Source organism: Kitasatospora sp. NPDC042419 (assembly GCF_056437345.1).
On the sequence record NZ_JBWKAW010000001.1, the window covers coordinates 339843 to 395999 of the forward strand.

At 73.9% G+C, this 56157-nt stretch carries 51 protein-coding genes and 3 riboswitches (2 of these 54 running past the window's edge); of the genes, 21 read left to right on the forward strand and 30 right to left on the reverse strand.

Annotated features, from left to right (window positions below; genetic code table 11):
• A protein-coding gene (locus AC067J_RS01535; RefSeq protein ID WP_478295924.1) for an SAV_6107 family HEPN domain-containing protein crosses the window boundary here: on the reverse strand, nt 1-317 show its 5' portion. Its footprint begins 250 nt before the window's first position; only the first 317 of its 567 coding nucleotides appear in the window; it begins with the start codon at nt 315-317; its stop codon lies off the left edge, out of view.
• A gap of 535 nt (nt 318-852) precedes the next feature.
• On the opposite strand from AC067J_RS01535, the gene AC067J_RS01540 reads away from it, so the two are divergent.
• The 3 genes from AC067J_RS01540 (at nt 853) to AC067J_RS01550 (ending at nt 6470) form a co-directional block, all read left to right on the forward strand.
• A complete protein-coding gene (locus AC067J_RS01540) occupies nt 853-1485 on the forward strand; it encodes a DUF4126 domain-containing protein (protein ID WP_478295925.1) in 633 nt (210 codons plus the stop codon).
• A 10-nt stretch (nt 1486-1495) separates the two neighbouring features.
• Nucleotides 1496-3001, forward strand: a complete 1506-nt coding sequence (locus AC067J_RS01545; protein ID WP_478295926.1) for a phytoene desaturase family protein — start codon at nt 1496-1498, stop codon at nt 2999-3001.
• 148 nt (nt 3002-3149) lie between these two features.
• Entirely contained in the window at nt 3150-6470 is a 3321-nt protein-coding gene (locus tag AC067J_RS01550) for a hypothetical protein (RefSeq protein WP_478295927.1), read from the forward strand.
• A gap of 71 nt (nt 6471-6541) precedes the next feature.
• Here AC067J_RS01550 and AC067J_RS01555 read toward each other — a convergent pair whose 3' ends face one another.
• Complete coding sequence (locus tag AC067J_RS01555) at nt 6542-7492, reverse strand: hypothetical protein (RefSeq protein ID WP_478295928.1); 951 nt, start codon at nt 7490-7492, stop codon at nt 6542-6544.
• A gap of 163 nt (nt 7493-7655) precedes the next feature.
• Nucleotides 7656-8570, reverse strand: a complete 915-nt coding sequence (gene metF, locus AC067J_RS01560; RefSeq protein WP_478295929.1) for a methylenetetrahydrofolate reductase [NAD(P)H] — start codon at nt 8568-8570, stop codon at nt 7656-7658.
• A 184-nt stretch (nt 8571-8754) separates the two neighbouring features.
• Between metF and AC067J_RS01565 the strand changes: the two genes are divergently transcribed.
• Complete coding sequence (locus tag AC067J_RS01565; RefSeq protein WP_478295930.1) at nt 8755-9861, forward strand: polyprenyl synthetase family protein; 1107 nt, start codon at nt 8755-8757, stop codon at nt 9859-9861.
• 30 nt (nt 9862-9891) lie between these two features.
• Here AC067J_RS01565 and thiE read toward each other — a convergent pair whose 3' ends face one another.
• From thiE to AC067J_RS01580, 3 genes are read right to left on the reverse strand one after another with little or no spacing between them, the layout of a single operon-like run.
• A complete protein-coding gene (gene thiE, locus AC067J_RS01570) occupies nt 9892-10575 on the reverse strand; it encodes a thiamine phosphate synthase (protein WP_478295931.1) in 684 nt (227 codons plus the stop codon).
• Nucleotides 10575-10940 carry an Rv2175c family DNA-binding protein gene (locus AC067J_RS01575; RefSeq protein ID WP_478295932.1) on the reverse strand — a complete coding sequence of 122 codons (366 nt, stop codon included), beginning with the start codon at nt 10938-10940 and terminating at the stop codon, nt 10575-10577. Before AC067J_RS01575 ends, thiE begins: the two co-directional genes overlap by 1 nt.
• Before the next feature lie 52 nt (nt 10941-10992).
• Nucleotides 10993-12192 (reverse strand): NAD(P)/FAD-dependent oxidoreductase, encoded by a 1200-nt coding sequence (locus tag AC067J_RS01580; protein WP_478296352.1) that lies wholly within the window; start codon nt 12190-12192, stop codon nt 10993-10995.
• Nucleotides 12193-12310: 118 nt separating this feature from the next.
• Nucleotides 12311-12423: riboswitch (TPP riboswitch) on the forward strand.
• A 3-nt stretch (nt 12424-12426) separates the two neighbouring features.
• Between AC067J_RS01580 and thiO the strand changes: the two genes are divergently transcribed.
• The 4 genes from thiO to pknB all read left to right on the forward strand — a co-directional run bounded on the left by thiO (nt 12427) and on the right by pknB (nt 16459).
• Entirely contained in the window at nt 12427-13581 is a 1155-nt protein-coding gene (gene thiO, locus AC067J_RS01585) for a glycine oxidase ThiO (RefSeq protein WP_478295933.1), read from the forward strand.
• On the forward strand, nt 13578-13787 hold the full coding sequence (gene thiS / locus AC067J_RS01590) for a sulfur carrier protein ThiS (RefSeq protein WP_478295934.1): 210 nt from the start codon (nt 13578-13580) through the stop codon (nt 13785-13787). Before thiO ends, thiS begins: the two co-directional genes overlap by 4 nt.
• Nucleotide 13788: 1 nt before the next feature.
• Entirely contained in the window at nt 13789-14586 is a 798-nt protein-coding gene (locus AC067J_RS01595) for a thiazole synthase (protein WP_478295935.1), read from the forward strand.
• Between the two features lie 118 nt (nt 14587-14704).
• Complete coding sequence (gene pknB, locus AC067J_RS01600; protein ID WP_478296353.1) at nt 14705-16459, forward strand: Stk1 family PASTA domain-containing Ser/Thr kinase; 1755 nt, start codon at nt 14705-14707, stop codon at nt 16457-16459.
• A 34-nt stretch (nt 16460-16493) separates the two neighbouring features.
• On the opposite strand, the gene AC067J_RS01605 is transcribed toward pknB, so the two are convergent.
• On the reverse strand, nt 16494-17123 hold the full coding sequence (locus AC067J_RS01605; protein ID WP_478295936.1) for a molybdopterin-dependent oxidoreductase: 630 nt from the start codon (nt 17121-17123) through the stop codon (nt 16494-16496).
• A gap of 221 nt (nt 17124-17344) precedes the next feature.
• Here AC067J_RS01605 and bfr point away from each other — a divergent pair, with 221 nt between their 5' ends.
• Entirely contained in the window at nt 17345-17824 is a 480-nt protein-coding gene (gene bfr, locus AC067J_RS01610; RefSeq protein WP_376138674.1) for a bacterioferritin, read from the forward strand.
• 8 nt (nt 17825-17832) lie between these two features.
• Here the strand turns inward: bfr and AC067J_RS01615 are convergent, their stop codons facing one another.
• A complete protein-coding gene (locus AC067J_RS01615) occupies nt 17833-18108 on the reverse strand; it encodes a (2Fe-2S)-binding protein (protein WP_478295937.1) in 276 nt (91 codons plus the stop codon).
• 191 nt (nt 18109-18299) lie between these two features.
• Nucleotides 18300-19652: a class II 3-deoxy-7-phosphoheptulonate synthase gene (locus AC067J_RS01620; protein ID WP_478295938.1), complete on the reverse strand. Its 1353-nt coding sequence runs from the start codon at nt 19650-19652 to the stop codon at nt 18300-18302.
• Nucleotides 19653-19954: 302 nt separating this feature from the next.
• Here AC067J_RS01620 and AC067J_RS01625 point away from each other — a divergent pair, with 302 nt between their 5' ends.
• A complete protein-coding gene (locus AC067J_RS01625) occupies nt 19955-21913 on the forward strand; it encodes an anthranilate synthase family protein (RefSeq protein ID WP_478295939.1) in 1959 nt (652 codons plus the stop codon).
• Between the two features lie 78 nt (nt 21914-21991).
• Here the strand turns inward: AC067J_RS01625 and AC067J_RS01630 are convergent, their stop codons facing one another.
• The 3 genes from AC067J_RS01630 to AC067J_RS01640 form a co-directional block, all read right to left on the reverse strand.
• Nucleotides 21992-22633, reverse strand: coding sequence for a response regulator (locus tag AC067J_RS01630; protein ID WP_478296354.1), 642 nt, complete (start codon nt 22631-22633; stop codon nt 21992-21994).
• A gap of 64 nt (nt 22634-22697) precedes the next feature.
• Nucleotides 22698-23915 carry a MacS family sensor histidine kinase gene (gene macS / locus AC067J_RS01635; RefSeq protein ID WP_478295940.1) on the reverse strand — a complete coding sequence of 406 codons (1218 nt, stop codon included), beginning with the start codon at nt 23913-23915 and terminating at the stop codon, nt 22698-22700.
• Between the two features lie 37 nt (nt 23916-23952).
• The gene (locus tag AC067J_RS01640; RefSeq protein WP_478296355.1) at nt 23953-24801 is read right to left on the reverse strand and encodes a lysophospholipid acyltransferase family protein; all 849 of its coding nucleotides are present in this window, start codon (nt 24799-24801) and stop codon (nt 23953-23955) included.
• A 234-nt stretch (nt 24802-25035) separates the two neighbouring features.
• Between AC067J_RS01640 and AC067J_RS01645 the strand changes: the two genes are divergently transcribed.
• Together AC067J_RS01645 and AC067J_RS01650 are read left to right on the forward strand one after the other, a co-directional pair.
• A complete protein-coding gene (locus AC067J_RS01645; protein ID WP_478295941.1) occupies nt 25036-25830 on the forward strand; it encodes an alpha/beta hydrolase in 795 nt (264 codons plus the stop codon).
• 10 nt (nt 25831-25840) lie between these two features.
• Complete coding sequence (locus AC067J_RS01650) at nt 25841-26671, forward strand: hypothetical protein (RefSeq protein WP_478295942.1); 831 nt, start codon at nt 25841-25843, stop codon at nt 26669-26671.
• Between the two features lie 57 nt (nt 26672-26728).
• On the opposite strand, the gene AC067J_RS01655 is transcribed toward AC067J_RS01650, so the two are convergent.
• The 5 genes from AC067J_RS01655 to AC067J_RS01675 all read right to left on the reverse strand — a co-directional run bounded on the left by AC067J_RS01655 (nt 26729) and on the right by AC067J_RS01675 (nt 31002).
• Entirely contained in the window at nt 26729-27472 is a 744-nt protein-coding gene (locus AC067J_RS01655; protein ID WP_478295943.1) for an endonuclease/exonuclease/phosphatase family protein, read from the reverse strand.
• Nucleotides 27473-27586: 114 nt separating this feature from the next.
• A complete protein-coding gene (locus AC067J_RS01660) occupies nt 27587-28531 on the reverse strand; it encodes an ROK family glucokinase (RefSeq protein WP_478295944.1) in 945 nt (314 codons plus the stop codon).
• 255 nt (nt 28532-28786) lie between these two features.
• Nucleotides 28787-29254 (reverse strand): DUF5304 family protein, encoded by a 468-nt coding sequence (locus AC067J_RS01665; protein WP_478295945.1) that lies wholly within the window; start codon nt 29252-29254, stop codon nt 28787-28789.
• An 84-nt stretch (nt 29255-29338) separates the two neighbouring features.
• Nucleotides 29339-30514, reverse strand: a complete 1176-nt coding sequence (locus tag AC067J_RS01670) for an ArsA family ATPase (RefSeq protein WP_478295946.1) — start codon at nt 30512-30514, stop codon at nt 29339-29341.
• Nucleotides 30515-30540: 26 nt separating this feature from the next.
• Nucleotides 30541-31002 (reverse strand): SRPBCC family protein, encoded by a 462-nt coding sequence (locus AC067J_RS01675; protein WP_478295947.1) that lies wholly within the window; start codon nt 31000-31002, stop codon nt 30541-30543.
• A 330-nt stretch (nt 31003-31332) separates the two neighbouring features.
• Between AC067J_RS01675 and AC067J_RS01680 the strand changes: the two genes are divergently transcribed.
• Nucleotides 31333-33126 (forward strand): AMP-dependent synthetase/ligase, encoded by a 1794-nt coding sequence (locus AC067J_RS01680; protein ID WP_478295948.1) that lies wholly within the window; start codon nt 31333-31335, stop codon nt 33124-33126.
• A 71-nt stretch (nt 33127-33197) separates the two neighbouring features.
• On the opposite strand, the gene AC067J_RS01685 is transcribed toward AC067J_RS01680, so the two are convergent.
• Nucleotides 33198-34334, reverse strand: coding sequence for a glycosyltransferase family 4 protein (locus AC067J_RS01685; protein WP_478295949.1), 1137 nt, complete (start codon nt 34332-34334; stop codon nt 33198-33200).
• Nucleotides 34335-34577: 243 nt separating this feature from the next.
• Between AC067J_RS01685 and AC067J_RS01690 the strand changes: the two genes are divergently transcribed.
• A complete protein-coding gene (locus tag AC067J_RS01690; protein ID WP_478295950.1) occupies nt 34578-35996 on the forward strand; it encodes a glycosyltransferase 87 family protein in 1419 nt (472 codons plus the stop codon).
• Nucleotides 35997-36000: 4 nt separating this feature from the next.
• Here AC067J_RS01690 and AC067J_RS01695 read toward each other — a convergent pair whose 3' ends face one another.
• From AC067J_RS01695 to AC067J_RS01720, 6 genes are all read right to left on the reverse strand, one after another.
• Nucleotides 36001-36948 carry a serine/threonine-protein kinase gene (locus tag AC067J_RS01695; protein ID WP_478295951.1) on the reverse strand — a complete coding sequence of 316 codons (948 nt, stop codon included), beginning with the start codon at nt 36946-36948 and terminating at the stop codon, nt 36001-36003.
• Between the two features lie 248 nt (nt 36949-37196).
• The gene (locus AC067J_RS01700; protein WP_478295952.1) at nt 37197-38261 is read right to left on the reverse strand and encodes a C40 family peptidase; all 1065 of its coding nucleotides are present in this window, start codon (nt 38259-38261) and stop codon (nt 37197-37199) included.
• A gap of 226 nt (nt 38262-38487) precedes the next feature.
• On the reverse strand, nt 38488-39672 hold the full coding sequence (locus AC067J_RS01705) for a C40 family peptidase (protein WP_478295953.1): 1185 nt from the start codon (nt 39670-39672) through the stop codon (nt 38488-38490).
• Between the two features lie 10 nt (nt 39673-39682).
• Nucleotides 39683-39835: riboswitch (cyclic di-AMP (ydaO/yuaA leader) on the reverse strand.
• Nucleotides 39836-40200: 365 nt separating this feature from the next.
• Entirely contained in the window at nt 40201-41247 is a 1047-nt protein-coding gene (locus AC067J_RS01710) for a C40 family peptidase (RefSeq protein WP_478295954.1), read from the reverse strand.
• A 212-nt stretch (nt 41248-41459) separates the two neighbouring features.
• The gene (locus AC067J_RS01715) at nt 41460-42854 is read right to left on the reverse strand and encodes an NYN domain-containing protein (RefSeq protein ID WP_478296356.1); all 1395 of its coding nucleotides are present in this window, start codon (nt 42852-42854) and stop codon (nt 41460-41462) included.
• A 335-nt stretch (nt 42855-43189) separates the two neighbouring features.
• A complete protein-coding gene (locus tag AC067J_RS01720; protein WP_478295955.1) occupies nt 43190-43459 on the reverse strand; it encodes a hypothetical protein in 270 nt (89 codons plus the stop codon).
• Between the two features lie 202 nt (nt 43460-43661).
• Here AC067J_RS01720 and AC067J_RS01725 point away from each other — a divergent pair, with 202 nt between their 5' ends.
• A complete protein-coding gene (locus tag AC067J_RS01725) occupies nt 43662-44492 on the forward strand; it encodes a rhomboid family intramembrane serine protease (protein WP_478295956.1) in 831 nt (276 codons plus the stop codon).
• Nucleotides 44493-44533: 41 nt separating this feature from the next.
• Nucleotides 44534-44815, forward strand: coding sequence for an Lrp/AsnC ligand binding domain-containing protein (locus AC067J_RS01730; RefSeq protein ID WP_327676407.1), 282 nt, complete (start codon nt 44534-44536; stop codon nt 44813-44815).
• A gap of 39 nt (nt 44816-44854) precedes the next feature.
• Here AC067J_RS01730 and AC067J_RS01735 read toward each other — a convergent pair whose 3' ends face one another.
• The 3 genes from AC067J_RS01735 to AC067J_RS01745 all read right to left on the reverse strand — a co-directional run bounded on the left by AC067J_RS01735 (nt 44855) and on the right by AC067J_RS01745 (nt 48290).
• A complete protein-coding gene (locus AC067J_RS01735) occupies nt 44855-46255 on the reverse strand; it encodes an aminotransferase class V-fold PLP-dependent enzyme (protein ID WP_478295957.1) in 1401 nt (466 codons plus the stop codon).
• A 52-nt stretch (nt 46256-46307) separates the two neighbouring features.
• Nucleotides 46308-46425: riboswitch (SAM riboswitch) on the reverse strand.
• Between the two features lie 169 nt (nt 46426-46594).
• Nucleotides 46595-47671 (reverse strand): anthranilate phosphoribosyltransferase, encoded by a 1077-nt coding sequence (gene trpD / locus AC067J_RS01740; protein ID WP_478295958.1) that lies wholly within the window; start codon nt 47669-47671, stop codon nt 46595-46597.
• A gap of 193 nt (nt 47672-47864) precedes the next feature.
• A complete protein-coding gene (locus AC067J_RS01745; protein ID WP_478295959.1) occupies nt 47865-48290 on the reverse strand; it encodes a hypothetical protein in 426 nt (141 codons plus the stop codon).
• A gap of 394 nt (nt 48291-48684) precedes the next feature.
• Between AC067J_RS01745 and ctaE the strand changes: the two genes are divergently transcribed.
• The 5 genes from ctaE (at nt 48685) to AC067J_RS01770 (ending at nt 53543) form a co-directional block, all read left to right on the forward strand.
• Nucleotides 48685-49305 (forward strand): aa3-type cytochrome oxidase subunit III, encoded by a 621-nt coding sequence (ctaE, locus tag AC067J_RS01750; RefSeq protein ID WP_327676411.1) that lies wholly within the window; start codon nt 48685-48687, stop codon nt 49303-49305.
• Between the two features lie 186 nt (nt 49306-49491).
• Entirely contained in the window at nt 49492-50301 is an 810-nt protein-coding gene (qcrC, locus tag AC067J_RS01755; RefSeq protein WP_478295960.1) for a cytochrome bc1 complex diheme cytochrome c subunit, read from the forward strand.
• On the forward strand, nt 50298-51368 hold the full coding sequence (gene qcrA / locus AC067J_RS01760; RefSeq protein ID WP_478295961.1) for a cytochrome bc1 complex Rieske iron-sulfur subunit: 1071 nt from the start codon (nt 50298-50300) through the stop codon (nt 51366-51368). Before qcrC ends, qcrA begins: the two co-directional genes overlap by 4 nt.
• A complete protein-coding gene (gene qcrB, locus AC067J_RS01765; protein WP_478295962.1) occupies nt 51365-53023 on the forward strand; it encodes a cytochrome bc1 complex cytochrome b subunit in 1659 nt (552 codons plus the stop codon). Before qcrA ends, qcrB begins: the two co-directional genes overlap by 4 nt.
• 136 nt (nt 53024-53159) lie before the next feature.
• Complete coding sequence (locus AC067J_RS01770; protein WP_478295963.1) at nt 53160-53543, forward strand: GntR family transcriptional regulator; 384 nt, start codon at nt 53160-53162, stop codon at nt 53541-53543.
• A gap of 60 nt (nt 53544-53603) precedes the next feature.
• Here AC067J_RS01770 and AC067J_RS01775 read toward each other — a convergent pair whose 3' ends face one another.
• The 3 genes from AC067J_RS01775 to ctaD all read right to left on the reverse strand — a co-directional run.
• Complete coding sequence (locus tag AC067J_RS01775) at nt 53604-54866, reverse strand: L,D-transpeptidase (protein WP_478295964.1); 1263 nt, start codon at nt 54864-54866, stop codon at nt 53604-53606.
• A 167-nt stretch (nt 54867-55033) separates the two neighbouring features.
• The gene (locus AC067J_RS01780; protein ID WP_478295965.1) at nt 55034-55450 is read right to left on the reverse strand and encodes a cytochrome c oxidase subunit 4; all 417 of its coding nucleotides are present in this window, start codon (nt 55448-55450) and stop codon (nt 55034-55036) included.
• Nucleotides 55450-56157 carry the 3' end of an aa3-type cytochrome oxidase subunit I gene (gene ctaD, locus AC067J_RS01785; RefSeq protein ID WP_478295966.1) on the reverse strand. The gene runs 1068 nt beyond the window's last position, so 708 of the gene's 1776 nt are visible here — the last part of the coding sequence; the start codon falls outside the window, past its right edge — the gene reads right to left on this strand; it ends in the stop codon at nt 55450-55452. Before ctaD ends, AC067J_RS01780 begins: the two co-directional genes overlap by 1 nt.

Genomic DNA, 56157 nt, shown 5'->3' on the forward strand with positions numbered 1-56157 from the left:
GCGCTGCGGATCGCCCGGCGGCGCCGGGGGCTCTTCTCGGGCCGGCCCCGCACCGCGAGGACCGCCGCGACGGTGCGCAGCGCCGCGAGGTGCGCGGCGGCGTACCGCTCCAGCGGGTCCTCCAGGGAGCGGGACCGCGCCAGGGTCCGGTGGGCGTCGGCGAGCAGGTCGAGGGCGGCGGGCGGGGCGGCGACCCGGCGCAGCACCGGGTGCACGTCGGCGCCGGCGGCCGGCCCGTGGGCGGGCCGGGGGGCGCCCGGTCGGTAGGCGGCGGAGTGGAGGCGGGCGGTGACGGGCTCAGGACGGCTGACGGTCATGGTCTCCCCCGTTCCGAGGCAGCGCGCGGACCGGGTGATCCGTGCTCCTCCATCGTGACCGGCACCACTGACAATCCGTCCGGAGCTCCGGCCGGCCCCCGGGTACCCGAAGCGCCGTCCCCCACGGACGGCGCTTCGGACGCCCCGGTTTCCCCCGTTCCCCCCGGTTCCCCCGTTCCCCCTCCGGTGCGCCGGTCCCCCCTGGCCCGCTCCGCCGCCCCGTGCCGGCGGTGCGCGGCCTCAGACCGGCTCCGGTGCGGACGTCGGCGGCGTCAGCCGGTCCCCCGTGACCGGCGGACGACGCCCGTCCGCAGCTCCGGGGCGGGGCGCCCGACGCGCCGCCGTCCCGGTGCCACCACTCTCCCGTCTCCGCAGGTCGCAGGCCATCCGCGCAGCTACTCAACCCGGTACCTGAGTATCCGTACTCAGACGGTCAGGGCGGGAACCGCCGGTGGGAACCGTGCGCCCCGCGGGCGGCGTCCCGGTACGGTACGGCGAGCCGGGCCGATCCCGGCGGGCATGCGAGGAGGAACGGATGACGATCATCCCGCTGATCTTCACCAGCGGGCTGGCGAGCGGGATCAACGCGTACGCGGTGGTGCTGCTGCTCGGCCTGCTCGGCCGGTTCGCCGGAGCCGACTCGGTACCGCCCGCGCTGGAGCGCACCGACGTGCTGGTCGCGGCGGGCGTGCTGTTCCTGCTGGAGGCCGTCGCCGACAAGATCCCGTACGTGGACAGCCTCTGGGACGTCGCCCACACCGCGATCCGGCCGGTCGCGGGCGCCACCGTCGGCGCGCTGATCGCCTCCACCGACCCGGGCTCGCTGAGCGAGGTCGCGGCGGGCGCGATGGGCGGCACCACGGCGCTGGTCAGCCACCTGGTGAAGGCCTCGCTGCGGATGGCGGTGAACACCTCGCCCGAGCCGGCCAGCAACATCGCGGTCTCGCTGGCCGAGGACGTGTCGGTGGCCGGGCTGGTCACGCTGGCGATCTTCCACCCGTGGCTGGCCGCCTCGATCGCCGCCGTCCTGCTGCTGGTCGGCCTGCTGCTGGTCTGGTTCGCGGTCAACCGGATCCGGGCCTTCCGGGCCCGGCGGCGGGAACGGAAGGCCGCCCGCGCCGCCGCTCCCGGAAGCCCGGTGGAAAGCGAGCCGGTCCGGCGCGCCTAGGATTCGGACCATGGCACGGATCGTCATCATCGGCGCAGGTATGAGCGGGCTCGCGGCGGCTTCCCGGCTGGCGACCCTCGGGCACCGGGTGACGGTCTGCGAGGCGCGCGACACGTACGGCGGGATGGTCGGCCGGTACGAGCGCGACGGCTTCGCCTTCGACACCGGTCCCGGTCTGCTCACCCTCCCCGCCGTCTACCGCGACCTCGCGCTGAAGACCGGGCGGGAGCCGCTGGAGGAACTGGTCGAGCTGGCCCCGGTCGACCCGGAGAGCCGCCACCTGTTCGCCGACGGCACCGCCCTGTCGCTGCCCAACGCCTCCCGAGGCGGCGTGGTCCAGGCCCTCGACGAGGCCTTCGGCCCGGGCGCCGGCGAACGCTGGGCGGCGGTGCTCAACCACGGCCGCACGGTCTGGGAGGCCACCCGCCGCCCACTGCTGGAGGAGCCGCTCCCCGCCGACGCCCGGCCGCTGCACACCGACCCGTACCCGGTGCCGGGGGCCGAGCGGCGCGGGCTGTTCGGCCGGCGGCGCGGCCCCCGGCAGTGGACGCTCACGGACGTCGCCGCCGAGCAGCTCGGCGGGCACCCGGCACTGACCGCCCTGCTGCACGAGCACGCGCTGCGCTTCGGCCTCGACCCGCGCACCGCTCCCGCCGGGGCCACCGTGCTGCCGTACATGGAGCAGTCCTTCGGCGTCTGGTACGTCCGGGGCGGCCTGCGCGCGCTGGCCGACGCGTTCCACCGGCGGTGCGAGCAGCGCAAGGTGGAGTTCCGCTTCGGGACGCCGGTCGCCAAGGTGGAGACCCGGGACGGCCGGGTCTGCGGCGTGCAGACCAAGGGCGACCGGATCGACGCCGACCTGGTGGTCTCCTCGATCGACACCCGGGTGCTGCACACCCAGTGGATGGGCCCGGCCGAGTCCTCGGACGACTGGCCCGCCTCGGCGGGGCGGCTGCACGGCGTGCCCGGGCGGGTCAGTGTGCTGCTCGCCCTGCGCGGTGCGCGTCCGGCCGGCACCGTGCACCGCACGGTGGTGCACGCCGGCGACCCGGCCGCCGAGCTGGCCGGCGTCTTCGACCCGGCGGCGCCGCTGTCCGAGCGCCCGACCGTCCAGGTGCTGCGGCCGGACGACCCGTCCCTGCACCCGGAGGGCCACGAGAGCGTCGTGCTCACCGCGACCACCCCCTCGCTGGACTTCGACTGGTGGTCGCCCGGCATCGCCGACGCCTTCGCCGACCGGATGCTGGACCAGGCCGACGCGGCCGGGCTCGGCCTGCGCGAGCGGCTGCTCTGGCGGGTGGTGCGCACCCCCGAGCACACCGAGCGCGACGCCGGTTCCTTCTTCGGCTCCGTCCCGCCGCCCGCCCTGGCCGGCGTGGGCGGGGACCTGCTCCAGGCCCCGAACGAGGACTTCCCCGGCCTCTACCTCACCGGCGGCGCCGCCCACCCCGGCGGCGGTCTGGCCCGCGTCGGCATGTCCGCCTGCATCGTGGCCAACCTCATCGGCCCCGCCTGACGGTCCCGCCCGGCCCGGGACCCGCCGTGGGCGCCGGACCCACCGCCTGCGCGGGACCACCGGACCCGCATGATCCACCGGGTCCACCGGGTCCGCGGGGTCCGCGGGGTCCCTGCGGAGTGTCACACCCCGGCCCTAGGCTCTCACCATGGGTGACAACGACAGTGGGCAGCGTCCGCCGATCCTCCCGGACGTGGCCGGGCGGCTCCCCGAGGACGCCCGGAACACCGCGCCGCAGACCCGCGCCCGGTTCGAGTACCAGGACGAGTGCATCGCCCTGATGGTCCTCGACCACCTGGGCGACGGCCTGGCCGGCGTACTGATCGAGCACTCGACGGACGTGATCCTGCTACCGGTCGAGGGCCTGCCCGAGCTGGTCTCGATCAAGCACCGGGAGCCGCACCACTCCGCCGACGCCGGGTGGACGTGGAGCGCCCTCAAGGCGGACCGGGTGCTGAGCGACCTGTACGCCGTCTGGACGGAGTCGGGCCGCGCCTGCACCACGGCGTTCCTGAGCAACGCCGGCATGAGCGGCCCGGCGCAGCAGCTGTGGAAGGCCTGCCACGGCGGGGACGCGGAGGCCACGCGGAGCGCCGTCGACCGGCTGTCCCGCGACCTCGGCGTCGACCGCGGGGCCGCCCAGGAGTTCCTCTCCCACTTCTCGCTCCCGCGCCACCCGCTGCCCCGCCGGAACGAGATCTCCGACGTCGGCGTGCGGCGGACGGCCGGGTACCTGGAGGCCAACGGCCGCGACCCGCGCCACGCCGCCGAGTGCTACGAGGCGCTGGTCCACCGGATCCGGGAGGCGGGCACGGAGGTGCCCGAGTCCCGGTCGGCGCGGCGGCGCCGGATCGCGGCCACGGTCCGGGAGCGGTCCGCCGCCGAGGCCGCGCGGTCCAGGGCGGACCGCCACCTCGGTGCGGACGAGCTGCGCGCGGTGCTGCTGCAGCGGGCCGATGCCCTCGGCTGCCCGGCGACTCCCGGCCACGACCCCTCGCGCTGGGTGCCGGACCCGCTGTTCACCGGCCGTGAGCGGGAGCTGCGCGAACTGTCGGCCCTCCTCCGGCCGGGCTCGGTCGACCCGGTGGCGCCGGTCGTCGTCCACGGCATCTCCGGCTCGGGGAAGACCAGCCTCGCGGTGCAGTTCGCGGCGCTCCCGTCCGGGAGGCGGCTGACGCCCTTCGTCATCGACGGCAGTACCCGCGCCAGCGTCATGGCCGGCCTGGAGCACCTCGCCCGCGACACGGACGCCGGGCCCCGCCCGCCCGGGATCGAAACCCTCCGCGGCCCGGTGGCGGCGCGGCTGCCCGGCACGTCGGCCACCCTCCTGATCATCGACGGCGTCACCGACCCGGACGCCGTCCGGGGCATCGTCCCCCGTCTCGACGCCTGCCGCGTGATCATCACCAGCACCGTCAACCGCCTCGACGAGGGCTACCGGCACCTCCCCCTGGGCGTGTGGAGCCGCGCCGAGTCGAGGGAGTTCCTCGACCGGAGCCTCGACGCCCTCGCGGAGGCCGAGGCCGAGGCGCTGGCCGAGGCCCTCGGGGACCACCCGCTGGCCCTGGCGCAGGCCGTCAACTACTGCCACACGGTCGGCATCGGCGTGCCCGACTACCTCGCCCGCCTCGACCGCGACGCGGTCGGGGTCCTGGAGATGGGGCAGGTGAGCGGCCACCCCGTCCCGGTGGCCCGGACCGTGCGGCTCGCCTGCGACGCCGTCCGCGACATCGACCCACTGGCCGTGCGGCTGCTCGACCTGATGGCCTACCTGGGGAGCGAGGCGCTCCGCGCGGACCTCCTGGACTCCTCCCCGGTCCGCCCGTTCGTCACCGCGACCAGGGCCACCGAGACCGAGTACCGCACCCGCTTCCTCCGCCGCCGCAGGACGGACACGACGCTCGAATGGGGCGGCGTGGTCGACGACGAGACCGGCTCCCTGGCCAGGGTCGAGCTGTCCGACCCGCTGCGGCGGGACGCCGCCGTCGCCACCCTGGCGTCCTACGGGCTCATGACCGTCGAGCAGGGGCACATCAGCGTGCACTCGCTCGTCCAGCGCGTCGTCCGGGCCGGGCACGAGGACGGTCTGACGTGGGTGGAGACGGCCGTCGGCCTGTGCGTCGGCATCGTCCACGACGACGCGAAGCACCACCACCGGGGCTTCCACTCCGTCGTCGGCCACGCCCAGAGCGCGCTCCGCCACGCCGTCGAGGCGGGCTTCGACGGCCCGGCGGTCGTGGCGCTGGCGGCCCGGCTCGCCCAGCAGCTCACCGGTCTCGGGGACGAGCACGAGGCCCTCGCGCTCGCCCGGACGGTGTACGAGCTGACCGACGACGCCTACCGGCAGGGGATGACCGGGCCGAGGCCGCTCTTCGACGCACTGGTCGGCTGCGCCCGCGCGCTGGCGCTCACCGGCGACATGGACGGTGCCGTGTCCGAGATCGAGGCTGCCATCGCGCTGGTCACGCCGTCGGGCCAGGTGTCGGCGATCAGCCACGCCTACGCCCACCTCGGCCTGATCGCGCACGACTTCGCCCGCACCGACCTCGCGGAGACCGCCCTCGCCCACCTCCCCGACCCGCGGCGGCCCGATCCGGCCTACCTGGGTGCGCCGCGAGAGGCCCTGTTCTTCGCCACGCACGTCCGGACCAGGCTGCTGCACCAGTTCGGGCGGATCGACGAGGCCCGGGAGCTGAACGCCTGGGCGATCCGGCAGGCCGACGCGCTCGGTTCGGCGGACGGGTCCACCTGGGACATGGCCTTCCGCACGGACGCGTCCCTGATGGCCAGGGCGACGAACGACCCCGACACCCGGGCGGAACACTCGCACCACGTGCTCCGGGTCCTGGCCGACGAGCACCCGGACCGGCGCGACCGCCTGTACGTCGAGTCCCTGCTCGGCACCGCCGACGCGGAGCTCGACCGGGAGTGCCCCGAGAACGCGGCACCGCTGCTGGGCGCCGCCGAGGAGATCGTCCTGGACCGGTTCGGCGAGCAGAGCGATCTGCACACGTCCCTGCTGGCCCTTCGCGGGCGCTGCCGGATGCTGGCCGCCGGTCCCCTGGACGACGACGCCGCGCTGGAGGAGGCGCGGGACGACCTGGTGGCGGCCGTCGCACGGCTTCGGCAGGCGACCTCACCGGTGCGCACGGAGCTGCCCGCCGCGCTGGTCAACCTCTCCCGGGTCCACACCTGGCTCGGCGACGAGGCGGCCGCCCTCGCCGCCGCCGGCGAGGCGCTCCGTCTGGACGAGGAGTGGTACGGGCCCGACCACCCGGAGACGGAGACCGACCGGCAGGTCCTCGCGCTGATCCCGGTGGAGGCCCGGCTCCACCGGCTGATGAGGGCCCAGGGGGGAGAGCCGCTCGTCATGGTCCCGGAGTTCCTCCGGCCGTTCGTGGAGCAGGCGGCGGAGCGGGCCGCGGCGGAGCACCGGGACGCCCGGAGCGCGCCGCCGAGCGGGAGCTGATCCCGGGCCGCCGCACCGGCCGCCGCTGGACCGGCCGCCGCTGCCCACCGCCCCGGCCTACGCCCGGGGGGTCAGCCCTGCTGCTGCCAGGTGGGCTGCTGCTGGTAGCCGTACTGGTCGTACTGCGGCTGCTGCGGGATGCCCTGGCCGAGGTTCTGGTCGGGGTGGGGCTGCTGCTGGTGGTGGTCCAGGTGCTGCTGCTCGGGCTGGGGCTGCCACTGCTGCTGGTCGTAGCCGTACTGGGCGGGCTGGGGCTGCTGCTGCTGGTAGCCCGCGTACGGGTCCGGCTGCTGGAGGCCCTGCTGCTGGTAGCCGCCGTACGGGTCCGGCTGCGGCACGGCCTGCTGCTGGTAGCCGCCGTACCCCTGGTCGTACGAGAAGGCGGGCTGCTGCTGGGTCTGCCACTGCTGCTGGGCGTTCTGGTCCCAGGCCGCCTGCTGCTGCCCGGGGTCGTACCCGGCCTGGTAGGCCTCGGCGTACGGGTCCGGCTGGGGAACGGCCTGGAGCATCTCGGTCTGCTGCTGCTCGTAGTAGGCGGAGGCGTAGACGCCGTCCCCGGCCAGCTCCTGCATCTCGAAGGCGGCGGTCTGCTCGACGGCCGGCACGTCCTCGGCCACCGGGGCGGGCTCCGGGGCCTCCTCCACGACACCGACCTCGCCGACCCGCTCCGCCGCGACCACGGCGGCCACGGCCACCGCGCCGCCGCCGGTCAGCGCACCGAGCAGCGGCACCTTGGCGAGCGGGCCGGGCAGGCCGCCGTCGGCCGTGCGGAGCGACCAGCCGCCCGCGTACCCGCGCTTGACCGAGAGGGTGACGAAGGTCTGGCCGACCGCGAACATCGCCGCGCCCGCGCCGATCACCGGGACGGACCCGACGACCATCCCGCAGGCGACCCCGAGGAAGCCGGCGAGCGCCAGGCCGCGCCAGTGCAGCGGGGCCCGGTTCTGCAGCAGCAGCTCGGCGACCAGCCAGAGCGCCACCACCGCCAACGCGGCGTACAGCAGCAGGTATCCGATCCCCATCCCGCCCGCTACCTCCAGTCGCGTGCCGCGCGCGCCGCGCGTGTGCGGCGACTGTACCGGTTCAACGGCCCGGGTACCGCATCGCGTTCCCGTTCCGCGGGCACGGCTCCCGACCACCTCCGGCCGGGCCGCGAACGGGCCGCGGGCAGGATTGCGGCGCAGCTCAGCGCCGGTGCAGGCCGAGGTTCTGGTAGATCTCCAGGGTCGCCGGCGAGTGGTTCAGCGTGATGAAGTGCAGCCCGGGGGCGCCCTCCGCCAGCAGCCGCTCGGACATCGCGGTGGCGTGCTCCATGCCGACCTCGCGAAGCGCCGCCGGGTCGTCGATCACCGCGCGCAGCCGGGCCTCCAGGTCGGCCGGGAAGGCCGAACCGCTCAGCTGGGGGAACCGCTCCAGCTGCTTGGCGTTGGTGACCGGCATGATCTCCGGGATGATCGGCGCGTCGCAGCCGGCGGCCGCCACCCGGTCGCGCAGCCGCAGGTAGTCGTCGACCTCGAAGAACATCTGGGTGATCGCGTAGTCCGCCCCGGAGCGGATCTTCGCCACGAAGTGCCGGATGTCCTCGTCCCAGTCGGTCGACCGCGGGTGCATGTTCGGCGAGGCCGCCACGCCGACGCAGAAGTCGCCGATGCCCTTGATCAGCTCGACCAGCTCGTACGCGTAGGTGACGCCCTGCGGGTGGCTGACCCACTCGCCCATCGGGTCGCCGGGCGGGTCGCCGCGCACCGCGAGGACGTTCCGCACGCCCTGGTCGGCGTACTGGCCGATGATGTTGCGCAGCTCGGCGACCGAGTGGTCGACGGCGGTCAGGTGGGCGACCGGGGTCAGCGTGGTCTCGGTGGCGATCCGGCCGACCATGTTGACGGTGCGCTCGCGGGAGGAGCCGCCCGCGCCGTACGTCATGCAGACGAAGTTGGGGTCGAGCGGTTCGAGCCGTCGGATGGCGTCCCAGAGCTTCTGCTCGCCGACCTCGGTGCGCGGTGGCATGAACTCGAAGGAGAAGGACCGCTTGCCGGCTGCCAGGAGCTCGCGGACCGTCAGCGCGCGGTCCGGTCTGGTGGAAGCGATACCTAGTGCCATGTTGGCAGGTTATCCGCCGGATGAAGGGCTCGGACAACTCGGTTCCAGATTTTGAGACAACGGATGGACGGCATTCCGCTTCCGAACGAACCCCGTTCACCCGGGCGGCCGAGGCTCGTCCGTACAGCTGTTCCCGCCCGCCCGGATACCCTGGCTGCACCCCAGCGACCTCCGGAGCCCCATCGTGACCTCGTCCAGCCCGCGGCCGGCCAACCCCATTGACGTGGAGGACGTGCGCGAGCGTGTCAACGCCGCCCTCGCCGGCTTCATGGACGGCCAGTCGGCCCTGCTCGGCAAGATCTCGCCGCAGCTGGGGCCGGTCGCCGACGCCCTCCGCGACTTCCTGCTCGACGGCGGCAAGCGGCTGCGCCCGGCCTTCTGCTACTGGGGCTGGCGCGGCGCCGGCGGCCCGGCGGCGAGCACCGGGATCGACCGGGCGGCGGCCGCCCTGGAGCTGCTCCAGGCCAGCGCGCTGGTCCACGACGACCTGATGGACCGCAGCGACACCCGGCGCGGCCTGCCCTCGGTGCACCGCCGCTTCGAGGCGCTGCACCGCGAGCACGGCTGGCGCGGCGACCGCGAGCAGTACGGCGCCTCGGCGGCGGTGCTGCTCGGCGACCTGCTGCTGATCTGGTGCGACGAGCTGTTCCTGCACTCGGGCCTGGAGCCGGCCGCGGTGCTGGCCGCCAAGCCGATGTTCGACCTGATGCGCACCGAGGTGATGGTCGGCCAGTACCTGGACGTCCTGGAGCCGGTCGCCGGGGACTCCACCGACGAGGGCGCGCTGGACCGGGCGCAGACCGTGCTGCACTACAAGTCGGCCAAGTACACGATCGAGCGGCCGCTGCAGGTCGGCGCGCTGCTGGCGGGCGCCCCGCCGGAGCTGGTCGAGGCGTACGGGGCGTTCGGCCTGCCGCTGGGCGAGGCCTTCCAGCTGCGGGACGACCTGCTCGGCGTCTTCGGCGACCCGGCGGTCACCGGAAAGCCGGCCGGGGACGACCTGCGCGAGGGCAAGCGGACGCTGCTGGTCGCGCACGCCATGCGGGGGCTGCCGGCGGCGGACGCCCGGCACCTGGACGAGCGGCTGGGCGCGCCGGACCTCGTCCCGGCGGAGGTCGCCGAGCTGCGCGCCCTGGTGGCCCGCTCCGGCGCGCCGGAGGCGGTGGAGGCCCGGATCGAGGAGCTGATGCGGCAGTCGCTGGCCGCGCTGGCGGCGGCGCCGCTGGCGGACGAGCGGGCCCGTACGACGCTGCTGGCGCTGGCGGAGGCCGCCACCGTCCGCAAGTACTGACCGCGGACGGCGGCGGGCCGGACGGCCGGTCTAGGACACGCCCCGGCCGGCCGGACCGGCCGGTTCGACCTCACGCAGCCGGCGGGCGAACTCGGCGGCCGCGGCCTGCGGGTCGTCCGCCCCGGTGATGGCACGGACCACCACGACCCGGCGCGCACCGGCGGCCAGCACCTCGTCCAGGTTGCCCAGGTCGATGCCGCCGATGGCGAACCAGGGCCGGTCGGTGGGCTGCTTGGCCGCGTACGAGACCAGGCCGAGGCCCGGCGCGTGCCGACCCGGCTTGGTCGGGGTCGGCCAGACCGGACCGGTGCAGAAGTAGTCCACGCCGGGCTCGGCGATCGCCGCGTCCACCTCGGACTCCGCGTGGCAGGACCGACCGATCAGCACGTCCCCGCCGAGGATCGCGCGGGCCGCCGGCACCGGCAGGTCGTCCTGCCCGAGGTGCAGCACGTCCGGGCCGGCCGCGTGGGCGACGTCGGCGCGGTCGTTGACGGCGAGCAGCCTGCCGTGCCGCCGGCAGGCGTCCGCGAAGACCTCCAGCGCCGCCAGCTCCTGCTTCGCCTCCAGGCCCTTGTCCCGCAGCTGGACGATGTCCACCCCGCCGGCCAGCGCCGCGTCGAGGAACTGCGCGAGGTCGCCCTGCTCGCGGCGGGCGTCGGTGCACAGGTAGAGCCGGGCGTCGGCGAGCCGCCGGCGCGGGGTGTCGGCCGCCATCAGATCAGCATCGCCTGGGCGCGGCGCTTGACCTCGGTGCCGCGGTTCTCCCGCAGCGCCTGGATCGGGCTGCCGGGCAGCGACGGGTCCTCGGTGAAGAGCCACTCCAGGATCTCCACGTCGTTGTACCCGCAGTCGCGCAGCACGGTCAGCGTGCCGGACAGGTGCTTGACCAGCCCGGCGCCGTCGATGAACGCGGCCGGCACCTGCAGCGACTTGTTCGGGCCGCGCCGGACGGCGATCAGGCCGCCGCTCTTGACCAGGTCGCGCACCTCGGTGACCCGGACCCCCCACTGCTCCGAGATGTCGGGCAGGTACATCCACTCGGTGACCAGGGCTTCAATCTTGCTTTCGATCTCACTCACGTCACCAGACTGCCACCTCCGCAGCCCGCCGCGCACCAATCGGCCCCGCGGGCTACCCCGCGACGGCCGACTTCAGCGGTACCGCCGGGTCGGCGGCGAGGGCCCGGTCCAGCACCGCGCCGCGCTCGACCAGCCGCCGGCCCTGGGCCAGGTCGCGCGGGCGGTCGACGGCGAGCAGCGCGCGCAGGGCGCCGTCACGCAGCCAGAGCACCGACCAGTCCGGCCCGTCCGGGGAGCCGCGCCACAGCAGTTCGTCGCCCTCGCCGTGCCGTCCGGCGTACTGCGCCATCCTGCCGAACTGCTCGGACCAGAAGTACTGCACCGGATCGTACGGCGGAGCGTCCGTGCCGAGCACCGAGGCGGCGGCGGCCGCGGCGGACTGCAGCGCGTGGTCCCAGTGCTGGACGGCCAGCCGGACGCCGGAGCGCGCCGAGGGGTAGCTGACGCAGTCGCCCGCCGCGAAGACCCCGGGCAGGGCGGTGCGCAGCCGCTCGTCCACCAGGACGGCGCCGGCCGCGTCCAGCTCCACGCCGGTACCGGCCAGCCAGCCGGTCGCCGGGCGGGCCCCGACGCCGACCACCACCTCGTCGGCCTGCAGGTGCGTGCCGTCCGCCAGCAGTACGGCGCCCGGTTCGACGGCGGCGACGCCCACACCGCAGCGCAGCTCGACCCCGGCTTCGGCGTACCAGCCGGCCATCACCCGGCCGATCTCGGTGGGCAGCGCTCCGGGGACGGGGGCGGGGCCCGCCTCGACGACGGTCACCTCGCAGCCGGCGGCACGGGCGGCGGTGGCGACCTCGGCCCCGATCCAGCCCGCGCCGACCAGCACCAGCCGCAGGCCCGGGCGGAGCAGGGCGCGCAGGGCGAGCGCGTCGTCGAGGGTGTGCAGCAGGTGGGCCCGCTCGGCGCCGGGAAGGGCGCGCGGTTCGGCGCCGGTCGCGATCACCAGCGAGCCGTAGGGCAGGTCACCGGCGTCGGTGTGCAGCACGCCGGGGGTGAGGCCGGTGGCCCGGCGGCCGGTGAGCAGTTCGACGTCCAGCTGCCCGAAGTCGAGGTCGAGGGTGGTGGCGTCGGCCTTGCCGAGGAGCACGTCCTTGGAGAGCGGCGGCCGGTCGTACGGCGCGTGCGGCTCGGCGCCGACCAGCACGATCCGCCCCTGCCAGCCGTCGCGCCGCAGTACCAGGGCGCACTGCGCCCCCGCCAGCCCCGCGCCGACCACGACCACCTGGTCCGTCCGGTCCGCCCCGCTCATGTCCGCCACGCCGTCACTGTACCCAGCCCGCTCCGGGGGCCTCCGACGGCCCGGGCCCGGGCGCCCGTCCGCCCCTCGTACGCGCCTTCAGCGGCCGCACCCACCGGAGTTAAGGTGGGGGCACCATCACGGGAGCCCGGCGTACCGGGCTGAGAGGCGGGCTGGAACGGCCTGCGACCGTCCGAACCTGATCCGGGTCATACCGGCGAAGGGAGAGCAGCGACTTTGACACGCTTGGCGAAAGGCGCCCATGCCGACGTGCTGGTGATCGGCGGCGGCGTCATCGGTCTGGTGGTCGCCTGGCGGGCGGCCCAGCGCGGGCTGCGGGTCGTCGTGGCCGACCCGGCGCCCGGGGGCGGCGCCGTACAGGTCGCGGCGGGGATGCTCGCCCCGGTCACCGAACTCCAGTACGGCGAGGAGCCGCTGCTGCGGCTCGGCATGGCGTCCAACGAGCGCTACGCGGCCTTCACCGCCGAACTCACCGAGGCCAGCGGCGGCCACGACACCGGCTACCGGCGGTGCGGCACGATCGCCGTCGCCCTGGACTCCGACGACCGCGCGGAACTGCGCGAGCTGCACGCCTTCCACCAGCGGCTCGGCCTGGACTCGCAGTGGCTCACCGGCCGCGAGGCCCGGCGGCTGGAGCCGATGCTCGCCCCCGGCGTCCGCGGCGGCCTGCACGTCACCGACGACCACCAGGTGGACGGCCGCCGGCTCTCCGGAGCCCTGGTCCTCGCCTGCGAACGCGCCGGCGTCCTCCTGCACCGTGCCGCGGCCGCCGGGCTGCTGGTCGAGCACGACCGCGCCGTCGGCGCCCGGCTGTCCACCGGCGAGACCGTCACCGCCGACCAGGTCGTCCTCGCCGCCGGCTCCCGCAGCCACCTGCTGCCCGGGCTGCCGGCGGGCGTGCTGCCGGCGATCCGCCCGGTCAAGGGCCAGGTCCTGCGGCTGCTGGTCCCCGAGGCGTACCGGCCGTTCCTCTCCCGCAACGTCCGCGCGGTGGTCCGCGGGCAGCACGTCTACCTGGTGCCCCGGGAGAACGGCGAGCTGGTGATCGGCGCCACCAGCGAGGAGCAGGGGTACGACACCACCGTCACCGCCGGCGGCGTGTACGAGCTGCTCCGCGACGCCCACGAGCTGGTCCCGGGGCTCACCGAGCTGCCGCTGACCGAGACCGCCGCGGGCCTGCGCCCGGGCTCGCCCGACAACGCGCCGCTGCTCGGCCCGACCGCGCTGCCCGGCCTGGTCGCCGCCACCGGCCACTACCGCAACGGGGTGCTGCTCACCCCGGTCACCGGCGACCTGCTCGCCGAGTACCTGGCCACCGGCGTGACGCCGGACCTCGCCGAGCCGTTCTCCCCCACCCGCTTCACGAAGGTCCCCGCATGAGCGACATCACCCTGCACGTCAACGGCGAGCCCCGGACGGTCCCCGCCGCGACCACCCTCGCCGAGGTGGTGGCCACCCTCAGCCAGGCCCACTCCGGCGTCGCCGCCGCGCTGAACGAGACCGTGGTGCCGCGCACCGACTGGCCGCGCACGGGGCTCTCCACCGGCGACCGGATCGAGATCCTCACCGCAGTCCAGGGAGGCTGACATGGCCGACGACACCTTCTCCATCGCCGGCACCGCCTTCGGCTCGCGCCTGATCATGGGCACCGGCGGCGCCCCCAGCCTGGAGGTCCTGGAGCAGGCGCTGCGGGTCTCCGGGACGGAGCTGACCACGGTGGCGATGCGCCGGGTCAACGCCGCCACCCAGGGCTCGGTCCTCGACGTGCTCACCCGCAACGGCATCCGCGTACTGCCCAACACGGCGGGCTGCTTCACCGCCGGGGAGGCCGTGCTGACGGCCCGGCTGGCGCGCGAGGCGCTCGGCACCGACTGGGTGAAGCTGGAGGTGATCGCCGACGAGCGGACCCTCCTGCCGGACCCGATCGAGCTGCTGGACGCCGCCGAGACCCTCGTCGACGACGGCTTCACCGTCCTGCCGTACACCAACGACGACCCGGTGCTGGCGCGGAAGCTGGAGGACGTCGGCTGCGCGGCGATCATGCCGCTCGGCTCGCCGATCGGCTCCGGCCTGGGCATCCGCAACCCGCACAACTTCCAGCTGATCGTGGAGAGCGCGAGCGTCCCGGTGATCCTGGACGCCGGCGCCGGCACCGCCTCGGACGTGGCGCTGGCGATGGAGCTGGGCTGCGCCGCCGTGATGCTCGCCTCCGCCGTCACCCGCGCGCAGGACCCGGTACTGATGGCCGACGCGATGCGGCACGCCGCCGAGGCGGGCCGGCTGGCCTACCGGGCCGGCCGGATCCCGCGCCGCTTCCACGCCGAGGCCTCCTCGGCGATGGCCGGCCGGGCCGAGCTGGACACCCGCGAGCACCCGGCTTTCTGACCCGGCGTCCGGTGCCCGACTGCCGCCGGGCGGTGTCACGAACCGGGCACAGACCGGCCCCCGGAACGGTGTCCCCGGGGGCCGGTCGTCGGGCCGGGACTAGACTCGCCGGGTGGACATGGCACTGCGCGACCCCCTGATCGGTACCCTGCTCGACGGCCGGTACCGGGTCGAGCGGCGCATCGCGGCCGGCGGGATGTCCACCGTCTACCAGGGCACCGACACCCGGCTCGACCGGGTCGTGGCGCTCAAGGTGATGCACCCCACGCTCGCCGGGGACACCGCCTTCACCACCCGGTTCATCCGCGAGGCCAAGGCCGTCGCCCGGCTCGCCCACCCGAACGTGGTCAACGTCTTCGACCAGGGCGCGGACGGCGGAAACGTTTTCCTCGCCATGGAGTACGTCCCCGGCGGCACCCTGCGCGACCTGCTGCGCGACCGCGGCGCGCTCTCCATCCGGGCCGCGCTGGACATCCTGGAGCCGGTCCTCGCCGCGCTCGGCGCCGCCCACCGGGCGGGCCTGGTCCACCGCGACGTCAAGCCCGAGAACGTGCTGATCACCGACGGGGGCCTGGTCAAGGTCGCCGACTTCGGCCTGGTCCGGGTGCTGAACGCCGCCGACGGCGCGTCCACCGCCGCGACCGCCGGCACCGTGCTCGGCACCGTCTCCTACCTGGCGCCGGAGCAGATCCGCCCGGGCGCCGAGACCGACCAGCGGGTGGACGTCTACGCGGCGGGCATCCTGCTGTACGAGATGCTCACCGGCCACCGCCCGCACACCGGCGAGAACCCCGTCCAGGTCATGTACCGCCATCTGCACGAGGACGTTCCGGCGCCCTCCGCCAGCGTGCCCGGCGTCGTCCCCGAGCTGGACGCGATAGTGGCCGGCGCCTGCGCCCGCGACCGCGCGGCCCGCCCGTACGACGCGGTCGAGCTGCTCGCCGCCCTCCAGCGGGTCCGCCGCGGGCTCACTCCCGCGCAGCTGGACGCCGAGCCGCCCGCCTCCACCCGGCCCAGCCCGCAGTTCCCGACCGGCGAGCCCACCTCGGTGATCGCCCCCGCCCTCCCGGTCGAGCGGACCAGCGTGCTGGACGTGCCGCCGGAGGTGATGGAGCAGCTGCTCGCCGAGCCGCGCCCGTACGACGAGCCGCCGCCGGTCCGCACCCGCCGGGGGTCCGGTCGGCTGCGCCGCCTCCCCCGGAGGCCGCTGGTCTGGACGGCCGTCCTGGCCGCCCTGGTGCTGCTGGTCGGCGGCACCACGTACGCGCTCTCCGGCGCGCTCTACGGCACGGTGCCGGGCGTGCTCGGCAAGGACCGGGCCGAGGCGCAGCGGCTCCTGGACGGCGCCGGGATGCACGGCCGGTTCACCGAGGTGTACAGCGAGGCCGTCCCGGCCGGTCGGGTGATCTCCACCGATCCGGGGGCCGGCGCGCGGGTCCGCAAGAGCGACACCCTGACGGTGACGGTCTCGCGGGGGCCGAAGCGGATCGCGGTGCCGGAGCTGGTGGGCCGGACGTCCGCACAGGCCGCTTCGGCGCTGGCCGGGGCGCAGCTGGCCGCGGGCACGGTGACCGAGACGCACAGCGACACCGTCCCGGAGGGTTCGGTGATCAGCAGTTCACCGGCTGCCGGGCAGCAGGTGGCGGAGAACACCCCGGTCGCGCTGGTGGTCAGCAAGGGCATGGTGGCCGTCCCGGACGTGACCGGGATGTCGAAGGAGGCCGCCGAGAAGGCGCTCCAGGCCGCCGGGTTCACCATGCAGAGCAGCGGGGTCAACCTGTTCGGCTCCGGCAAGGCCTCCGGTCAGTCGCCGGCCGCCGGGGAGCGCCGCCCCCAGCGCAGCGTGGTGACGGTCAACTTCCCGTTCCTGTAGCCGCGGCCGGACGGCCGCCGGCCGGCGCAGCGGGTCAGCGCAGCGGCCCGTCGCCCGGTTCCTCCTGGTGGGAGTAGCGCTGCTCCCGCCAGGGGTCGGCCAGGTTGTGGTAGCCGCGCTCCTCCCAGAAGCCGCGCCGGTCGGCCCGCATGTACTCGACGGCGCGGACCCATTTGGGCCCCTTCCAGGCGTACCGGCCGGGGACGACCAGCCGGACGGGGAACCCGTGTTCGGCGGTGAGCGCCTCGCCGTTGCGGTGGGTGGCGAGGATCGTCGCCGGGTCGGCGAAGTCGGCGAGCCGCAGGTTGGCGCTGTAGCCGTACTCGGCCCAGACCATGACGTGGCTGACGCCCTCGGCCGGCGGTGCCAGCTCCAGCAGGACGGAGGCCGACACGCCCGTCCAGTCGCTGTCGAGCACGGAGAACTTGGTGACGCAGTGCAGGTCGGCGCGGACGGTGGTGCGGGGCAGCGCGTTGAACCCGTCGAAGTCCCAGCTGTGCTTCTCCGCCGAGGCGGTCGCGCCGAACACCTGGAGCTCCCAGGTCAGCGGCTTGAAGCGGGGTACCGGCCCGTAGTGCAGGGCGGGCCAGCCGCTGCGGGCGCGCTGGCCCGGTGGGAGCCTCGGGTCAGACGGCGGCGGCGGTTCTTGTTCGGACTGACCCATGGATCCATGGTGACAGACGGCGGACGGCGGACGGCGCGCGCCCCTTTCCGTGCTCGTGCGCCCCGCTCGTACGGGCCAGTGGGCAACCAAATCGGATATTCCGACACATGTCCTAGTGAGTGTGAACTTACTGGAATTTCTTCCCATCGCGGTGCCAGGATGCGTGCAGCCGGAGGGTACGGCCGAGGATTCCGGACGCACAGCAGCAGGAAGGCAGCGCCATGAAGGGCGACGCAGAAGTCATCGAGTTCCTCAACGAGCAGCTCACCGCCGAGCTGACCGCAATCAACCAGTACTTTCTGCACGCCAAGATGCAGGAGAACTTCGGCTGGACGAAGCTCGCGAAGTACACCCGTCACGAGTCCTTCGACGAGATGAAGCACGCCGAGGTGCTCACCGACCGGATCCTCTTCCTGGACGGCCTGCCCAACTACCAGCGGCTCTTCCACGTCCGGATCGGCCAGACGGTCAAGGAGATGTTCGAGGCCGACCGCCAGGTCGAGGTCGAGGCGATCGACCGGCTGAAGCGCGGGATCGTGGTGATGCGGGCCAAGAACGACGTCACCTCGGCCAACATCTTCGAGTCCATCCTGGAGGACGAGGAGCACCACATCGACTACCTCGACACCCAGCTCGAACTGCTGGAGAAGCTCGGGGAGGCGCTCTACCTCGCCCAGCTGATCGAGCAGCCGGAGTCCTGAGCCCCGGCTCAGGCCGCGCGCAGCGGCGCCACCGGGCCCACCGGGGCGGCCTCGGACGCGTCGGGGGCCTCCGGATCGGCCAGCCCCAGCTTGGCGGCGAGCCGGGCGGTCGGGCAGGGGCGCGCCCCGTGCTCGCCCAGCAGGGCCTGGATCCGTCGGACGCAGGAGCCGCAGTCGGTGCCCGCCTTGCAGCCCTTGGCGATCTGGCGGGGCGTGCTGGCGCCCCCGTCGATCTCCTTCTTCACCTGGGCCTCGGTGACCGCATGGCACATGCACACGTACATCGCGGTCTCTCCCGGTGGGTGAAGCGGAATGGATCTTGACTAAGGCATGCCTTAGCTCACTAAGCCTCACCTTACCCGGCGATCCGGGTGCGAAAAAGCCCCTCCGGGTTCGGGAATCCCGAATCCGGAGGGGCCTTCGTCACATCACCCGCCCGCTCGCCGTGCGACGGCCCGGGCGGACCGGCGGACGGTCAGTTGCCGCCGCGGTACATCTCGGCCACCAGGAACGCCAGGTCCAGCGACTGGCTGCGGTTGAGCCGCGGGTCGCAGGCCGTCTCGTAGCGCTGGTGCAGGTCGTCGACCAGCACCTCGTCGCCGCCGCCGACGCACTCGGTGACGTCGTCGCCGGTCAGCTCCACGTGGATGCCGCCCGGGTGGGTGCCGAGCGCGCGGTGCACCTCGAAGAAGCCCTTGACCTCGTCGAGCACGTCGTCGAAGCGGCGGGTCTTGTGACCGCTGGACGCCTCGAAGGTGTTGCCGTGCATCGGGTCGCAGATCCAGACCGGCTGGGCGCCGGAGGCCGTGACCTTCTCCACCAGGGCGGGCAGGTGGTCGCGGACCTTGCCCGCACCCATCCGGGTGATGAAGGTGAGCCGGCCGGGCTCGCGCTCCGGGTCGAGCCGCTCGATCAGGGTGAGCGCCTCGTCGACCGTGGTGGTCGGGCCGAGCTTCACGCCGATCGGGTTGCGGACCTTCGAGGCGAACTCGATGTGCGCGTGGTCCAGCTGGCGGGTCCGCTCGCCGATCCAGACCATGTGGCCGGACACGTCGTACAGATCACCGGTGCGGGAGTCCACCCGGGTCATCGCGGTCTCGTAGTCGAGGACCAGCGCCTCGTGCGAGGAGTAGAACTCGACGGTCTTGAACTCCTCCGGCGCCACGCCGCAGGCGTTCATGAAGGCCAGCGCGTTGTCGATCTCGCGGGCCAGCTGCTCGTAGCGCTGGCCGGCCGGCGAGTTGCGCACGAAGTCCTGGTTCCAGGCGTGCACCTGGCGCAGGTCGGCGTAGCCACCGGTGGTGAAGGCGCGCACCAGGTTGAGCGTCGCCGCGGAGGCGTTGTACATCCGCTTCAGGCGCTCCGGGTCCGGGATCCGGGACTCCGGCGTGAACTCGAAGCCGTTCACCGAGTCGCCGCGGTAGACCGGCAGGGTCACGCCGTCGCGGGTCTCGGTCGACTTGGAGCGCGGCTTGGAGTACTGGCCGGCGATCCGGCCGACCTTCACCACCGGGACGGAGGCCGCGTACGTCAGCACGGCCGCCATCTGGAGCAGCGTCTTGAGCTTGTTGCGGATGTGCTCGGCCGAGACGCCGTCGAAGGCCTCGGCACAGTCGCCGCCCTGCAGCAGGAACGCCTCGCCGCGGGCCACGGCACCGAGCCGGGCGCGCAGCTGGTCGCACTCGCCGGCGAAGACGAGCGGCGGATACGAGGCGAGCTCGGCAAGGGTCTTGCGCAGAGCCTCTTGGTCCGGCCATTCAGGCTGCTGCGCCGCGGGCAGGGACTGCCAGGAGTGGCCAATCCGGGATGTCTCAGTCGTCACGGTCACACGGCAAGGCTACGTGGTACGGCGACCGTTTTGTGACCACCGCCCGATGGGTGAGACGTCCGGCGGACAAATTCCCGGTGTTCCTCCCCACCCGGCCGCCCGCCCCATCCGCTACGCTCGACCCCGTGAACGCACCGCGCACCTCCTCCTGGTGGTGGGCCGACCCAACGGGTGGCCCACGCATCGCGCGTTCCTAGACGAACACGACGGCCGCCCCCCGGGGCGGCCGTCGGCGTCACAGCAGACGGCCCTCCCGGGAGCGGATTCCAGCACCGCAACCGACCCGGAAGGAACGCCGCACCGTGACCAGCGCCGCCGACCTGCTCGCCCGCCTCACCGGCCCCGACGCACCGGCCTTCGCCCTGCTGCACCGCCGCACCCCCCGCACCGCACCGGACACCGTCGAGGTCCTGCTCGGCACCGTCGGCCGGTACGACCGGCTGGCCGACCTGCCGGTCCGCCACGGCGTCCCCGCCGACGGCCCCGTCCACGACCTGCTCGCGCTCGTCCCCTACCGGCAGATCCGTGAACGCGGCTTCGAGGCGCACGACGACGACACCCCGCTCCAGGCTCTCTCGGTCACCGAGCAGCACGCCGTGCCGCTGGCCGAGCTCGCCGCCGCCCTCCCCCGGACGCCCTTCGCCCTCACCGGCGGCGCCTTCGACATCGCCGACGACGAGTACGCCGAGATCGTCCGCCGGGTGATCGAGGACGAGATCGGGCGCGGCGAGGGCGCCAACTTCGTCATCCGGCGCGACTTCACCGCCACCCTGGAGACCCCCGGCGGAGCCGCCGGCCCCGGCTGCTCCCCCGCCCTCGCGCTCACCCTCTTCCGCCGCCTGCTGGAACAGGAGCGCGGCGCCTACTGGACCTTCCTGGTGCACACCGGCGACCGCGTGCTGGTCGGCGCCTCGCCCGAGGTGCACGTCCGGCAGAGCGGCGGGACGGTCGTGATGAACCCGATCTCCGGCACCTACCGCTACCCGGCCGCCGGCGCCGACCTCGACTCGCTGCTCACCTTCCTCCACGACGCCAAGGAGCTGGAGGAGCTGACCATGGTGGTCGACGAGGAACTCAAGATGATGTGCACCGTCGGCGACCTCGGCGGCCAGGTGCTCGGCCCGCGGCTCAAGGAGATGTCCCACCTCGCGCACACCGAGTACGAGCTGCGCGGCCGCACCTCGCTCGACGTCCGCGAGGTGCTCAAGGAGACCATGTTCGCCGCCACCGTCACCGGCAGCCCGGTCCAGAACGCCACCCGGGTGATCCGCCGGTACGAGCGCGGCGGGCGCGGCTACTACTCCGGCGCGCTCGCCCTGATCGGCCGCTCCGCCAGCGGCGGGCAGCTGCTCGACTCGCCGATCTGCATCCGCGCCGCCGACATCGACCCGGCCACCGGACGGCTCGCCGTCCGGGTGGGCGCCACCCTCGTCCGGCACTCCGACCCGGACTCCGAGGTCGCCGAGACGCACGCCAAGGCCGCCGGGGTGCTCACCGCGATCGGCGCCCGGCCGGCCCCCGCCCGGCGCCCGGGCCCGACCGGCCCGCGGCTCGGCGACGACCACCGCGTCCAGGCCGCGCTGGACGCCCGGCGCGCCGGCCTGGCGCCGTTCTGGCTGCGGATGCAGCAGCCGGCCCGGATCACGGAGGAGCTGGAGACCCTGGTGGTCGACGGCGAGGACACCTTCACGTCGATGCTGGCCCACCTGCTGACCTCGCTCGGCCACCGGGTCGGCGTGGTCCGGTACGACGAGCCGGGCCTGCGCGCCCGGGTCGCCGCCCACCCCGGCCCGCTGGTGCTCGGCCCCGGCCCGGGCGACCCGGCGGCGACCGACGACCCCAAGATGGCCTTGCTGCGCCCGATCGTCACCGACGCGCTGGACGCCGTCCGGGCCGGGCGGCGGACCGCCCCGCTGCTCGCCGTCTGCCTCAGCCACCAGCTGCTGTCGGCCGCGCTCGGCCTGCCGTTGGCCCGCAAGGCCGTCCCCTACCAGGGGGCGCAGGAGACCGTCGACCTCTTCGGGACCAGGCGGACGGTCGGCTTCTACAACACCTTCACCGCCCGCTGCACGGCCGAGGACGCGGCCCGGCTGGCCGCCGAGGGCGTGGAGGTCTCCCGCGACCCGCTGACCGGGGACGTCCACGCGCTGCGCGGCCCGGGCTTCGCCGGGCTCCAGTTCCACCCGGAGTCGGTGCTCACCCGGGAGGGCGTGGAGATCGTCGCCGGACTGCTGCGCGAGGCCGCGGCCGTCCGCCGCTGAGGGCGCCCGGGGCGGGGTCCGGGCCGGGGCGCGTCCCCGACCCGGGCCCCGCGCCGGCCGGACCCGCCCGGGTCCCGCTCAGATCCCGTCGTCCAGCCCCTTCTCGATCGCGTACCGGACCAGCTCGACCCGGTTGTGCAGCTGGAGCTTGCCGAGGGTGTTCTGGACGTGGTTCTGCACCGTGCGGTGGGAGAGCACCAGCCGGTCGGCGATCTGCCGGTAGGACAGGCCCTTGGCGACCAGCCGGAGCACCTCGGTCTCCCGGGCGGTCAGCTGCGGGACGGCGGGCGCGGTCGGGGCGGCCGGCTCGGCGGCCAGCCGGCGGAACTCCCCGAGCACCAGCCCGGCCAGACCCGGGGTGAAGACCGCGTCGCCGACGGCGGTGCGGCGCACCGCGTCCAGAAGTTCCTCCCGCCCGGCCGACTTGACCAGGTAGCCGGTCGCGCCGGACTTCACGGCCTCCAGCACGTCCGCGTGCTCGCCGCTCGCGGAGAGCACCAGGACGCGCACCGACGGGTCCTGCGCGACCACCTGGCGGCAGACCTCGGCACCGGAGAGCCCGGGCAGGTTGAGGTCGAGCACCACCACCTGCGGGGAGCAGGCGCGGGCCCGGCGGACGGCCTCCTCGCCGTCACCGGCGGTGGCCACCACGTCCAGCCCGGCCTCGCCGAGGTCGCGGGAGACGGCGTCGCGCCACATCGGGTGGTCGTCCACCACCATGACCCGCACCGGGCGGTCGGCCGGCTGCTGGTCGGTCGGCTGATCGGTCAAGGTCGGCACCCTTTCACGGGACGTTGTGCGAGGCGTCGTGCGGAGCGTCGTGCGGGACCTTCCGCGGGACGCGGAGTTCGACCTCGACGCCCTCCCCGGGCGACGAGTACAGCTCGGCCGTGCCGCCGAGGTCCAGCAGCCGGCCGCGGATCGACTGGGAGACGCCGAGCCGGCCCGCCCGCTCCGCCTCGCCGAGCCGGCCGGGGGCGAAGCCCGGACCGTCGTCACGGATCGACACGGTGACGGCCTCCGGCTCGTCCTCGACCAGGATCCAGGCGCGGGCCTCCGGTCCGGCGTGCCGGCGGACGTTGTCCACGGCGGCCCCGACGGCGGCGGCGAGCTCGCCGGCGGCCGGGGCGGGCAGCAGCACCGGCGTGCCGGGCGCGGAGAGCGTCACCCGCTCGTCCGCGTACGGGCCGAGCAGGGCGCGGAGGTCCTGCGGCTCCCGCGGCTCGCGCTGGGCCGGCAGCGGTCCGCCGCTCATCAGCGCGCGCAGGGCGCGCTCCTGCTCGCCGGCCAGCCGGCCCAGCTCGGCGAAGTCGCCGCCCCCGCCCGGCCGTTCGGCGCCCCGCCGCTGGACCAGGGCGAGCACCTGGAGCACGCCGTCGTGGATGTCCCGGGAGAGCCGCTCGCGCTCCCGGGTGGCCGCCTCGACCTGGAGCGCCCGGGTGAGGGTCGCCTCGCTGGCCCGGGCCAGCTCTATGACGTAGCCGATCGCGCAGCCGGCCACCATGAGCAGCACGATGTTGTGGATGTTGTCGCCGGTCGGGCCGCCGTGGCCGAGGATGTTGGCCACCCCGATCACCGAGCCGGCCGCCGCGGCCCACCGCCAGCCGCCCCGTCCCGCGAAGCCGAGCACCGTGCCGGCCGCCCAGATGGTCGGCAGGGTGGGCGCACCGTGGCTGATCCGGGAGGGCGCGTCGGTCAGCCCGCTCATCACGATGCCGGTGACGGCGAGCGTCAGGTCGGTGCCGAGCACGTACCAGGTGCAGCGCAGCGGACCGGAGAAGGCGCGGGTGGAGGCCAGCGTCCAGAGGGTCAGTGCGCCGAGGTAGATCCAGCCGGCGACGGGGTGCAGGAACTCCAGGTAGGAGTTGAAGTACCGGAGCAGCGCGTAGCCGAGCGCCAGCACCCGGAAGAAGGAGATGGCCCGCCACAGCGGCAGTTCGACGGACATGCCGCCTGCCGCGACCGCTCCGCCGACCGCCCCGGTTCTGCCGCCGTCCGTCATCCCCGCTGTCCTCCCCCGACGCCCGGCCGGTGCCCGGTCAGGCCGGCCCGGTCTCCTTCTGCTGCTTGTCCTGCTCGGCGGCCCTGCCGGCCTCGGCCTTCTCGGCCTCCGCCCTCTCCGCCTTCTCGGCCTTCTCCGCCTCGGCCTTCTCCGCCTTGGCGGCGGCCTGCTCGGCCTTCTGGACCGCCTTGCGCTCGGCGTCGGCGCGCTTCTTGTCGTCGGCGATCTGCCGCTTGGCGGCGGTGGCGTAGATGTCCACGTACTCCTGGCCGGAGAGCCGCATGATCTCGTACATCACCTCGTCCGTCACCGAACGGAGGATGAACCGGTCGTTCTCCATCCCGTGGTAGCGGGAGAAGTCGAGCGGGCGGCCGATCCTGATGCCCGGGCGGATGCCGAAGTTCGGGACCACCTGGCCGGGCGGCTGCACCTTCTCGGTGTCGATCATCGCGACCGGGATGACCGGCGCACCGGTGGCCAGCGCGACGCGGGCCAGACCGCCGACCTTGCCGCGGTACAGCTTGCCGTCGGGCGAGCGCGTGCCCTCCGGGTAGACGCCGAACAGCTCGCCGCGGTCCAGCACCGCGATCGCGGAGCGGATCGCCGCCTCGCCGGCGCCGCGCACGCCCGAGCGGTCCACCGGGAGCTGGCCGACGCCCTTGAAGAACGCCGCGGTCAGCCGGCCCTTGAGGCCCGGGGTGGTGAAGTACTCGGCCTTCGCGATGAAGGTCACCCGGCGCTTGATCAGCGCGGGGAAGAAGAAGGAGTCCGAGAAGGAGAGGTGGTTGCTCGCGATGATCGCGGCACCCTCGGTGGGGATGTTCTCCTCACCCTCGATCCACGGCCGGAAGAAGATCCGCAGCAGCGGCGCGACGATCATCTTCATCAGTCGGTAGAACAACCCGGGCCTCCTGTATTGCGGACCGGTCGATCCTAATGCCCTTCGGTGCCCGCCCGTGCCCCGCCCCGCCCCGGCGGGGTGTCCGGCGGGGGTGTACGGCGCGGGCGGGCCCGTGGGACGATGCGGTTTCCGCAGCCTCCCGTACCGGTGCACGTCCAGCCCGCACCGGCGCGGGCCGGTGCCGACCCTCCAGCGTCCCCGCCCGCGAAGGAGCCCGCCATGCCGCTGCTGCCCGGCGCCGAACCGTACCGCCACCCGGGTGGGCCGGTGGGCGTCCTGCTCTGCCACGGGTTCACCGGCTCGCCGCAGTCGCTCCGCCCCTGGGCCGAGGAGCTGGCCGCCGCCGGGCACACGGTCGCGCTCCCGCTGCTGCCCGGGCACGGCAGCAGCTGGCAGGACATGCAGCAGACCCGCTGGGAGGACTGGTACGCCGAGGTCGAGCGGGAGCTGCTGGCGCTGGCCGCGGAGTGCGAGCAGGTCTTCGTGTGCGGTCTCTCGATGGGCGGCGGGCTGGCGCTGCGGCTGGCCGCGGTGCACGGGTCGCTGATCTCCGGGGTGGTCGTGGTCAACCCGTCGGTGCGCTCGGACAACCCCGCGAGTGTGCTTCTCCCGGTGCTGCGGCACCTGCTCCCGAGCGTGCCCGGGGTGGCCGACGACATCGCCCGGCCCGGCGCGGTCGAGCTGGCCTACGACCGGACGCCGCTGCACGCCGCCTGGTCGCTGAGCCTGCTCTGGAAGGACGTCCAGCGGCGGCTGCCCGAGGTGACCCAGCCGGTACTGCTGTTCCGCAGTCCGCAGGACCACGTGGTCTCGCCGGCCAACTCCGAACTGGTGCTGGCCCGGATATCCTCGACCGACGTGACGGAGCGGCTGTGCCAGCGCAGCTACCACGTCGCGACGCTGGACCACGACGCGGCGGAAATATTCGCGGCCAGCCTGGACTTCATCCGACGGCTGGCTCCCGCGCAAGCGGCGGGCGTCACCCGGGTGGAATCCGACGATCACCAAGGCTGAAGGGCCGGAAGTGCACGAGAGCAGCACGGCGGGCGGCGAGGACGAGGCACCCCGCGAGGACGGCGCGACCACCGGCGGCACGCGGCCGGGCGGTGAGCAGGCCGGCGGCGGGAAGGCGGGCGGCCGACAGGGGGGCACCGGGCAGGTAGGCACCGGGCAGGGGGGCACCGGGCAGGGGGGCACGGGACAGGGGAGCGCCGGACAGGGGAGCACCGGGCCGGAGGGCGCCGGCGAGGAGGCCGGCACCCGCACCCAGGGGGACACCGGGGACGGCCGGGACGCCGGGACCGCCGAGCCGCCCCGGGTGCGGCGCGCGCCCGAGCGCAGCCAGGCCGAGCAGGACGAGATCTTCGCGGCGCTGGTCGCCCAGTTCGACGATCCCGTCGACCTCAACAACCCGAACTGGCCCGAGATCGAGAACCTCCGGGCGCGCGGCGAGCTCAAGGGCGGCTTCAAGGACGGCGGCGGCCCCGCCGAGCCGGGCGACCTGGCCGACCTCGCGCCCCAGCCGCGGCCCCGCTCCACCCAGCCGGTGATGCCGGCCGCCGGGTCGGGCCCGCGGGACTTCGAACTGGCCGAGGGGGGCGACGAGGACCACTTCGTCCCGCCGGAGCCGCCGCCGCTGCCCGCGGCCGACACCACCGCCAAGTTCGCCTGGCTCGCCGTGCTCGGCGGCCCGGCGCTGCTGCTCTTCGACGCGGTGGTCTGGCGCGAGGTCTCCGGCTGGCCGGCCTGGGTCGGGGTGGCCGCCTTCCTCGGCGGCTTCGCCACCCTGGTGGTCCGGATGAAGGAACAGGACGAGGACGAGCCCGAGGACCCGCACGGCGGCGCGGTCGTCTGACCGGACCGGGCCGCAGCCGACCGGGCGTCAGTCGGCCGGGCACCGGTCGGCCGGGCGTCAGTCGGCCGGCAGCTCCAGGACGGCGAGCACCGGCAGGTGGTCGGTCGCGGCCCGCAGGTCGGCCCCGGTGACGCCGGGCAGCCCGTGCGGGACTCCGCAGGCGAGCACCCGGACGCCGGGGGTGGCGAAGACGGCGTCGAGCCGCTGGTAGGGGTTGTCGGGGACGGACGTCATCTCGCCGCCCCAGGGCGCGACCGCGTGCCCGTCCTGCAGCCGCCCGGCCAGCATCCGCCAGCCCGGCCCGTCCGGGTGCTCGTTGAAGTCGCCCGCCACGACGCCGGATCCGGCGTACCGGAGCTGTTCGGGCAGCAGCTCGAACTGCCGGTACCGCTCGTCCGCGTCCAGGCTGAGGTGGCAGCTGGTGACGGTGAACGGTGCCGCGCCGTCGATCCGGAGCAGCGCGGTGGCGAAGCCGCGCGCGTGCAGTCCGCGGGTCTTCGGCAGCAGCCGGTCGTGCGCGGCCAGCACGGTGACGCCGGGCCGGCCGAGCAGCAGCGGGCCTGCGGCGATCCGGCCGCCACCGCTGAGGACCGCGGTCCCGGTCCGCCGGGCCAGCCAGGCGGCCTGCCCCTCCGGCCGCCAGTAGCGGGGCGACTCCTGGACGCAGACGACGTCCGGCGCGCAGGCCCGGATCACCCGGACGAGGGCGCGCCGGTCGTCCCGCAGCGAGCGGACGTTGTAGCTCAGCAGCCGCAGCCGGCGCGGCCCGGGCGGCGGCAGTTCGGCCGGTCCGGTGGTCATGGTGGTCCTCCCCTGGGTGTCCTCGGGACGACCGTACGGCAGGACGCGGGCCGGGGTGGTGCGAACACGTCGGCGGCGGCCCGGGCGGGCCGCCGCCGAAACGGAGGAGCGCGGTCAGACCGTGCGGGCCAGGTCGGCCGCACCGGCGATGCCGGCCGCCGAACCCGTCGAGGCGAGCACCACCTCGGCGCGCGGGCGGTGCACACCGCCGGTCAGGTAGTGCTCGAAGGCCTTGGCGACGGGGTCGAGCAGCAGCCGGCCGGAGTCGGAGACGCCGCCGCCGAGCACGAAGACGCCCGGGTCGAAGAGCGCGGCGAGGTCGGCCATCCCCCGGCCCAGCCAGTCGGCAAGCTCGGCGTAGCACTCCAGGGCGAGCGGGTCGCCCTCCTCGGCGGCCTGGGTGATGTGGATGCCGCGGATGGTCTCGGCGACGCCGTCGTTGAGCTCCAGCATCCGCTTGCCGCGGACCGGGTCGGCGGCGGCCTTCTCCCGGCCGTACCGGCGCAGCGCCCGGCCGGATCCGTACTGCTCCCAGCAGCCCCGGCCCCCGCAGCCGCAGGGCAGGCCGTCCGGGACCATGTTGAGGTGGCCGATCTCGCCGGCGACGCCGAACCGGCCGCGGTGGAGCCGGCCGTCCAGGACGAGGCCGCCGCCGATGCCGGTGCCGACGGTGATCAGCACCATGTCGGAGTGCCCGGCGGCCGCGCCGTAGCGGTACTCGGCCCAGGCCGCGCAGTTGGCGTCGTTCTCGACGACCGCGGGCAGGCCGGTGAGCTCCTCGATCCGGCCGCGCAGCGGCTCGTCCTCCCAGTCGATGTTGGGGGCGAAGATCACCGTGGAGCGGTCGCGGTCCACGAAGCCGGGGGCGCCGACGCCGGCCGCGGCCACGTCGGGGTACTGCTCCTTGAGCTCGCGCACGGCCTGCGCGATGGCGTCGACCGCCCACTGCGGGTCGGCCGGGGTCGGCACCCTGGTCCGGGCCAGGATCTCGCCGTCCTCGTCGACCACGCCTGCCGCGATCTTGGTCCCGCCGACGTCGACGCCGATGGTCAGAGCCATGTGTCCCTCAGCTATTCACTCGTTCCCGCTGGACGGAACGGTACCGCCCAACCCTGCCCCCGTACACACCGTCGCATACATTAACCGAAGACAATCCACGACCAACGTGGCCGAGCCCCTTCAAAAGTCGTACATTTTCCCCGGTGCGGTCACAGACCGAAGCCACGGAATGACCCGGACGGGATCAGGGCTTCACTGCTTGTCGGACGGTCCCTCAGGCGCTCAGGCGTGTCGGGCGGGCCTCGGGAGCGCGGGCTACTCGGGCGCGCCGGGCTGCCCGGGGACGTCCGGCGTCCCGGGCGCGTCGGGGGCAGCGGGGGCAGCGGGAGCGCCGGGGGCGTCGGCCCCGTCGAGGTCGACCCGCTCGCTGCGGGCCGGCTCGCCCGCGGTCCAGCGGTGCTCGTGGCCGGCCACCGCGGCCCGGTAGGCGGCCAGCAGTTCGGCCCCGGCGGCGGCCAGTCCGGTACCCGCGGCGGCGAGGTGGCCGTACACCTCGGGCTGCTTCTCGCGCATGCGGTCGGCCAGGCCGGCCAGCGAGATCAGGGTCTCGGCGCTCGCCTCCTGCGCCTTCCCGCCGACGGTGGCGACGAACCGGCGGACCTCGTCCACCAGCGGGCCCAGCTCCGGCCCGAACGGGTGCGCCTGCGGGCCGTCCTGCCCGGAGCGGTCCTGCCCGGAGCCGTCCTGCTCGGGGGTGGGCTCGGTCCGGTCGGTGGTGGTCATCGCTGGCGCCTCCTCAACAGCCGTGGCCGCACCCGCGGCCACCGGTTCGACGCTACCCGACCACCGGGGGCGCCCCGACCGGCCTCAGGCCCGGGGCCAAAGCGCCGGATCCGGCGCGAAGCGGACGGCGAGCGCCCCGTCGGACAGGCCCGCGCCGGCGACGGTGCAGCGGCGCAGCGCCGAGGGCAGGGTGAGCACCCGCCGGTGGGCGCCGAGGCCGACCACCAGTTCGTCGCCGCGCCGGACCAGGTCCAGGTCCGCGCGCTCGGCACCGGGCAGGGCGAGGTGCCAGACCAGCAGGCCGTCCGCCGCCAGCCGGTCCTCGACGGTCCACGGCTCGGCCGGGCGCGGTTCGGGGCCCGGGCCGGCACCGTAGAGGCGGTCCGCGACGGCCTCCAGGGTGGCCTCGGCGAGCCCGGTGGCCAGCACCGGCACGCCGTCCGAGGAGTCGACCAGCTCGGCCAGCTCCTCCCGGCGGCGGCGGGCCAGCCCGGCCAGCCACGGATCGGGCGAGTCGACGGCGCCGTCCGGCAGCGCGCCGTGCACCACCACGGCGTCCGGCCGGTGGCCGTGCAGGGCCAGCCCGGCCCTGATCCGGCGCAGCCCCGCGAAGGGGTGGGAGTCGGCCGCGGTGACCAGCCGGACGGTGGTGCCGGGAGCGGTGATCGCGGCGCGCGCCTCGGCGAGCGCGCCGGCCGCCTTGGACCGGGCCTCGTACAACCAGTCGGCGGGCATCGGCACCCCGGCGAGACCGGCCAGCAGCGGGCGCAGCGCCCGGGCGGCCTGGCGCTGCTCGGGGGCGATCCGGGCCAGGTAGCGCTCCAGCTGCTCGGGCAGGGCCAGGGTGGCGATCAGGTCGGTGGGCGGCGGCGCGAGCACCACCAGGACGTCCGCGTCGGCGGCGGGCAGGGCGCGCAGCAGCGCCAGCCGGGCGGTGCCGGGGAGGGCGGTGAGCTCCTCGGGGTCGAGCGGGTCGGCGCCGAGCAGGTCGAGGGCGGGCTTGAGCCGGCCGCCGATCTCGTCCAGCGCGTGCCGGAAGGCGGCCTGCTCGTCGATCCGCGCGACGGTGAGGCCGGGCGCGTACGGCGCCGGTGCGGGCTCCAGCCGGGTGCCGAGGACGGCGTCCAGGGTCCGGTGCGGGTCGTCGGCGGCCAGCAGCAGGGTGCGCCGGCCCTGCCGGGCGGCGTGCAGGGCGGTGGCGGCGGCCACCACCGGCGCCGCCGTGTCACCGCTGACCAGGATGGTGCGTGTCGCCGTCATGCCGTACTGCCCCCGTTCGCCCGCCGTCAGCCTTCGACGGTCCTGGTGGTGCCGGTGTCCTCGACCCGCTTCTTCAGGCCGGCCAGGGCACGGTCGATGATGACCTTCTCGGCCTTGCGCTTGATCATGCCGAGCATCGGGATCTTGACGTCGACCGCGAGCTGGTAGGTGACCTCGGTGCGGTCGGTGCCGAGCGGGGCCAGCGTGTAGGAGCCGTCCAGCGAGCGGAGCATCTGGCTGCGCACCAGCGTCCAGCCGACCTCGCGGTCGCCGTCCCAGGTGTAGGCGAGGACGTGCTCGTCGCGGATGGCGCCGGCGTCGAGCAGCAGGCGGACCTGTGCGGCGCGGCCGTTCTCCGCGGTCTCCAGCACCTCGATCTCCTTGACCTCACCGGTCCAGGCCGGGTAGGCGGCGAAGTCGGCGATCACGGCCATGACCGCCGCCGGGGTCGCGTCGATGGTGATGCTCGACCTGGTGTGCTCCGCCATGGAATGGCCCTCCGCGTCGTCCCTTGCTGCCGGCCCGGCCGAGCCTGCTCGGTCGGGTGCGCCCGGAGCAGGCTATCGCGACCGGCGATCTCCGCCGTCCGCGGTCCGCCCGGCGGGGGCGGGCGGATGCGCGGGCCCGGGGCCCGTCCGGTGGCTACCGGCCGGTCACCCCGGGGCTGTCGTAGGGTGCCATTCGAACGACCCGGTCCCGACCTGGTCGGACGGGTCAAGGTGTGACACTTCGAACACCGGAGCCGACCCCCCTGGTCGAAGCCGCCTACCGGGCAGTAACGTCCTGCCGTCCCGCAGCGTCGCGAACGAGGAGCAGTCTTGCTCGACTTCAGCCTTCCGGCCCTCTACCAGGTACCGAGCGGCGGTAACCTCTCCGACCTCGTGCACCAGAACGCCGAGCGGCACCCCGACGTCGTGGTGCTCAGCCGCAAGGTGGACGGCCAGTGGCAGGAGTTGACCGCCGCCCAGTTCCTGGTCGAGGTGCACGCCGCCGCGAAGGGCCTGATCGCCGCCGGCATCCGGCCGGGCGACCGGGTGGGCCTGATGTCCCGCACCCGGTACGAGTGGACGCTGCTGGACTTCGCGATCTGGACGGCCGGCGCGATCACCGTGCCGGTGTACGAGACCTCCTCCCCCGAGCAGGTCGAGTGGATCCTCGGCGACTCCGGGGCGGTCGCCGTCCTCGCCGAGACCGCCGCGCACGCCGCGGTGGTCGAGGAGGTCCGCGAGCGGCTGCCCGAGCTGGAGCACACCTGGCAGATCGAGGACGGCGCGCTGGCCGCGCTGGCCGAGGCCGGCCGCAAGGTGACCGACGCGACCGTCACCGAGCGCCGCTCGGTGGCCACCGCCGACTCGGTCGCCACCATCGTCTACACCTCGGGCACCACCGGCCGCCCGAAGGGCTGTCAGCTGACCCACGCGAACTTCCTGGCCGAGTGCGGCAACGTGGTCGAGCGCCTCGCGCCGCTGTTCCGCACCGGCGAGAGCTCCGTCCTGCTCTTCCTGCCGCTCGCGCACGTCCTCGCCCGGATCGCGGAGATCGCCCCGGCGATGGCCCCGATCAAGCTCGGCCACGTCTCCGACATCAAGGACGTCACCGCCGAGCTGGCCTCCTTCCGGCCGACCCTGATCCTGGGCGTTCCGCGGGTCTTCGAGAAGGTGTACAACACGGCGCGCGCCAAGGCCCAGGCCGACGGCAAGGGCAAGATCTTCGACAAGGCCGCCGACACCGCGATCGCGTACAGCCGGGCGCTGGACGCGGGCGGCGCCGGGCTGCTGCTCAAGGTCAAGCACGCGGTCTTCGACAGGCTGGTCTACAGCAAGCTGCGGGCCGCGCTCGGCGGCCGGGCGACCCACGCGATCTCCGGCGGGGCACCGCTCGGCGAGCGGCTCGGCCACTTCTACCGCGGGATCGGCTTCACCGTGCTGGAGGGCTACGGCCTGACCGAGACCTGCGCGGCCACCGCCTTCAACCCGTGGGACAAGCCGAAGATCGGCACGGTCGGCCAGCCGCTGCCCGGCTCCGCGGTGCGGATCGCCGAGGACGGCGAGGTGCTGTTCAAGGGCCCGCAGGTGTTCACCGGCTACTGGAACAACCCGGAGGCCACCGCCGAGACCCTGAAGGACGGCTGGATCTCGACCGGCGACATCGGCTCGCTGGACGACGAGGGCTACCTCACCATCACCGGCCGCAAGAAGGAGATCATCGTCACCGCGGGCGGCAAGAACGTCGCCCCGGCGGTGATCGAGGACCGCATCCGGGCGCACGCGCTGGTCGGCGAGGTCATGGTGGTCGGCGACCGCAAGCCCTTCGTCGCCTGCCTGCTCACCGTGGACGAGGACTTCTTCCCGCGCTGGAAGGAGCTGAACGGCAAGCCGGCCACCGCCACGGTCGCCGAACTGCGCGAGGACCCGGACCTGCTGGCCGCCCTGCAGTCCGCGGTGGACGACGGCAACGCGGCCGTCTCGCACGCGGAGGCGGTGAAGAAGTTCCGTCTGCTGGACACCGTCCTCTCCGAGGAGAGCGGCCACCTGACGCCCTCGCTCAAGCTCAAGCGGAACGTCGTGCTGAAGGACTTCGCGGCCGACGTCGAGGCGATCTACCAGCGCTAGGACGCCGTGTCCGGGCCGGTGCGGCCCGCCCCCGTGTGAACCGGGGGCGGGCCGCACCGGCCCGTCCGCGCTCAGCCGGCCAGCAGCGAGGTCAGCCGCCCGGCGAGCAGGTCCCAGCGCCAGGAACGGTCCACCCAGCGCCGTCCGGCCTCGCCCATCCGCCGGCGCAGCTCCTCGTCCTGCAGCAGCCGGACGATCCGCTCGGCGGCCGCCGCGGGCGAGCCGCCCGGCACGACGTGGCCGGTCTCGCCCTCCAGCACCGCGTCCGGCGCACCGCCGGAGTCCCCGGCCACCACCGGCAGGCCGGTCGCCGAGGCCTCCAGGTAGACGATGCCGAGCCCCTCGACGTCCAGTCCCCCGCGCCGGGTGCGGCAGGGCATGGCGAAGACGTCCCCGGCGCCGTAGTGGGCGGGCAGCTCCTCCCACGGCACCGAGCCGGTGAAGCGCACCGAGGGGCGCACGCCCCGGGCGTCCACCAGCTTCTCCAGCTCGGCCCGGTACGGGCCCCCGCCGACGATCAGCAGGACGGCGTCCGGCACGTCGGCGAGGATCTGCGGCATCGCCTCGATCAGGGTGTCCTGGCCCTTGCGCGGCACCAGCCGGGAGACGCAGACCACCACCGGCCGGCCGGTCAGGCCGAGCCGCTCGCGCACCGCGGCGCCGCCGGAGTCCGGGTGGAAGGTCCGCTCGTCGACCCCGGGCGGCAGCTGCACCATCCGGGCGGCGGCCGCCGGCCCGACCGCGTCGGCGATCCGGGAACGGGTGTACTCGCCGAGGTAGGTGAGGGTGTCGGTGCCCTCGCCGATCCGGCGCAGCAACTGCCGGGCGACCGGCAGTTGGGCCCAGGCGGCCTCGTGGCCGTGGGTCATGCCGAGCAGCCGGCCGGCCCCGGCCCGGCGCAGCGCGGGGGCCATCAGTCCGAGCGGGGCCGCCGCCCCGAACCAGACGGAGTCGCACCCTTCGGCGCGGAGGATCTCGGCGGCCCGCCGGGTGACCCGGGGTGTGGGAACCATCACCTTCGTCCGGTCCCGGATCACCGGGAACGGCTGCTCGGCGTCGAACCGCGCCACCTCGCTGCCGTCGCGCCAGGTGGAGGCGTAGACGACGACGCTCCCTGCGGGCTGACGGACGGCCATGTTGTGGACGAAGGCCTGGATGCCGCCGGGCCTGGGCGGGAAGTCGTTGGTGACGATCAAGGTCTTGTGCATCAGGCGACGGCTCGCTCGGTCGGGGGGTGCTCGGTGTACCGCTGGGTGATCCGTACGATAGGTCAACACCATGACCCGCCGGGAACGGAACCGCGCACGGCAACCGTTCCACCCCCGGGTCTGTCCTAGAACCTAGGCGGCCGGTGCGGCCGGGCCGACGTGCGGCCCCGGCCCGGCACCGGCGGCCCGGGCGTCCGTCGCACGACGCCTCCGGTGGGACGTCGAGACGAACGAGGGAGCGCAGTGGAGTTGGCCCCGGCCACCGAGTCCGGTTCACCCAGCGGCGCGGCCGGCTCCGGCACGGCGCTGGCCGTCCGCCAGGAGCCCGTGCAGGGCCCCGAGCGCCCCTCCGGGCGGACCGGGGCGCTCCTGGCGCTCGGCGGGACCTGGGTGGCCACCCGGGCGCTGCTGATCCTGCTGACGACCGGTGTGCTGCGGATGCCCGGCGGGGACATCACCGCCGACGTCTGGATCATCTACCACGCCTGGTACGGCGTCCTGCAGACCGGCACCTTCCCGCTGGACGACGTCACCTGGCAGTACCCGCCCGGGGCGGCCCTGGTGATCATGCTGCCGGGGCTGCTGCCCTGGTCGTACCTGGTCTCGTTCTGGGTGATCTGCGGGATCGCCGACGCCGCAGCGATGGCCCTGCTGGTCCGTACCGGCCTGCGCAAGGGCCGGGCGCTGACCGGCGCCTGGGTCTGGGTGGCCGGCGTGCCGCTGCTCGGCCCGATGATCTACAACCGCTACGACGTGATCGTCACCGCGATCGCGGTGGCCGGCCTGCTGGCGCTGATCCGCCGCCCGGCGGTCGGCGGGCTGCTGCTGGGCCTCGGCGGGATCGTCAAGATCTGGCCGCTGCTCGGCCTGATCGGCACCCCGTCCGGCCGGCGCACCCGCCGCTCCTGGACGGCCGCGGCCGCCGCGGCCGCCTCGATCGGCTTCCTGCTGGCGGCGGGGATGAACGGCGCGTTCGAGTTCCTGACGTTCCAGAAGGACCGCGGCATCGAGGTGGAGTCGGTCGGCGCGCTGCCGATCCACTTCGCCCGGATCGCCGGGGTCTGGGACGGCAAGGTGCTGATGAACTACGGCTCGGTGGAGATGCTCGGGCCGTGGGTGCCGGTGGTCTCCAAGGTGATGCTGGCCGGGTCGGTGCTGGGCTTCGGCTGGCTGCTGCTGTGGCGGTTCACCGCCCGCCGGCGGAACGCGGCCACCATGTACGACGCGGCGCTGGCCGCGCTGCTGATCTTCACCGTGACCAGCCGGGTGATCAGCCCGCAGTACCTGGTCTGGCTGGTCGGCGTGGCGGCGGTCTGCCTGACCGTGCGCGGCACCAGCCAGCGGCCGGTCGCGGTGCTGATCCTGGCCGCGACCCCGCTGACCCTGGTGGAGTTCCCGATGATCTTCGGCGACGTGGTCGCCAGCAAGCCGACCGCGATCGCCGTGCTGACCCTGCGCAACCTGCTGCTGCTGGCCGCCACCGCGCTGTCCTGCGTCCGGCTCTGGCGCTCCACCCGGCGCACCGAGCGGCTCCCGGCGACCGTCGTGCTGACCCACCCGGAGCCCGTCCCGTCCGCCGCCTACTCGGTCCGGCCCGGCATCGCCTACGAGCAGGACCTGCTGGACGGCATCGACCGGCCGACCGCCCGGAGCGAGCGCTAGGCGCTCAGGACGCCAGGCCCCGTACCTCCGTGATCCAGAGCCGGGTGAACTCGGCGAGGCCGAGGCCCAGGCGGTCCCGGCAGAGCCGGTCCAGCCACGCCTCCCGGTCGGCCCCGGGGCCGGCCTCGCCGACGGCCCGGTAGAACGCCACCAGCCGCTGCGGCCCGTACCGGCGGGCGATCAGGTCGCAGGCCAGCCAGGCCTGCTCGTAGACCTGGGCGAGGCCGTCGGCGCCGGCCGTGAAGTCCCGGTCCTCGGGCAGGGCGGCGGGCAGCCTCCCGGCCGCGACGTCCCGGGCCAGTTCGGGGGCGATCTGCCGTGCCGGACGGCCGGAGTCGCGGTACCCGGTCCAGTCGGCGACCCCCTCGGAGAGCCAGAGCGGCGTCCAGGCCCGGGTGTCGGCCCGGGTCGCCACGTGGACCGCCTCGTGCGTGGTCACCACCTGCCGGCCGAAGTCGCTCAACCGCCCGTACGCCCCGGGGTTGACCACGATCCGGTCGGCCGGGGCGTGCCGGGGCGCCCCCGGCGACGCGACGGTGACCGCCGCCATCCCCGACCAGCCGGGCGAACCGTCCGCCACGAGCCGGGCGAACTGTTCCTCGGTGGCGGGCAGTTGGAACAACAGCCGACCCGCCCAGCCGGTGCCCCAGACCGCCTCGACCGCGGGGACGGCGCGGTCGCCGACGGCGGCCAGCCCGGCCAGTGCGGGCGGCTCGGCCGGGCCGAGCACCAGGCAGCGCTCACCGGCGGCGGCCCGGACGGTGCCGAGGTCCCACAGCGGCGGCGGTCCGCCGGCGCCCTCCTCCCGCTCCACCCGCAGGCGGCCGCCGCTCCCGGCCAGGGTCAGCCGGCGCGGGTGCACCACCGGCTGCTCGTCGTACCCGGTCACCGTGACCGCCAGCTCGGCGCTGGCGGAGCACCGGCCCTCGGGGTCCACGGGGCCGAGCAGCACGTTGCGGTAGGCCGCCCGGACCGGCAGCGCGGGCGGCCCGGCGGTCAGCGCCCGGGCCCGCTCCTCCAGTACCGCCAGCGCCTCGGCGTGCTCGTCGGACGCGGCCGCCGCGGACCCGGCCGGGCCGGCTCCGGGCAGCGAGAGCTGGGCGAGTCCGGCGGCCGCGAGCAGCAGGGCACCGCGCCGGGACAGCGTACGGCCGCCGCCCGGGGTGCTCGGGGCGGCGGCCGGAGGGGGGTCGGGGCGGCTCAGAGCCGGATCACCCCCGCGACCGGCATCGCGTTGACGCTCTCGTAGCGGACCTTGGCGCCCGGGTAGGGGGCGTGCACGATCACCCCGCCGCCGGCGTACATCCCGACGTGGTGCATGTCCCGGTAGAAGATCACCAGGTCTCCCGGCCGTGCATCGGTGAGGCCCACCCGTCGGCCGGCGTACGCCTGGGCCTGCGAGGTGCGCGGCAGGGTCACTCCGGCCTGCCGCCAGCTCCAGTACATCAGACCGGAACAGTCGAACGCCTTGGGCCCGGTGGATCCGTACACGTAGGGCGAGCCGATCATCCTCACGGCGGCGGCCAGCGCGGCGGCGCCGCGTTCGGAGGCGGGCGGGGTGGTGCCGAGGTCCAGCCGGTCGGTGCCGCGGGTGGCGCGCTGCTCGGCCTCCCGGGCGTCCTGGGCCGCCAGCCGGGCCCGCTCGACGGCGCCGAGGCTGTTGAGGAGCCGCTGCGCCTTGGCGAGCCGCTGCTGGATCTGCTGCTTGCCCTCGGCGAGCGCCTTGCGGGTCTGGTCCAGCTCGGCGAGCTTGGCGGAGGTCTCGGCCCGGCGCTGGTCGAGCCCGCGCTGCCGGGCGACCACCTCGCGGAGCGTCTCGTTCTGCCGCTCGGCGACCTGGTCGAGGCTTCGGGCCCGGGAGAGGTAGCCCTCCGGGTCGGCGGAGAGCATCAGCTGGACGGTCTGCGCCATGCCGCCGCTCCGGTACTCGGCGCCGGCGACCGCGGCGAGGTCGCCGCGGAGCTGGTTGAGCTCGTCCTGGGCGACGGCGATCTGCTGCTGGAGCGTGCCGGTCTCGTGCTGGAGCTTCTGCTGGGCCTCCTGGGCGGCGTTGTACCGCTCGGACGCCTGCTCGGCCTCGTCGTAGAGCTGCTCCACCTGGGCCTTGACGTCCTTGCGGTTGGCCGGACCGTCCGGGGAGCCGGGTGCGGCCTGGGCGGTGCCTCCGGTCGCCACGCCCAGCGCGGTGGTGGCCGCCGCGGTGAGCACCAGCGCCCGGGCGAGGGCGTGCGCGCCTGACAGCGGGGAACGGCGGTGCACGGGCATGCGGCGTCGGCTCCGATCCTGCGGCAGGGCCCGCCGCCGCCCCGGGGAGGGCGGCTGGAAGCGGGAGTCCGGTGGCAGACGTTAGCGAGTCCGGGCAACCGAGTCCAAACCCCTCCCAACCCGAATATTTGACTCCTTTTCGGACATCAGCACGAGTGGCGGGAAAGCCGCAGGCCCGGCCTCCCCCGCGGGGAGACCGGGCCTGCGCAGGCCGCGTGATCGGGGATCAGAGGCGCACGATGGAGTTGACCGGCATGTTGGAGGCCGCCTCGTAGCGGACCGAGGCACCCGGCTTGGGGGCGTGGATGACCTGGCCGCCGCCCACGTAGATGCCGACGTGGTGCCGGTCGCCGTAGAAGATCACCAGGTCGCCGGGCTGGGCCTGGGAGATGTCCGAGCCGATCCGGGTGCCGGCACCGGCCTGCGCCTGCGAGGTGCGCGGCAGCGACACGCCCGCCTGGGCGTAGGCCCAGCCGGTGAGGCCGGAGCAGTCGAAGGAGTTCGGGCCGGTGGCGCCGTAGACGTACGGGGCACCGAGCTTGCTCTCCGCCGCGGCGATCGCGGCGGCGGCGCGCGAGCTGTTGGCGGCGGGCGCGGCCGGCTTGGGCGCGGCGGCCGCGGGGGCCGAGGAGGCCGGGGCGGACGGAGTCTGGGCGGCCGGCGCACTGAGGTTGCTGCGCTCGTTGTCACGGGAGGCGCGCTCGGCGTCGGCCTTCGCCTTGGCGGCCTTGGCAGCCTCGGCCTTCGCGGCCTCCGCCTTCGCCTTGGCCTCGGCGGCGGCCTTCTCCTCGGCCGCGCGGATCGCCTGGCGCTCCTGCTCGGTCAGGGTGTTGAGCAGGTCCTGGGCCTTCGCCAGCTTGGCCTGGACCTCCTCCTTGGAGGCCTTCAGCTGCTGGGTGGTGGCTTCCAGCTCGCCGAGCTTGCCCTGGGTCTCGGTGCGGTCCTGGTCGAGCCTGCGCTGCTGCTCCTGGAGCTCCTTCAGCGCGCCGGACTGGGTCGAGCCGGCCTGGTTCAGGGCGTCGGCCTGGTTCAGGAAGTTGTCCGGGCTGGAGGAGAGCATCAGCTGGACGGTCTGCGATATGCCGCCGGTGCGGTACTGCTCGCCGGCGATCTCGGAGAGGCCGCCCTGCGCCTCGGTCACCACGGCCTGCTGACGGGCCACCTTGTCCTGCAGCTCACCGACCTGCTTCTGCAGCTCCTGCTGCTTGGCCTGGGCGCCGTTGAGCTTCTCGGTGGCGATCTCGGCCTGCTCGTTGAGCTGGTCGACCTGCTCCTTGACCTGGTCCTTGGTCGGGGCCGGGTCGGCGTGGGCGCCGGACTGCGCGGAGAGCGCGACGGCCGCGGCGGCGAGGCCGGTCAGGACGGAGACCCGGGCACGGCCGGCGGGCTTGGGACGACGATGGGACGCCACGAAGGCGGACTCCTTCTTCCTCATCCGCCTACCGGGTGAGCTGACGGGTTCGGGCGGAAGCGTGCCCTACGACGCCTCACCGGCCGCTCACGCGGACGACCTGGCGCCGATTCACCCCGGAGGAACGTGGTTCCCCGGCTCCACTCCACAGCGCCCCCGACTGCTGGGCTCTCACTCGGACGGGCGACTGCCCGTCCCGCTGCTTCACGAACTCGACGGAAACCCCCGCCGCCACCCAGGCTGGGTGATCGACTGTGCGGTGGTTCGAGACACGACCCTAGTAACAGATCCGTGATCCGTTCAAATCCTTGTCGGAAAAAAGCCAGAAGAATGCCCAAGTTCTTTTGTGAATATGACCAGGTGTGACCACCGCTCCACGCGGAGCTGATCATTCCTCACCCCGCGGTCGAACCGGTGGCCGAAACACCCGCGCCACCCCCGTTCGGAGGTGGCGCGGATCACAGGGCCTTCGGCGGGCCCGCGGGCGTGTCGTGACGGACCGTCGGACGGCCGGACACCCCGGACGCGTCAGACGCGGCGGATCGTGTTGATCTTCATGGCGTCGGCCTTCATCACCTTGATGACGTCACCGGTGCGCGGCGCGTGGACCACCATGCCGTTGCCGATGTACATGGCGACGTGGCTGCGGTCGTCGCGGTAGATGATCAGGTCGCCCGGCTGCGCCTCGGCGAGCGACGGCACCCGGGTGCCGTAGTTGCCCTGCGCCTGCGAGGTGCGCGGCAGCGAGACGCCGGCCTTGCCGTACGCCCAGACCATCAGGCCGGAGCAGTCGAAGCTGCTCGGACCGGTGGAGCCCCAGCCGTAGGGCTTGCCCTGCTGGGCCATCGCGTTGGCCACCGCGGCGCCGGCCATGCCGGAGGCCTGCGGCAGCGCGCCCAGGTCGGGCCGCTCGCTCCCTCCGCGCGAGGCCCGCTCCTGCTGCTGCTGGGCCGCCTTCAGGGCCGCGCGGTCGGCGGCGCTGAGCGAGTTCAGCAGGTCCTGGGCTTCCTTGAGCTTCTTGTTGACCTCGGCCTTGGACTGGTTCAGGTCCTTGGTGGTGGTGTCCAGCGAGGCCAGGACGGCGGCCGCCTCGGCCTTCTGCTGGTCCAGCCGGCGCTGCTGGTCCTGGAGGCCCTTGAGCGCCTCGGTCTGGCTGGAGCTGGCCTGCTGCACGCTGGAGGCCTTGTCCAGGTAGCCGGACGGGTCGGAGGAGAGCATCAGCTGCACCGACGGGTCGATGCCGCCGGTGCGGTACTGCGCACCGGCCACCTCGGCCAGACCGGCCTGAAGCTGGGTCATCTGCTCCTGGCCGCGGGCGACCTGGTCCTGCAGCTGGTCGGCCTGCTTGCGCAGCTGGTCGGTCCGCTCCTTGGCGCCGTTGTAGCGCTCGGTGGCCTGCTCGGCCTCCTCCTGCAGCTGGTCGATCTGCGCCTTGACGTCCTCCTTCTTGGGGGACGGGCTCGGTGCGGCGTGCGCGGCGACCTGCGCGGAGAGGGCGACCGCGGTCGCAGCGGCCGCAGTGAGCACGGACACCCGCGCGCGGCTGGGCTGCTTGGGACGGCGGTGGGAGGCCAAAAGACCGGCTCCTTCTTCCAATGGACTCACCTGTTCGGGTGAGAATCCGGAAAATAGGTTTGACGCCAGACCCTAGTGAAGATCCACGGTTTGCGCCACTCCCCCGTTGGCGTGAACCCGTCTCCCCCGCTCTGACTTCACGAGACCCACACATCACCGCAACCCCGGCGCTGACCAGGCGTCATTCCCGCCTGCTCGGAGCCGGGGGACGGCTACGGCCGGGCCAGCCGGTTGAGCAGCAGGACGGAGGCCACGGGGCGCGCGCCCGCCTTCCGCACGCCCTCCGCGACCTCGCGGTCGGTGGAGACCACCACCACCGGCCGCCCCTGCGGTTCGGCCCGCACCAGCCGGCGGATCAGCTCGTCCGCCGTCTCCCCCGTACGGCTGAACCGCACCCGCACCCCGCGCGGCGGCGCCATGATCACCGGCACGTCCAGGTCCTGGCCGTCGAACACACAGGTGACCTCCGCCTGGGTGCGCTGCGCCAGCATCGCCAGCCCGCCCAGCAGCCGGATCCGCTGCTGCTCCAGCGGCAGCGTCGGATAGCCGGTCTTGGTCACGTTGTAGCCGTCCACCACCAGATGGACCTGCGGGATCGCCAGCAGCTGGTCCAGCAGCGCCGGGTCGTCCTCCGCCAGGCCGCGCCGAGCCACGTCGTGCGGCGAGGCCGAGCCCGGCACCACCGCCTCCACCAGGTCCGCCGGGCGGATCTGCGACACCGGCAGCGCCAGCTCCCGCTGCAGCCCCTGGGCCGACTGCAGGACGGTGTCCAGCAGCAGCCGCAGCCGCATGTCCTCGACGCTGCGCCCCTCGCGGGCCGACCGGCGGCCCTGCTCGGCGGCGTTCTCCAGCTCCGACACCCGGTGCCGCAGCCGCCGCGTCTCGCTCTCGCCGCCGCTCCGCTCGGCCGCCGCCTGCGCCTTGACCGCCTCCAGCTCGGCGGCCAGCTTCCGCGTCTCGGCCTGCGCCCGACGGGTGTCGCTCTCCAGCGAACGGACCTTCCGGCGGAGCGACTCGGCCTCCTTGCGGACGTCCTCCGACTCGGCCCGGTGCCGGTCAAGGTCGGCCCGCGCCGCGGCCCGCACCTCCGTCAGCTCGGCCTGCAGCTTCTCCACCAGCCGGGCCGCCTCGGCCGCCGCGCCCTCGGCGCCGGCCCGCTCGGCCTCCTCGCCGGCCTCCGCGACCAGTCGGCTCCAGCCGGCCGAACGGACCAGGTAGGCGGCCGCGGCCACGTCCATCGGATCGGCGGCGCCCGGCACGGTGCCCGACTCCAGCGCCCGGACCAGATCGGGCTGGCCCAGCCGCAGCCGCTCCGCTATCCGCACCCGGAAGGCCGGCTCGGACTCCAGCGCGGCGGCCAGCGCGGTCGCGGCGTACTTGGCCCGGCGGGCCGGGGTGAACTTGGCGTACTGGCGCAGCGACTGCGGCAGCTCGCCGAGCGGCAGGCCGCCGAGCGCGTCGGCGGCCAGGCCGACCACCCGCCGGCGCACGCCCTCGGGCAGCGGCCGGTCCAGGCGCTCGGCGGTCGTCTCCGCGGCCGGCCCGTCGCGGTCGTCCGACTCGTCCGGCCCGTCCGCCCCGCCGTCCGTGCCGGCCCCGTCCCGCACGTCCGTCCCGTCCGTGCCGTCCGTACCGCCTGCGCCGTCGGCTGCCGCCGGTTCGTCACCGCCGCCGGACTCCTCGCCGGAGGCCGCCACGGCCGCGCCCTCGGTGCCGAAGGGGGCGGCACCGGCCGCGTCCGGCGCCTGCGCGTCCACAGCGGGCTGCTGCCCCTGCGGCCCGGCGGGCTCCTTCGCTGCGTCCACCACGTCCTCGGCTCCGATCCTGGTCCTGCGGGGGACGGCCGGCGGCCGCCGCCCCCGTCACACTCCGCGCGTTCTCTCTTTATTGTCCCGTGCGGCGGACGGCCACGCCGCGTGCCGCCCACCGCACGGGCCGGGCATCAGCCCTGCTCGCCGGCGGCCTCGGCCCCGGCGTCCGCCGCGCCCGGGCGGGCGACCAGCTCGACCTGGTCCACCGCGTTGCACCAGCGGCAGCGCACCGACTCGACGGTCTCGCTGAGGGTCTGGGTCTCCTCGACCTTGGACTCGCCGGCCAGGTCGAAGTGGAGGAACTCGGTCACCCGGGCGGTGCGGGTGACGTCGAAGCGGGTCAGGTTTCCGCAGAGCGTGCAGCGCCAGCGCGTCTCGGCAGTCAGGGCGGGGACGGTCATCGGGGGTCCTCTCGGGTGGTCCCTGGATGGGCTCAGGCGCTCCCCCCGGAGCCCCGGCGTCGGCGGCGGGAGGCGGGAATGCCCGCCCCAAGCCTATTGCCTGGGGCAACCTTCGTGACCACCGGTCACGGCGATCACCGCCTTGGGCCACCTGCCGTAACGACGCGGTCCCGGCGGGCCCGGCGGAGGGATGCTTGGCGGCATGGCGATCCCGGTCCTCGACCACGCCGGCGCGCGGGACGGCCGACCGGCCGTGGCCGCTCCGGCCGTCTGCTACGCGCTGATCGCGCTCAACACCGCGGTCTTCCTGCTCGGGCCGGCCGCCGGACTCAATCCGCTGTACGGGCGCGGCCAGGCCCGGGTCTGCGCCGAGCAGCGTTACGAGCAGCGCTGGGGGACGGTGCCCGTCGAACTGCTGACCGGGCACCCGCTCACCGCCGAGCAGCTGGCCGAGGCCCCCGACCCGGTGCCCGGCTGTCCGGCCGCGCCGACCCCGGGGAAGCACCCGGCGCTCTCGGTGCTCAGCGCGCTCTTCCTGCACGGGGGCTGGCTGCACCTGCTGGGCAACCTGCTCTTCCTGCACGTCTTCGGCCCGACCGTCGAACGGCGGCTGGGCCGCTCCCGGTTCGTCCTCTTCTACCTGGCGGCCGGCACCCTCTCCACCTACGGCTTCGCGCTCGCCGAGGCGCACTCGCCGGACTCGACCCGGGTGCTGATCGGCGCCTCCGGGGCGATCTCGGCCGTCCTCGGCGCCTACCTCCGGCTGCACCCGCGCGCCCGGGTCACCACGCTCGTCCCGCTGCTGCTCTTCCTGCCGCTGCGGTTCCCCGCCTGGCTGGTGCTCGGGCTCTGGTTCGCCCTGCAGTGGTGGTCGGTCCACTCGGCCGGCCCTGGGGGCACCTCCCAGCCGCCAGGCTGGGGGAGGGTCGCCTACCTGGTGCACGTCATCGGTTTCGCGGCCGGCTTCCTCTACGCCTGCACCCTGGCCGAGCGCCGCCCCCGGGCCGCCCGCCGCCCGCGACCGTCCGGCTGACGCCCGATACCCTGGCGGCACCTCACAAAGGAGCTCGCACCGTGATCACCGCCATCGTCCTGATCAAGACCAGCGTCGACCGCATCCCGGAGATCGCCGAGGCGATCGCCGCCATCGAGGGCGTCAGCGAGGTCTACTCGGTGACCGGCGGGTACGACCTGGTCGCGATGGTGCGGGTGCGGCGGCACGACGACCTCGCCGAGGTCATCCCCGGCCGGCTCAACAAGGTCCCGGGCGTGGCCCACACCGAGACCCAGATCGCCTTCCGCACCTACTCCCAGCACGACCTGGAGGCCGCGTTCGCGATCGGCCTCGACGCCTGACCCGTCAGGCCCGGCCGGGCGCCCGGCCCGGCGGCCCGGTCAGGCACCCCGCCGGGTGTCCGCGACGCAGCGGCCGCCCTCGTTCCGGTAGTTCCAGGCCGCGCCGTCCGTGACCAGCTCGCGGACGGCGGTCAGGAACCGGTCCACGTGCTCGTCCGGGGTGCCCGCGCCGAAGCTCACCCGGATCGCGTTCAGGCTGCGCTCGCCCGGCAGCGACGGCTCCGGCGCGCCGCACTCGGACGGCGCGACGTCCTCGTCGCCGAGCAGCGTGCGGACCAGCGGGTGCGCACAGAACAGGCCGTCGCGCACGCCGATGCCGTACTCGGCGGAGAGCGCGGCCGAGAAGTGCGAGCTGTTCCAGCCCTGGACGACGAAGGAGAGCACGCCCACCCGGGCCGACTCCGGGCCGAACAGGTTGAGCACCTTCACCTGCGGGATCTCCGTCAGGCCCGCCTTCAGCCGGTCGACCAGCGCGCGCTCGCGGGCCTCCAGGGCGTCGAAGCCGGCCTCGGTCAGCGCCCGGCAGGCGGAGGCGATCGCGTAGGCGCCGATCACGTTCGGCGAGCCGGCCTCGTGCCGCGCCGGGCCGGTGTGCCACTGCACGGCCACCGAACCGTCCTCCTCGCGGGCCACGGTCCGGGTGGCGCCGCCGCCGGCCAGGTACGGGTCGGCCGCGTCCAGCCAGTCGGCCCGGCCGGCCAGCACGCCGGCGCCGAACGGCGCGTACAGCTTGTGCCCGGAGAAGGCGATCCAGTCCACGCCCAGCTCGCGCACCGAGACCCGGTGGTGCGGGGCCAGCTGCGCGGCGTCCAGCACCACCCGGGCGCCGTGCCGGTGCGCGGTCCGGGTCAGCTCGGCGACCGGCCACAGCTCACCGGTGACGTTCGAGGCGCCGGTGACGCAGAGCAGCTTCGGGCCCTCGGGCGCCTCGGCCAGCGCGGCGTCGAAGGCGGCGACCGCCTCGGCGTGCGAGCGCGGGGCGCGCAGGTAGGTGACGGCCAGGCCGGCGTGCGCCCAGGGCAGCAGCGAGGCGTGGTGCTCGGTCTCGAAGGCGAACACCCGGGTGCCGGCCGGGACGGCGGCGGCCAGCAGGTTCAGCGAGTCGGTGGTGGCACGGGTGAAGACCACCTGGTCGCCCTCGCGCAGGTCCAGGAACTCGGTGACGGTGCGGCGGCTCTGCTCGAACAGGTCGGTGGAGAGCTGCGAGAGGTAGCCGGCGCCGCGGTGCACGCTGCCGTAGTAGGGGGCGTAGGCGGCGACGTCGTCCCAGACCCGCTGGAGCGCCGGGGCGCTGGCGGCGTAGTCGAGCGCCGCGTATCCGACCTTCTCACCGGTGGCCAGCGGCACCTGGACGTCGTGGCCGAGGACGGCGAGGAGGGCCTGCGGGGAGGGCGCCTGGTCGAGGGTGGCGGCCGGCGACTGCGGGGAGGAAAGGGACATGGGGATGCACTCCTTCTACGGGCCCAGGACCCCGGGAGTGCAAATCGTCCGGCGTCCGCGCTTGTCACGCGGACGGTTTGCCGCATGACCCGGTCCTCACCCAGGGCACCCCGCCACGGACGGAGGGTTGCCGGACAGCCAGCTGGGGCTTGACGCTGTCACTCATGACCTGGCGAAGACTCTAGGTCGCGTCCGCCCCCTGGTCAAACAGGGGTCCACATCCCGGACGGCCGTCCGGGGGGCGGTCCGACCCGCCCCCGCGCGGGCCCGGCTCCGGCCCGGCTCCGGGAACGCGGAAGGGGCCGGCGGAAGGTGTCCCGCCGGCCCCCTGACGCCGCCTCAGGCCCTGGCGGTGGCCTCCGACCAGTGCTTCAGCAGGTCCCGGGCGGCACCCGAGTCGATCGCCGCCGCCGTCCGTTCCATGCCGGCCGCCAGCTGCTCGGACAGCGGCGCGTCGGTCAGGTCGAGCGCCACCAGCGCCGCCGCCGAGTTCAGCAGCACGGCGTCCCGGACCGGCCCGTGCTCCCCGGCCAGCAGCCGGCGCGCGACCTCGGCGTTGTACGCCGGGTCCGCCCCGCGCAGCGCCTCGATGCCGACCGGCTCGATGCCGACGTCGCGCGGGTCGAACGCGGTCTCGGTCACGGCGCCGTCGCGGACGACCCAGACCCGCGAGGTGGTGGTGATGGTCAGCTCGTCGAGGCCGTCGTCACCCCGGAAGACCAGCGCGGTGGAGCCGCGCCGCGCCAGCACGCCGGCGATCAGCGCCGCGAGCCGGGTGTCGAAGCAGCCGATCGCGTGCGCGGTCACCCGCGCCGGGTTGGTGAGCGGACCGAGGAGGTTGAACGCGGTCGGCACCCCGAGGTCGCGCCGGGCCGGGGCGGCGTGCCGCATCGACGGGTGGAAGGTCGCCGCGAAGCAGAAGGTGAGCCCCACCTCCTCGGCCACCTCGGCGACCCGGCGCGGCGCCAGGTCCAGCCGGATGCCGAGCTTCTCCAGCACGTCCGAGGACCCGCTCGACGAGGAGGCCGCCCGGTTGCCGTGCTTGACCACCTTGGCGCCGGCCGCCGCCGCGACGATCGCCGACATGGTGGAGATGTTGACGGTCTTGGCCCGGTCGCCGCCGGTGCCGACGATGTCCACCGCCGGGCCGGGGATCGACAGCGGTTCGGCGTGCGCGTACATCGAGTCGACCAGACCGGAGATCTCGTCGACCGTCTCGCCCTTGGCCCGCAGCGCCACCATGAAGCCGGCCACCTGGACCGGGGAGGCCTCGCCGCTCATGATCCGGTCCATCGCCCACGCGGTGGCGGAACGGTCGAGGTCCTCCCCGCGCAGCAGCACCGACAGGATGTCCGGCCAGGTGCGGACCACCTGCGCGGGGTCGCTACCGCCGTTCGCAGGGTGCACGTTCACCATGGCTGACTCCAGCTCTCGGTCCCCGCTGTACGGGGACGGACCGTAGGGATGGAGTCAGCCTATCGAGCGGCGGGGCGCCGGGGCGCCGCCGTTCACCCTTCTTCTCCCGTGGTGAGACGCGCGGCCCGGACGCCCTGCCCGGAACGCCCCGTCCCGGGCGGCTTCGCCCGGTACGCCCCGGGGCCGGGGCGGGCTACCGGGCGACCGGCGCCCGCTTGGCCAGCCGCGCCCGGAGCAGGGTGGCGGCGGCCTCGGCCAGCGCCACCGGGTCCACCGGCTGGGAGATCGCCGCGTCCGCCCGGCTCCAGGCGGCCAGCCAGGAGTCCTGCGGTCGGCCGATCAGCACCAGCAGCGGCGGGCACCCGTAGATCTCGTCCTTCAGCTGCCGCGCGAGCCCGAGCCCTCCGGCCGGCACCGCCTCCCCGTCCAGCACGCAGAGGTCCACCCCGCCCTTCTCCAGTGCCCTGAGTACCGCGGGGGTGGTCGCGCACTCCAGGTAGGACAGCTCCGGCAGATCCTCGGCCACCCGGCTGCCGAGCGCCGTGAGCACCTGCTCCCGGGTGGTGCGGTCGTGGCTGTAGACGAGAACGGTCAGCGTCTCGTCGGTCGTGTACGCCATGGGCCCTGCTCCCTCACGTGTGATCCGGACCACGTTCGCCTCTCCCCGGATGCTACTCCCGATCACCGGCCGCCGAGCCCCTCCCGCGCGATCCTTCTCAAGCCGCCGCGCCCACGACTGGTCCGGCCGGAGGACAGCGCGTCACCCTCGACCGCGCAGTCCACCCGTACGGCGGACGGGGCGCTTCTCCCCTTACTACCGGCAGGCCCCGAGGGGGTGACACGACACGCGGGCAACGGGGTCGAAGGGGCCTTCGAAGAACCATCAGAAAAGGGACACGCCGCTGCTCAGCACCGGTACGGACGGCCCGTCGGGCACCAGGGGGGCATACCGCACGCACCGGACACTCCGAGGGACACCCCCCGGCGTGAAGACGGAATAAGGGACCGACATAATGTCCGTCGTGGCGACAGCAACAGCAGTAGAAACCGGGCACGCGCACGGATCGGTCAACCGGCCGAACATGGTCAGCGTCGGAACGATCGTCTGGCTCAGTTCCGAGTTGATGTTCTTCGCGGCCCTCTTCGCGATGTACTTCACGCTCCGCTCCGTGAAGGGAGCCGAGTACTGGACCGAGAAGGCGCACGCCCTCAACGTGCCCTTCTCCTCGGTCAACACCACGATCCTGGTGCTCTCCTCGCTCACCTGCCAGCTCGGCGTCTTCGCCGCCGAGCGCGGGGACGTGAAGAAGCTCCGCTCGTGGTTCGTCATCACCTTCGTGATGGGCGCGATCTTCATCGGCGGCCAGATCTTCGAGTACACCGAGCTGGTCAAGAAGGACGGCCTCTCGCTGTCCTCCGACCCGTACGGCACGGTGTTCTACCTGACCACCGGCTTCCACGGTCTGCACGTGACGGGTGGTCTGATCGCCTTCCTGCTGGTCCTGGGACGGACGTACGCAGCCAAGCGCTTCACGCACGAGCAGGCCACCGCCGCGATCGTGGTGTCGTACTACTGGCACTTCGTCGACGTCGTGTGGATCGGCCTGTTCGCGACCATCTACCTGATCAAGTAACCAGCTGATCAGGTCGCTGGCCACCGGCTCCGGGTCCCGCCCTCTGGGCGACGGCCCGATTTCGCCGGTGGCGACGCTCCCACCGACCGACCGCGCGCGCAGCCCTAGACAGGCCGCCTCGTGCCGGCCAGACCGGCCGCCGGGTGCACCCACCAGTCGACCAGATCCTGACACCGGGGTTATTCCGTGAAAAAGCTCTCCGCACGACGGCGCCACCCACTGGCGGCGCTGGTCGTCCTACTTCTCGCCCTGGCGGCAACCGGGGGGCTGTACGCCGCGTTCGCGCCCGCCGACAAGGCGCAGGCCGACGTCGCCGCGCAGTCGCTCGCGATCGATGAGGGCAAGAAGCTCTTCGCCGTGGGCTGCTCCTCCTGCCACGGCCTGAACGGCCAGGGTTCGAGCGACGGTCCCAGCCTGGTCGGCGTCGGCTCCGCCGCGGTCGACTTCCAGGTCGGCACCGGCCGCATGCCGGCCCAGCAGCCCGGCGCCCAGGTGCCGAAGAAGAAGAACATCTACTCGCAGGCCGAGATCGACCAGATGGCCGCCTTCGTGGCCTCGCTCGGCCCCGGCCCGGTGACTCCGACCGCGGAGCAGTACACCTCGACCAACCCCGAGGACCTCTCCAAGGGCGGCGAGCTGTTCCGCACCAACTGCGCCCAGTGCCACAACTTCGCCGGCCAGGGCGGTGCCCTGACCCAGGGCAAGTCCGCCCCGTCGCTGGAGGGCGTGGACGCGAAGCACATCTACGAGGCCATGCAGACCGGCCCGCAGAACATGCCGTCGTTCCCGGAGGGCACCATGCCCGAGGAGCAGAAGAAGCAGATCGTGGCCTTCGTCCGCCACACCACCAACGATGAGCCCAACCCCGGCGGTCTCACGCTCGGCAGCCTCGGTCCGGTGACCGAGGGCCTGTTCGGCTGGATCTTCGGTCTCGGCGCGCTCATCGCGGTCGCGATCTGGGTCGCCGCCCACACCACCAAGGCCAAGAAGTCATGAGCCACGACATGTCAGAAGAGAAGCTCCCGGAGTCCCACGGCTCCGCCGGGCACCACGAGGTGGCCGCCCACGGCGATCCGTTCGCCGACCCGGGCCTGCCGGCCCACGAACCGCGTCGCACCGACATCGACGAGCGGGCCGCCAAGCGGGCCGAGCGCCAGGTGTCGCTGATGTTCGTGGTCTCGATGATCGCCACCGTCGCCTTCATCGCGTCCTACGTGGCCATCGACAAGGACAAGATCGTCTACGTCTGGCCGCTGGGGAACATCAGCGCGCTGAACTTCGCCCTGGGCATGACCCTGGGCGTGGCGCTGTTCCTGATCGGCACGGGCGCGGTCCACTGGGCCCGCACCCTGATGTCGGACGTCGAGCTGCCGGCCGAGCGTCACCCGATCGAGGCCGACGACGAGGTCCGCAACGACGTCATCGAGCAGTTCAGGACCGGCGCCGCCGAGTCCGGCTTCGGCCGCCGCAAGATGATCCGCAACACCCTCATCGGTTCGATGGCCCTGGTGCCGCTCTCCGGTGTGGTGCTGCTGCGCGACCTGGGCCCGCTGCCCGAGGACAAGCTGGAGCACACCGGCTGGCTCGAGGCCACCCCGGCGAAGCCGCTGGCGCTCATCAACATGAACACCAACCTGCCGATGACGGCGGAGGACATCGTCGTCGGCTCGCTGACGTTCGCGATGCCCGAGGGTCTGCACACCCACGACGAGGACTTCCAGCAGCGGATCGCCAAGGACGCCCTGATGCTGGTGCGCATCGCGCCGGAGGACATCAAGGACGAGCAGTCCAAGGAGCTGGGTTTCGAGGGCATCCTCGCCTACTCCAAGATCTGCACCCACGTCGGCTGCCCGATCAGCCTCTACGAGCAGCAGACCCACCACGCGCTCTGCCCCTGCCACCAGTCGACCTTCGACCTGGCGGACGGCGCGCGCGTCATCTTCGGCCCGGCCGGCCACCCCCTGCCGCAGCTGAAGATCACCACTGACGAGAAGGGCTTCCTGGTCGCCACCGGCGACTTCGACGAGCCCGTCGGCCCGAGCTACTGGGAGCGTGCTCGATGAGTAGCGCGAGCAGCACCACCTCCGGTGCCGCCAAGCCCGCCAGTACGCGCGCCAAGCCCGCCAACAAGTGGGAGCAGGCCGCGGACTGGACGGACGGCCGGCTGGGGATCTACTCCCTCGCCCGGGCGAACCTCCGCAAGATCTTCCCGGACCACTGGTCCTTCATGCTCGGTGAGATCTGCCTCTACACCTTCATCATCATCATCCTGACCGGCGTCTACCTGACGCTGTTCTTCAAGCCCTCCATGGGCGAGGTCATCTACCAGGGCTCGTACGTGCCCCTCAAGGGCATCCCGATGTCCGAGGCGTACGCGTCCACGGTCGACATCAGCTTCGAGGTGCGCGGCGGCCTGCTGGTCCGCCAGATCCACCACTGGGCCGCCCTGGTCTTCGTCGCGGCGATGCTCGTGCACATGATGCGCGTGTTCTTCACCGGCGCGTTCCGCAAGCCGCGCGAGATCAACTGGGTCTTCGGCTTCCTGCTGCTGGTCCTCGGCATGTTCGACGGCTTCTTCGGCTACTCGCTCCCCGACGACCTGCTCTCGGGCACCGGTATCCGCTTCATGGAAGGCGCGATCCTCGCCGTCCCGCTGGTGGGCACCTACATCCAGATGTTCCTGTTCGGGGGCGAGTTCCCCGGCCACGACATCGTGCCGCGGTTCTTCACCATCCACGTGCTGCTGATCCCGGGCATCATGCTGGGCCTGCTGGTGGCGCACCTGATCCTGGTCTTCTACCACAAGCACACCCAGTGGGCGGGCCCGGGCAAGACCGAGAAGAACGTCGTCGGCATGCCGCTGATGCCGGTCTACATGGCCAAGGCCGGTGGCTTCTTCTTCCTGGTGTTCGGTCTCATCGCCGTCATCTCGGCGATCGCCACGATCAACCCGATCTGGGCGTACGGCCCGTACCGCCCGGACCAGGTGTCGACCGACGCCCAGCCCGACTGGTACATGGGCTTCTCCGAAGGCCTGATCCGCATCATGCCGGGCTGGGAGATCAGCCTCTGGGGCCACACCCTGAACCTGGGTGTCATGGTGCCGCTGGCGATCTTCCCGATGGTGCTGGCCGCGATCGCCGTCTACCCGTTCATCGAGGGCTGGATCACCGGCGACAAGCGCGAGCACCACATCCTGGACCGCCCGCGCAACGCCCCGGTCCGCACCGGTCTGGGCGCCGCCTGGATCAGCCTCTACCTGATCCTGCTGATGGCCGGTGGCAACGACCTGTTCGCCACCCACCTGCACCTGTCGATCAACTCGGTCACGTACTTCGTCCGTGTGGGCATGTTCGTGGTCCCGGTGCTCGTCTTCATCATCACCAAGCGCTGGTGCCTCGGCCTCCAGCGCCGTGACAAGGAGAAGGTGCTGCACGGCCGCGAGACCGGCGTCATCAAGCGCCTGCCGCACGGCGAGTTCGTCGAGGTGCACGCCCAGCTGCCGCAGAAGGACCTGCACAAGCTCACCGCGCACGAGCAGGTGGAGCCGTTCGAGCTGCCGGCCGCGACGGACGAGAACGGCGTGGCCGCCAAGGCCAACGTCCTCACCAAGACCCGGGCGAAGCTCTCCCGCGGCTTCTACGGCGAGGGCAGCCAGATCCCCAAGCCGACCGCCGAGGAGCACCACGAGATCACCAGCGGCCACGGCCACCACTGATCCCGTACGCACCCCCGCGTCGCACCCGAGGGCCGCTGACCAGAGTTCATCTGGTCGGCGGCCCTCGGGCTTTTCCCGAACCGGTCGGCCTCCGCCGGCCGACCGGCCGATCCGAGCGAACCCCCAGGAGCCAACCGTGCAGCTGTCCGTCGACCCGGCCTCCGCCACTCCCCCGTACGAGCAGATCCGCGCCCAGATCGCCGAGCAGGCCCGCAGCGGCGAGCTGGCGACCGGCCTGCGGCTGCCCACCGTCCGGGCGCTGGCCGAGCAGCTGGGGCTGGCCGCCGGGACGGTCGCCCGCGCCTACCGCGAGCTGGAGGCGGACGGCGTGGTGGAGACCCACGGCCGGCGCGGCACCCTGGTCGCCGCGGTCGGCGACGCCGCGCACCGGCTGGCCGCGGCGGCGGCCGCCGAGTACGCCGAGCGGGCCAGGCGGCTCGGGCTGCCGCTGCCGGACGCCCTGGGGGCCGTGGACACCGCGCTCCGGCTGGCCTACCGGGACGGGGCCGGCGAGGGCTGAGGAGGGCCGGGGAGGGGCGGGGAGGGGCGGGGAGGGCCGGGGAGGGGCCCTGCGGGCCCGTCAGAGCTGCGGGGCGATCATCCCGGTGGCGGGGGCCCGGGTGGCCGGCGCGGTGGTGCTGAGGGGCTGCCCGAGGGCGCTGTGCCCGACCCAGTCCGCCCAGGCGATGTTCCAGTCCCCGAAGCCGTTGCCGAACGGCTCCATGCCCTTGCCGCGGCTGTTCACCACCGTCACCAGGTCCCCCACCCTGGTGTTCTGGTAGAACCAGCGGGCGTTCTCGGTGCTCATGCCGGTGCAGCCGTGGCTGACGTTCTCGATCCCCTGCGCGCCCACCGACCAGGGCGCGGCGTGGACGTACTCGCCGCTCCAGGTGACCCGGGTCGCCCACTCGACGTCCAGGTCGTACGACTCCTGGCTGCCGGCCGCTATCCCGATCGTCTCGCCGCTCATCCGGACCTTGCGCTCCTGGCCGAGCACGACCTTGACGCCGTTGCGGGTGTCGAACCCCGGCTTGCCGGTGGTCACCGGGATCGTCCGGACCACCTGGCCCTCACGCTTCAGGGTGAGTTCGTGCGCGGCCGCGTCCACGACCGTCTCGACCCGCTCCCCGATCCGCAGGGCCAGGGCGGCCCGGTCGCCGCCGTACAGGCCGTCCGCGATCCGGCTGCCGGTGCCCTCGAAGGCGAGGCTGACCGTGGTGCCGGTCGGCCAGTACTGCTCGGGCCGGAAGTGCAGGTTCTTGTCGTCCACCCAGTACCAGCCGCCGGTGACGGCCGGCTGCGAGGTGACGGTGAGCACGCGCTCCACCTCCTGCCGGGCCTGCGGGTCCTTCACGGCCTCGGAGAGCAGGACGGTGAGCGGCTGGCCCACCCCGTAGACGCCGCTGCCGGAGGAGTCCGGGCCGAGCTTGGCGGTCAGCAGGCGCTGGGCCGCCAGGGTGGCGAAGCCCGCGGTGGTCTCGCCCCGGCCGCCCTGGCCGTCGTCGGCGGCGATCCGGACGGTGTACGCGGTGGCGGCCTTGAGCCGCCCGGTGGTCTGCCAGCTGCGCTGGTCGTCCGAGAGCCGCCCGGCGACCACGCGGCCGTCCGGGCCGACCACGGTGACGTCGGTGAGCCGGCTGCCCGGCTCGGCCGTCACGGTGACCGGCTGGGACGGGTCCACCCGCTCCGTCGCGGAGAGGTGGACCAGCTGCGCGGCGTCGACCTTGCGGACGGTACCGGCGAGGTCGTCGCCGCTTCCGGACGTGCAGCCGGCCAGTGGGGCCAGTACTGCCAGGGCCAGCGAGATGCCGCCGATACCTGCGATTCCACGCCTGTCGGCCATGACCGCCTCCGAGGGTTCGCACGATTGATCAGATCGTAGGAACCGCTCCGCCCGAGCGACATCCGGGCGACGCGCCGTTGCTCCGGGAGGGTGAGGCCGTCACTCCGGGGACGCAACAGGGCCGGTCATCCCGTGCGGGATGACCGGCCCTGTGCGAGGGGCGGAACCTACTGGTTCTGGTTCTCGCCGCGGTAGAACTCGAAGACCCAGCCGAAGAGGCCGATCAGGATCACCGGGATCGACCAGTACAGCAGCCACCAGCCGAAGATCACACCGAGGAAGGCCAGCGCACCGCCGATCGCCAGCGAGAGCGGCTGCCAGCTGTGCGGGGCGAAGAAGCCCAGCTCGCCGGAGTCGTCCGCGACCTCGGCCTCGGGGTTGTCACCCGCGCCGCTGTCCACCCGGCGGGCGGTGAAGGCGAGGTAGTACCCGATGAACGCGCAGAGCGCGAAGGCGAGGAACAGCGCGGTGGTGCCCGCCGCCTCGATGCCGTGCTCCGAGTTGTTGGTCCACAGGCCGTAGGTGATCGCCATGGCCAGCACGAAGACCGACAGGCCCAGGAAGATCTTGCCCTGTTCCTTCATCAGGCGTCCCCACCCTTCTTGCCCTTGCCCAGCTGCGGGGCGTCGTACTTCGCCGGGGTCACACCGGCGAGGTGCTTGGCCGGCTCACCGTGGTTCTCGAGGTAGTCCAGCGCGGCGATCTCCGGGTGGTGGAGGTCGAAGGCCGGGGATTCCGAGCGGATCCGGGGCAGCGTGAGGAAGTTGTGCCGCGGCGGCGGGCAGGAGGTCGCCCACTCCAGCGAGCGGCCGTAGCCCCACGGGTCGTCGACCTCGACCTTCTCGCCGTACTTGGCCGTCTTCCAGACGTTGTAGAGGAACGGCAGGATCGACAGGCCGAGCAGGAACGAGCCGATGGTGGAGACGGTGTTCAGGGTGGTGAAACCGTCGGCTGCCAGGTAGTCGGCGTAGCGGCGGGGCATGCCCTCCGCGCCGAGCCAGTGCTGCACCAGGAAGGTCGCGTGGAAGCCGATGAACAGCGTCCAGAAGGTGATCCTGCCGAGACGCTCGTCCAGCATCTTGCCGGTCATCTTCGGCCACCAGAAGTGGAAGCCGGCGAACATCGCGAAGACGACGGTGCCGAAGACCACGTAGTGGAAGTGGGCGACGACGAAGTACGAGTCCGAGACGTGGAAGTCGATCGGCGGGGAGGCCAGCAGGACACCGGTCAGACCACCGAAGAGGAAGGTGACCAGGAAGCCGACCGTCCAGAGCATCGGGGTCTCGAAGCT

What these genes read in the sequence shown, in the direction of transcription:
- AC067J_RS01615 (WP_478295937.1), bottom strand. Translation starts at nt 18,108, where the DNA reads ATGTACGTGTGCATGTGCCATGCGGTCACCGAGGCCCAGGTGAAGAAG.
- AC067J_RS01780 (WP_478295965.1), bottom strand. Translation starts at nt 55,450, where the DNA reads ATGAAGGAACAGGGCAAGATCTTCCTGGGCCTGTCGGTCTTCGTGCTG.
- ctaE (WP_327676411.1), top strand. Translation starts at nt 48,685, where the DNA reads ATGTCCGTCGTGGCGACAGCAACAGCAGTAGAAACCGGGCACGCGCAC.
- AC067J_RS01745 (WP_478295959.1), bottom strand. Translation starts at nt 48,290, where the DNA reads ATGGCGTACACGACCGACGAGACGCTGACCGTTCTCGTCTACAGCCAC.
- AC067J_RS01775 (WP_478295964.1), bottom strand. Translation starts at nt 54,866, where the DNA reads ATGGCCGACAGGCGTGGAATCGCAGGTATCGGCGGCATCTCGCTGGCC.
- AC067J_RS01660 (WP_478295944.1), bottom strand. Translation starts at nt 28,531, where the DNA reads ATGGCTCTGACCATCGGCGTCGACGTCGGCGGGACCAAGATCGCGGCA.
- AC067J_RS01700 (WP_478295952.1), bottom strand. Translation starts at nt 38,261, where the DNA reads ATGCCCGTGCACCGCCGTTCCCCGCTGTCAGGCGCGCACGCCCTCGCC.
- AC067J_RS01655 (WP_478295943.1), bottom strand. Translation starts at nt 27,472, where the DNA reads ATGACCACCGGACCGGCCGAACTGCCGCCGCCCGGGCCGCGCCGGCTG.
- AC067J_RS01725 (WP_478295956.1), top strand. Translation starts at nt 43,662, where the DNA reads ATGGCGATCCCGGTCCTCGACCACGCCGGCGCGCGGGACGGCCGACCG.
- trpD (WP_478295958.1), bottom strand. Translation starts at nt 47,671, where the DNA reads ATGGTGAACGTGCACCCTGCGAACGGCGGTAGCGACCCCGCGCAGGTG.
- AC067J_RS01550 (WP_478295927.1), top strand. Translation starts at nt 3,150, where the DNA reads ATGGGTGACAACGACAGTGGGCAGCGTCCGCCGATCCTCCCGGACGTG.
- AC067J_RS01670 (WP_478295946.1), bottom strand. Translation starts at nt 30,514, where the DNA reads ATGACGGCGACACGCACCATCCTGGTCAGCGGTGACACGGCGGCGCCG.
- AC067J_RS01665 (WP_478295945.1), bottom strand. Translation starts at nt 29,254, where the DNA reads ATGACCACCACCGACCGGACCGAGCCCACCCCCGAGCAGGACGGCTCC.
- AC067J_RS01640 (WP_478296355.1), bottom strand. Translation starts at nt 24,801, where the DNA reads ATGAAGATGATCGTCGCGCCGCTGCTGCGGATCTTCTTCCGGCCGTGG.
- qcrB (WP_478295962.1), top strand. Translation starts at nt 51,365, where the DNA reads ATGAGTAGCGCGAGCAGCACCACCTCCGGTGCCGCCAAGCCCGCCAGT.
- AC067J_RS01540 (WP_478295925.1), top strand. Translation starts at nt 853, where the DNA reads ATGACGATCATCCCGCTGATCTTCACCAGCGGGCTGGCGAGCGGGATC.
- bfr (WP_376138674.1), top strand. Translation starts at nt 17,345, where the DNA reads ATGAAGGGCGACGCAGAAGTCATCGAGTTCCTCAACGAGCAGCTCACC.
- AC067J_RS01630 (WP_478296354.1), bottom strand. Translation starts at nt 22,633, where the DNA reads ATGGTGGTGGACGACCACCCGATGTGGCGCGACGCCGTCTCCCGCGAC.
- AC067J_RS01735 (WP_478295957.1), bottom strand. Translation starts at nt 46,255, where the DNA reads ATGTCCCTTTCCTCCCCGCAGTCGCCGGCCGCCACCCTCGACCAGGCG.
- AC067J_RS01645 (WP_478295941.1), top strand. Translation starts at nt 25,036, where the DNA reads ATGCCGCTGCTGCCCGGCGCCGAACCGTACCGCCACCCGGGTGGGCCG.
- AC067J_RS01720 (WP_478295955.1), bottom strand. Translation starts at nt 43,459, where the DNA reads ATGACCGTCCCCGCCCTGACTGCCGAGACGCGCTGGCGCTGCACGCTC.
- thiE (WP_478295931.1), bottom strand. Translation starts at nt 10,575, where the DNA reads ATGGCGGCCGACACCCCGCGCCGGCGGCTCGCCGACGCCCGGCTCTAC.
- AC067J_RS01595 (WP_478295935.1), top strand. Translation starts at nt 13,789, where the DNA reads ATGGCCGACGACACCTTCTCCATCGCCGGCACCGCCTTCGGCTCGCGC.
- pknB (WP_478296353.1), top strand. Translation starts at nt 14,705, where the DNA reads ATGGCACTGCGCGACCCCCTGATCGGTACCCTGCTCGACGGCCGGTAC.
- AC067J_RS01675 (WP_478295947.1), bottom strand. Translation starts at nt 31,002, where the DNA reads ATGGCGGAGCACACCAGGTCGAGCATCACCATCGACGCGACCCCGGCG.
- AC067J_RS01685 (WP_478295949.1), bottom strand. Translation starts at nt 34,334, where the DNA reads ATGCACAAGACCTTGATCGTCACCAACGACTTCCCGCCCAGGCCCGGC.
- thiS (WP_478295934.1), top strand. Translation starts at nt 13,578, where the DNA reads ATGAGCGACATCACCCTGCACGTCAACGGCGAGCCCCGGACGGTCCCC.
- AC067J_RS01555 (WP_478295928.1), bottom strand. Translation starts at nt 7,492, where the DNA reads ATGGGGATCGGATACCTGCTGCTGTACGCCGCGTTGGCGGTGGTGGCG.
- AC067J_RS01605 (WP_478295936.1), bottom strand. Translation starts at nt 17,123, where the DNA reads ATGGGTCAGTCCGAACAAGAACCGCCGCCGCCGTCTGACCCGAGGCTC.
- metF (WP_478295929.1), bottom strand. Translation starts at nt 8,570, where the DNA reads ATGGCACTAGGTATCGCTTCCACCAGACCGGACCGCGCGCTGACGGTC.
- macS (WP_478295940.1), bottom strand. Translation starts at nt 23,915, where the DNA reads ATGACGGACGGCGGCAGAACCGGGGCGGTCGGCGGAGCGGTCGCGGCA.
- AC067J_RS01580 (WP_478296352.1), bottom strand. Translation starts at nt 12,192, where the DNA reads ATGAGCGGGGCGGACCGGACGGACCAGGTGGTCGTGGTCGGCGCGGGG.
- AC067J_RS01545 (WP_478295926.1), top strand. Translation starts at nt 1,496, where the DNA reads ATGGCACGGATCGTCATCATCGGCGCAGGTATGAGCGGGCTCGCGGCG.
- qcrA (WP_478295961.1), top strand. Translation starts at nt 50,298, where the DNA reads ATGAGCCACGACATGTCAGAAGAGAAGCTCCCGGAGTCCCACGGCTCC.